This is a genomic window from Oceanobacillus sp. E9 (assembly GCF_001741975.1).
Lineage (GTDB): Bacteria > Bacillota > Bacilli > Bacillales > Amphibacillaceae > Oceanobacillus > Oceanobacillus kimchii.
This window is the reverse complement of sequence record NZ_LSNA01000008.1, coordinates 1-57,671: the sequence shown is the minus strand read 5'-3', so window position 1 is coordinate 57,671 and position 57,671 is coordinate 1. Positions and strand designations below refer to the sequence as shown.

The window sequence follows — 57,671 nt, the reverse complement described above, 5'->3', positions numbered from 1 at the left end:
TTAAAAAAGTGATCATTCTCTTAGAATGGTCGCTTTTTTTAGGATTCCTAGTTTATAATAAGAAGAAAATTGCCTTAATTTATATTTAAATGAAGGAAGGGACATGATTCATGGCAGAACGTATATTAATTGTAGAAGATGAACATAAAATTAGTAGAGTATTACAGTTAGAGCTTGAATACGAAGGTTATGAATCTGAAGTAGCTAGTAATGGAAAAGACGCGTTAGAAAAAATTGAACAGGGAAACTGGGACCTTGTATTATTAGATATCATGATTCCCGAACTAAGTGGATTAGAAGTGCTAAGACGTGTCCGGCGAGCAGAAAATCAAACGCCGATTATCTTATTAACCGCTCGTGATGAAGTGCATGATAAGGTAAGTGGTCTTGACTTAGGGGCGAATGATTACATAACGAAACCATTTCAAATTGAAGAATTGCTTGCTCGCGTACGTGCGCATTTACGAAAAGGTGTCCAAACAACGAATGATAATCAGAATTTATCTGTAGCAGATCTACAAGTGAATTTACATGCATATGAAGTCACGCGTAACGGTGGGAAAATTGAATTAACTCCTCGTGAATTTAATTTATTGGTATGCTTATTAAAAAATAAAAATATTGTTCTCTCACGGGAACAGTTAATTGAATCAGTATGGGGATACGATTACTTTGGTGATACAAATGTGGTAGATGTTTATATTCGTTATTTACGCCAAAAAGTAGATAAAGACTTTGAGACACCACTGATTCAAACAGTACGCGGGGTAGGTTATACAATTAAGGACGATAAACAATGATATTTCGAAAAATAATTAATCTCTTCTCTTCCATAACATTACGAAAAAAAATCATCTTTTTCTCAACATTTTTTATGTTGATTTTAATATTAATTGTAAATACGGCAATTTATTTCCTGTTTTATCAATCAGCTTCAGAAGGAGAGTTGGATCAATTAACAACTCATACGGATACATTGATTGAGACAATTGGGAAGAATTCGTCTGTTTCTCGAGAAGAGATGAGCGATTTATTAACGGCGTATTTACCAACAAATGGAATGATTCGAGTTATAGATGAAAATGAGAATGATGTTACTGGTAAACTTGCGAAATCACAAGAATACACTGATGTGCCCATTGAGTATACAACAACGGAAAGAAGAGAAGTTATTTCTTTTAATCAAATGGATGTTGCTATTGTCACGAAACCAATTATTTGGCAAAATGGAGAAATTGTAACCATTCAAGTCTCCGATCATTTAATTCATATGAATGAAACCATGCAAACGTTAAGGTATGTGCTATTTTTCTCAAGTGCGATTATATTAATTCCTACAATTATTGCAAGTATTCTTTTAAGTCGCTTTTTATTAAACCCAATTCAAAAATTAAAAGAAACCATGCAGACAAATATTTCTAAGAGAGATTGGAAAAAGATAGATATTGAAAACAGATCAAAAGATGAACTTTATGAAATGGAAGTAACATTTAATGAAATGATCGATTCTTTGAAAGAAAATTATGAGAAGCAGGAAATTTTTGTATCAAACGCATCTCATGAATTGAAAACGCCTATTCAGATTATCAAAAGTTATGCACAGTTATTAAGTCGACGTGGGGAAGGTAATCCTGAATTGCTGCAAGAATCTACGGAAGCTATCGATTCCGAAGCTGACCGAATGCAAAATTTAGTCGAGCAAATGTTAGCGTTAGCCAAGAATCAACAGGAACAAGTTATGGAAACATTGGATATGAGAGAACTTCTCCAACAAGTTACCATTACATTCCAAAAAGCGTATGCTCCAAGAGAGATAAATTTATTGGTGGATGAGAAAACAAAGTATGTATGGCAAGGAAATCCTGATCAAATCAAACAAGTTATTTATATACTGTTAACAAATGCGCTAAAATACAGTGAAAAAGAAGTGCATATCCGACTACAACAACAGAACGATGAAATGATAGTATCTGTTCAAGACTTTGGAGAAGGTTTAGCGGAGCAAGATCAGCAACATATTTTTGAGAGATTTTATCGAGTAGATCGTGCACGTAATAGAGAAACAGGCGGTACGGGACTAGGACTAGCAATCGCTAAGGTCATAGTTGAATCCTATCAAGGAGAAATAACTGTCCAGAGCAAGATAGGTGAAGGTTCGATATTCCGTATTCATCTTCCTAACATGGACCAATAAGATAACAGATTCTCATCAAATTCTAATCTTTTTATTAGTATTTTATGATGATTGGTATGATAAAGTTTTCATGTAGAGGTGAAGCATATGAATAAACGTACACTACTCATCGGAGTAGTAGTAATATTAGTCGTTAGTTTGTTTTTTATTTATCGTACAGGAGCTTCTTCCAGTGAACCAAAGCTATCCCAAGCGGAAATAAAAAAACTAGTGGAAGAACAGTATCCTGGGAATCAAAATGAACCAAATCTGCAATTAAAGGATGGCGAGCCTGTATATCAAGTGGAAGTACAGCAGGAAAATGGTAGTTACGAAGTGTTATTAGATGGGAACACAGGTAAGGTATTGGATATCTATCAAACAGAAGCTGAAAAAGCAGAGAATGTGGAACCAGATGATAACAATAATACAACACCTGATGAAAATTCAAATAAAGATAATGATCAAGATGGTCAGCAGAATAATGATGATACAGATAAAGCTGATAAAGACGAACCATCATCTGAACAAGGAAACAATGCGATCATATCATCAGATGAGGCAAAAGAAATTGCATTACAACAGTTTTCTGGAACTGTAAGTGAACTTGAGTTAGACGAAGATGATGGAACAATGATCTATGAAATTGAAATAGTGGATGGGAATAAAGAAGCGAATATCGAAATTAATGCGTACACGGGAAATGTTATTGTAATTGAAACTGAAGTGGACGATGATTAGGCTACTAATTCATATTGGTAGCTTTTTTAATAAGCTACATTAAATACCTTTCTATAAATTCTCATGAAATTTTAATCTTTATCAAAGCGTCTTATAATCCTTGTTGGATATGATGTAGTTAACAACAACAAGGAGGTAATTTTAAATGAAAAAGAAATTGGCAGTACTAGTAGGTGCGTTAACAATCTCAACAGCGGTAGGATTAGGACTTTCCCAATCGGATCAAGCGGCTTCAGCTTCTGAAAATCAAGAACCAACTTTATCTTCGGATGACATTACATCCATCGTTAAAGAACAGTATGAGGGTAAAATTACTGATTTTGAACTAGACAGAGATAACAATCAATCTCATTACGAAGTAGAGGTAATCCATGATGATGAAGAATATGACTTGGAGATTGATGCGGAAACAGGGGAAATTATCAAAGAAAACGTAGAGAAATTTCAACTAGAAAATAAACAGGAAGCAACTAAAAATTCTAATTTTGATAGCTCAAACTTCATTGGTGATCAAAAAGCAAAAGAAATTGCGTTGAAACAATTCTCTGGTAAAGTTGTAGGATTTGAGTTAGATGAAGATGATGCTAAGTATGTATATGAAATTGAAGTAAGAGAAGGAAATAAAGAAGCGGATTTTGAAATTGATGCAGTAACAGGTGATATTTTGGAAATGGATACCGAAATTGATGATGATCGATTCGATGATTAATTAAATTTCTTGTTCTATACCCTTGAGTGTAAAATGAGATTACATGAACAAAGAGCTTTGGTTGGATTCTTTTAAAAAAGTATTGTAGGCTGGGTTACTAATCAACAGCTTCTAACTATAGTTAACTGCACAAAAAAGCACAAGAGGTTTGCGCTTGTGCTTTTTTTATATTAATCAAAATACCAAAATAGCTTAAGAGATCCAAAAAGTGGTGAATAGAGCCGTTCTAAAACCCAAAAAAGAGCTTAAAAATCAAAAAGTAGTGAGTAGAAAGCTCTTGGGACATGACCAGCACGAATTGCTATATCCCAAAGTAGACTCGTTATTAGCCGTTCAAGAGTAATCCTGTTTTGTTAAAAGCTGTCCAATTGAATTTCCCAACTAATTGTGATTCATAACCACCCGATAATTGTTGGTCGTAGTAGCAGCAACACGAGGATGTTTTTCGAAATACGTTTGAATAAGTTCTACTGTATCCTTTTGGATTTCTTTTACTACTGGCTTATGTTTAAACATATCGTAATTACCACCGCCAGATGCACGGTAATTATTTAATACAACGTGAAAATTATTGTGACTTTTTATTGGTTCACCATGGTAGCACATATTGGAAACACGATCACCTGGTGGATTTGAAATGTTCATTGTATAATCAATTCCATGCCAGATATCATAATTATAATGTTGTGGTTTTGGTTCTACAAAACTAGGATTGACGATAATTTGATTATTTTCAATAGTAAAGTATTCTGCGCTTTTTTCTAAGGCATCTTTTATGTCTTGTCCAGTTAATTCTAATACAGTTAACGTATTGGGATACATATAATTAGATACAATATCGCGCATTGTAACTTCCGAAGAAAATCCTTTTGACGTGTTATTCAATAACGCAGAAACAGATATATCAACTTCCGCCGCATCCATTTGTACTTTATGAATAAATTCTATAAATGGATGCTTATTAATACGTGCTTGAAAAGGGTCATGAATAACCATATCTCCATCAATCTTCCCAATAGGTTGATCTAACCATGTTTGCGTGGAAGATTCTAATGCTTCCATGTAGTTAAGTACTTGTTGATTGGATTTTACATCTGTAAATTGCTGAATATGGCCTTTTTTACTATCAATCATCCATTTATCCTGTTTATCTTTGATGAGAGTAATTTCGGCTTTCCCATAAGCTTGCCCATTGTGTCCTGGTTGTAAAACGATAACATTATTTTTTAGCTCATTAATTCGACGATGTTGATGACCAGTGAGTAAGATATCGATACCTTCAATTTCCTCAACCATTTGATAGCCTTGATTTTCACCAGTCAAATCTTCGGTAGCTTCTCCTGTATGTAAGTCTTTTTCAAATCCTCCATGATAAGCAGCAATTACAATATCGGGCTGTTCGTTCTCTTTAATGTAAGAAACCCAACTATTCAATATATCAAATGCATCTTCAAATGATAAACCTTCAATATGCTCAGTGGACTCCCAATTAGGAATGTAATGGGTAGTTACCCCTATTATTGCTGCTGTTATTCCATTATTAAATGTTTTAATAATATAAGGGGGACCAAATGCAGGTTCTTTTGTTTGTATATTTATAATGTTTGCAGATAACCAAGGGAAATTAGATTCATGAATGGCTTGTTGTAAAACCGCGTGTCCAAAATTAAATTCATGGTTTCCGATTACTCCCGCGTCTATTTGTAATCGATTCATTATTCCTACCATAGGATTTGGTTTATCCAGATGTTCCTTCACGTAATGTGTCATAAGTGGTGTTCCTTGAATTAAATCACCATTATCAATAACAATTAGATTCTCTTCGGATTCTTTATGTTCCTCTACCACTGTTGCATATTTAGCAAGTCCAATATCTTCTTTTTTATTTGTTCCATACTGTATTGGCATTGCATGTCCATGTACATCACTTGTATATAAGATAGTTACTATTGATTGATGCAATCAAAAAACATCCTTTCTATCATACTACTGTCTGCTTGTAATCGTTAAAACGCCCTCGAGCAATAATAGACTTTACTCGAGGACGGAAGAATTGCCATTAATAAGTTTCTTATACAATCTTACGACGAATTTTTGCAGAAGCAAAATCAATGATCGTTACTACAATAATGATCGCCAGCAAAATCATACCCATTTCATTCCAATTACGGTTACTTGATGCGAACATAATCATTGTACCAATACCACCTGCTCCAACGATACCTAGTATAGAAGAAGCACGGATATCTACTTCAAAACGATAAATGGCATAAGATAGGAATTCTGGAATGATTTGTGGAAGGACACCGTGGAATAAAATTTGAACTTTATTCGCACCTGAAGCTTCCATTGCTTCGATGACTTGCATATCAATGGATTCGATAATTTCAGAGAACATTTTTCCTAGCATCCCTGTAGATCCAATCGCAATAGCGAGCACCCCTGCAAATGCATTTGGTCCAACTGCTACTACAAATAGAATGGCAAGGATAATTTCTGGAAATGCACGTACGGAAGATAAGAAAAATTTCCCGATGACCGAAGTGATGATTCCGCCCATCATATTGCGTGCTGCAATAAATGATAATGGAACAGCTATTACTGCTGCCATTAACGATCCAGCGAATGCGATAAAGATAGTCTCTAACATACTTGCGGATACATCACCTAAAGCAGACCAATCAGGACTGAATAATTCTGGGATGACACGCTGGAAATTATTTATAGCTCTTTCGATTGCACGTCCCCAATCAATATCAATAGTCACAAACGTCCATATGTACATTGCAATAACAAGTATAGCAATAATAATATTACGGACTTTCTTCGCTAAAGAGTTCTTTGGTTTTGGAGGTAAGGAAAGATTTTTATTTTCCATTATAATAACGCCTCCCTTAATTTCGTGCTGATATACTCAATGATAATGACAACTACTAAAATAACGACAATAATCATCATTGCATTTGGATAATTATAAAATTGTAATTGTTGGTTCAGTACTAAACCAATACCACCAGCACCTACAAGACCAAGGACGAGTGATGCACGAATATTAATTTCAAATACATAAAGCACAAGTGAAGTAAATTGTGGTAATACTTGTGGGACTAGTGCATACCAAATGACTTGAAATACATTTCCTCCAGATGCGCGCATTGCTTCTAGTGGATTCATATCGACGGCTTCAATCGTTTCACTAATTAACTTTGCAAGAATTCCAATAGAAAATACAATTAGTGCTAAGATACCAGGAAAAACACCGATACCAAACAATCCAACAAAAATTACTGCAAGAACAAGGTCTGGGATAGTACGTAATATATTTAAAAAAGTACGAGATATGTAATATAATGGTTTGACTGTTGTAATATTGCGTGCTGCAAGTAATGATAGTGGCACAGTGAAGAGCGCTGCCACTGTAGTTGCGATAATTGCCATTTGTATCGTTTCAATAATAGCAGGTAGTATTGGCATAATAACTGCTGGATTTGGTGGGAAGAACTTTTCAATTACTTCTTTCATATTAGAAAGTGCATTTTCAAATCCGCTTGTCATTTGTTGTTGTGTATTTATCATGCTATATAAATACATTGCTAGTACAACAAAGAAGATAACAGTAACCTGCATTTTTGTTTTTGCTGGATAAAGAGATGGAATTTCTTTTTTACTCAATGGTTGCTTGGAGTTTGTCACGACTCTTTTGCACCCCCACGTAGGTCATCTTCACGTATAGAGCGACCATAAATTTCTTCGAAGGTACTTTCACTAACCTCCGATACAGGACCGTCAAATACAACTTCACCAGCTCGCATTCCTATAATCCGATCCGCATATTCCATCGCCATATCGATAAAGTGAAGGTTTACGATTGTTGTAATTTTGTCTTCACGGTTAATTTTCTTTAAATAAGTCATTACTTGATGAGAAGTCGGAGGGTCGAGTGATGCGACAGGCTCATCAGCTAAAATATACTTTGGTTGTTGGGTGAGAACACGTGCAATGCTAACCCGTTGTTGTTGTCCCCCACTAAGTTCATCGGCACGGTTATAAATCTTTTCTGCAATATTAACACGGTGCAGACTCTCATAAGCTAATGCAACATCTTCTTTTTTATATTGATTAAAGATAGATCGGATAGTGCCCGTATGCCCAAGGCGACCAGCTAGCACATTTTTAAATACATTAGAACGTTTAACGAGGTTATAATTCTGAAAAATCATACCTGTTTTCGTGCGTAACATACGTAACTTATTTCCGCTATACTTTAAAATATTTTCATCATCAAGGATTAGCTCGCCAGTTGTTGGAGTAACTAATCGGTTAATACTGCGAATAAATGTAGACTTACCAGCCCCTGATAAACCGACAATTACAACAAATTCTCCATCATTGATTTTTACATTAATATTTTTCAGACCTTCCGTTCCATTTGGATAGACAAGGCCGACATCCTTAAACTCAATCATAGTAGAAATCCTCCATTACAAAATAAGTCAAAACACTAGGAAAAAAGGGGAGTATAATAACTCCCCTTTTTTATTAGTGTAGTCGATTGAAAAAGCATTGAATTATAGTTCGATATTATCTTTGAACTCCTGGTATGTATCTCGAACAATGTCGTATTCTTCATCCGATGCTTCATCGATTGCATCCCAGTTATATACTTCGTTCATAATTTGAATCATCTCTTCATCATCATTAAAAGACAAGAACGCTTCTTTTACTTTTTGTACAAAGTCATCTGGCAGTTCTTTTGTTACAGAAATAGTGTCATTTGGAATTTCATCTGTATAACCAAGAATTGATAAGTCTTCCATTACAGTTGGATATTCTTCTTCTAATTCCGTTCTTACATCATCAAATGTTGTTGCAACGTCTGCATCTCCATTTAAAACAGAAATAGCTGAGTTGTCGTGTCCACCGGAAGAAATAGACCCTCCGAAGAAATTACTTTCTAATTCAGCAGCTGTATCATAATCAAATTCTTCCATTAATTGACTGGCAGGGAATAAATATCCTGAAGTGGAACCTTGATCCGCATAAGCCCAAACTTTCCCCTCTAAGTCTGCTAAACTCTCAATGCCAGAATCAGAGCGTACTACATATTGTGCCTTATAGGTTCCAGAACCGTAACGAATGGATTTTAAAATAACTTCTGCATCATATTGTTCACTAGCAAGCACATAACCAAATGCAGGGATAAATCCAACATGTACTTGGTTTGCACCCATTGCTTCTACTAACGCATTATAATTAGTCATAACTCGACCCTCTACAGTAATTCCTAGTTCTTCCCCTAGTCTTTCTGCTAAAGGTTCTACTGTATCTGCAATGGTGTCAGAATCCTGCGATGGAACAAATCCCATTACAAGCGTTTCAGGGATTTCACCATCAGCAGCTGCTTCATCTCCATTTGCTTCATCCCCATTCGAGCTTGAATCATCAGTACCTGCATCTTCATCAGAGCTACCACATGCTGCTAAAAATAATACAAGTCCAATGATTAGCAATAAACTGTAAAATTTCTTCATCTTGACCCTCCTATGTAATATAAAGAAATATCTTACAGTTCTATTAAATAATATTTTCAACTAAAAATCTAGTCAATTTCTGTAAATTAACTTTGTTTTAACAATTAATTTTGAGATAGATCGGAATTTTTGTATTATTATTTATGGTTAGTTATGTAATAATTGTAATAATTTATGCTTTTTTTTTGAAAACCGATATAATAAAAGTGGGGGAATGTATAATTGAGGGAGTGGAGCAAAGATGGAATTGGTAACGAAGAAACAGGATCCATCCTTAAAGTTACTAGTTATATTATCCAAAGCGTACAAAACAGTAATGGAGCAAGTAGAGTTAGATGTGAAGTCCAGGGGAATAAGTTTAACTGATTTCGCTGTTTTGGAATTATTGTATCATCGGGGGAAACAACCTTTACAAAAAATCGCAGATAAAATTTTGTTAACAAGCGGAAGTATTACGTATGTTGTAAATAAGCTTGAAAAACAAGGATATTTAACGAGAGAACAGTGTGAATTAGACAAGCGAGTTACCTATGCTGTTATTACTGATAAAGGTACAGAATTACTCGATTCTATTTTCCCAGGACATTGGGAAAAAATTAAAAAAATCATGCATGGACTAGACTATCAGGAAAAGGAAGAAGCAATTGTTTTATTAAGAAAGTTAGGAACGGCAATTCGAGAACTTTAATATTTAGTTATTATAATTTTTATCATGAGGCTGAGGCAAAGGTAGAAAAATACTTTTCCCGGTCTCATTTACGTATGAACCATGTCTGTAAAAATCGGCATTCTGCCATCTGCAATAGAAGCCAAACAAATATCTTATTAAGGGATCTAAGAAGTAGATAATCTGCATAGAGAGTAATATAAGTTAATTTTTAGGGGATTATAACAGTAAAGTTTCAATATTGTTAAGTTAATGTTTAGGTCAATGCTTTCATGGGTAAAAGATAATACGAAGAATAAATTTCGTACTACATCAGGAGGAATGACAATGAGTAAAGTGGTGGTCTATGTTAGTGAAGTTAACGAACCCTCCAAAAAAGTTATTGAGCTATTGGATGACTATAAAATAACTTATGAGATGAAAAATGTAACTAAAAATAAAACGTATTTGCAGGAATTACAAAGTAAAGGGATTTATGGTACTCCGGCTACAGAAATAGACGGAGACATAGTATTAGGTTTTCAAAAAAATAAGTTGAAGTACGCATTAGGCGTAGATGATGTTTCGCATTATTCCTCTTTGTTTGATGGGTTCAATTCATAATTTATTTGACTTTCACATCTCATTCTGGCTGAACATATACTATTATAAAAAGTACATCACCAAAGGGTGTGTGAATCATGCAACGTCATAGGTATCCACGTCAAATGAATACTATTCCTGAGAATTATAACTTTAATCAAGTACCCCAACAACAACCTTTATCTCAATTAACTACTAACTGGAATACACAACAACACCCCTCCACCCCGTACGAAGTTTTTGCGAAACCGGAATTACCATTACAGAGTTTGGTAAATCAGCAAGGGCAAGGAAATTCGCCTAATTCGGCTCAATCTAACCAACAGTTCAACACCGGGGAAGGAGAAAATCCGTTGAAGTTTGATAAGGTTATGAATACAGTTGGACAATTAGCAAGTACGTACCACCAAGTTTCACCAATAATTAAAGAGTTCAGTACGTTCGTTAAAGCTTTTCGTTAATTTAGCTAACCCGCATAACATGCATGAGATTTAGGTAAAATAAAACTGTTCTTCCACTTTTGGAAGAACAGTCGTTTTGGGGAAGCACACCAAAAAGGAGAAATCATTATGATAGCGTGCTTGATCATACACGGCTACACGGGAGGTCCATATGAGGTAGACCCTTTAGCAGACTTTTTAAGAAATAATACAGATTGGCATGTAGAAGTTCCTACATTACCAGGACATGGGGAACAGCTTAGTCTCGAAAATGCATCTTACAAAAATTGGATTCAAGCAGCAGAGGCTGCTCTTGAGCCTTTACGAGATAAATATGAAAAGGTGTATGTAATTGGTTTCTCTATGGGAGGAATGATTGCTGCCTATCTTGCGGCAAGGTATCAAATAGACAAATTAGTGTTATTAGCACCTTCTGGAAAATATTTGAGTTTCAAGCAAATTGGCTTAGATATTGCAACATGTATAGGTGATGGTATCCGTGGGGATTTAAGCAAAAACAAGCTGTATAATCATTATAAGAAGAAGTTAGGTATGGTACCTTTAAAAGCAAATATTGAATTTATGAAATTGGTTCGCTTTACAAGGCGCTACTTGGATAAGGTGAATTCTCCAGTTTTAATTGCACATGGACAACTTGATGGGATAGTTCCTTATAAAACGGCATATTATTTAGATAAGGAAATCCATTCTGAGGAAAAAGAAGTCGTCGTGTTTGAAAGGTCTAGGCATTTAATATGCTTGGGAGAGGATAAAGATACCTTAAATGGAATGGTATATGATTTCCTCATTCAACAACAATAAAAAACGTATGCTCTTTCCTGGTAGAGCATACGTTTTTTTAGTTATTTATCTTTATCTTTAAAGAATGCCATTACAAGAGCGCCTTCCCCGCCATAAGTCGAAATTAAGGGCCCTGTTTCAGCAAGAAGAGCATCTTTAAAATGATATTTATTTCGTATTTCTTTAAGAACGCTGTTCGCACGATCCTCGTCTCTACAGTGCGTCATTGAAATGATTTTGCTCTCAGTATTTTTTGTGTATTCACCAATTTGATCAATAAAACGACGAATTGACTTTTTATCGCCACGTACTTTTTCAGCTACTTCAATTTCTCCCTCATCTGTAGCTTTCATAAGAATTTTGATATTAAGCGTTTTTGCAATTCGGCCTTTCATCTTTTCAAGTCTTCCCCCAAGTACGAGGTTTTCTAGTGTCTTTAAAACAAATAAAGTAGTTGTTTGTTCCACTCGTTCATGTAGGTGTTCGACGAGGTGATCAAATGAATATCCTTCTTCTAATTTTTTACCTGCTTCATGTAATAAAAGTGAAATTCCACACGAAGCAGTTTTTGTATTGATTACTTCAATTACACGATTCGGTTCTTCTTCCAATAACAACTCTTTTCCAGCTAATGCATGATCATACGTACTACTTAGTGCACTAGAAAGGCTAAGCATAATAATAGGTTTGTCTGCGGGGATTTTCTTATATTCTTCATAAAAGTTATGTGGGCTGGGTGCTGCAGAACGAGGTAACTCACCTAAATCCTTTACTTTTTTATGATAAGCTTCAATTCCCATCGTAACTCCACTTGTATATTGTCCATCACTAAAATGAAGATAGAGTGGAACTACCTTCACATCTAACTTTTCGCTTAAAAATGCTGGAATATCAGCAGAACTATCTGTCATTAGTTGAATATGCATCTCTTCACCTGCTTTTATAGTAACTGTGAACTTTATTATAACAGTTAATGTATAGTAATAATACGATTTTAGCGATTTATGTGTTTATTTATGACGTTTAGTTGAAATTGTTACCTGTTTTTTTCTTGAGGTACTTACGATAAATAAAAATAACCCAAAAATGATAATTGTTCCGCCTAACAATTGAGCCCAAGTGGGGGTTTCGCCTAGAAAGATTACTGCTAGGATACTTGCTCCAATTGGTTCAAAAACAATCGCCATGGAAATTGTTGCCGTACTTAGCCATTTTAATGACCAATTAAATAAAGAATGGCCTAAAAAAGTCGGTATTATTGCTAAGGCAATGAAAATCCACCAATGGTCAGCGGGATAATGAAAGAAATCTTCTTGTCTAATAATATTAAAAAGAATAAGTGTGATAGCACTTACACCGTAAACAACAAATGTATAAGTTATTAAAGAGACATGCTTACGAACTTGTTGTCCAGATAAAAAGTAAATTGTTACTGCTACAGCCCCAAGTAACGCTAATATATCTCCAAATAACGCACTCCCAGAGATTTGGAAGTCATTGAAACCGATAATGATACTGCCTATAATTACAATGGCAATGCTAATAATTGCTCCAGATGAAAAACGTTCCCCAAATAAAAAATATGTTCCAATAAAAGCAAATATTGGTTGCATGGATACAAATACTACAGAACTGGCGACGGATGTATAGTTTAATGACTCAAACCAAAAGATAAAATGCATTGCAAGGAAAATACCTGCTAAGATAGATAAAAACCAATTTTTACTGGTTATTTTTTTGAATTCATGACGATATTTTCCAATAACAATGGGTAATAATAAGAGTGCAGCAAATAATAAGCGGTAATTAGCAATAATAGAGGCGGGGGCTTCTGTAGCAAGCCTTACAAATATAGCTGAAGTAGAAATGGATAAAACTCCTATTGCTACTGCAACATATGGATTAAAAGGTGATTTACGCATAATATGACATCCTTTAGTTTCTTGATGATTCAATACTGTAAATAATATGTTTTAAACGTAATAAATTAAGTAGATACTATTTTATCATGTACGATAAAAAAAATCATTTTAAGCTATAGAGTAGATATATGTACTTTAAATGTGATATGATAATGGGAGCATTCGTTTCGAGGCCTCTTACCAAACGGTGAAGCCTTTTTTATACTTTACATGTTAGAAGCCGATTATTATGGATAACCACATAAAGGTCTTATTATTCCCTTTAATTGCTGACGATGAATGTAAGTTTCATTTCAGCAATTTTTAAATCGTGCAATGGATAGGAGACCCATTGCTCTAATAGGGTTCTACTTCTAAAAATTGTACAACCAAAAGGATGGAATAAAGTATGAGAAAATCACAGGCCTCTTTTGCGATGAATATTCACAAAAAAGGAGTCGACTATTAGGTGACAAAATTCAACGAACTAGGTGTTTCCGCCCCAATCATGAAGGCATTAGAAAAAATGGGGTTTGAGGAAGCTACACCAATTCAAGCGGAAACTATCCCTCATGCACTAGAAGGTCATGATGTTATTGGCCAAGCACAAACAGGAACAGGTAAAACAGCTGCATTTGGTATTCCGTTAATCAATAAGATAAATCCAAAAGTAAGAAAGGTGCAGGGCTTGATTGTAGCACCTACACGCGAACTTGCTATTCAAGTAGCAGAAGAAATAAATCGTTTAGCTAAATTTAAGAGTGTAAGAGCTCTTGCAATATATGGTGGTCAACCAATGGATCGTCAAATTAGAGCATTAAAAGATGGTCCACATATTGTTGTGGCAACACCAGGTAGATTATTGGATCATATGCGTCGCAAAACAATTCGCATTGATGAAGTGCACACAGCTGTTTTAGATGAAGCTGATGAAATGCTTAATATGGGATTCATTGACGATATTCGTGATATTCTAAAAGGTATTCCAGAAGAAAGACAAACTTTACTTTTCTCTGCGACAATGCCTAAAGAAATCCGTAATATCGCTACTACGCTTATGAAGGAACCAAAAGAAGTTAAAGTTAAAGCGAAAGAAATGACTGTAGAGAATATCGATCAGTATTTTATCGAAATTCCTGAGAAATATAAATTTGATACTTTAAACAATCATTTGGATATTAATTCACCAGAACTTGCGATTATATTTGCACGTACGAAAAAGCGTGTTGATGAAGTAGCTGAAGGGTTACAAGCAAGAGGGTATCGCTCTGAAGGTATTCACGGTGACTTAACACAAGGAAAACGTATGTCTGTGTTGAAGAAATTCAAGCAGGGTCGTGTTGATGTATTAGTAGCAACAGACGTAGCAGCACGCGGTCTTGATATTTCTGGGGTAACGCATGTTTATAACTTTGATATCCCGCAAGATCCAGAAAGCTACGTACACCGTATTGGACGTACAGGACGAGCTGGAAAAATGGGTGAGGCAATTTCTTTCATTACTCCAAGAGAAATGGCTCATTTAAATCTTATTGAACAAACAACAAAGAGTAAGATGAAGCGTATGGCACCACCAACGAATCAAGATGCTCGTCGTGGACAACAACAAGTAACGATTGAAAAGCTAAAGAAAGCAATTAATGAAAAAGACTTAAAAGTATACGAAGATGCAGCGAAAGAATTATTGGATGAGTACGATTCAATTACAGTTGTTTCAGCTGCTATCAGTATGATGACGAAAGAGCGTCGTGATACACCGGTTCGTATTTCTTCTGTCGCACCAATCAGCGTGAAGAAAGCGAAAAACCAAAAAGATAATAAAAATAATAGACGTTCTAATAACAAACGTTTTTATGGTGGTCGTGGACAAGGTGGCCGTAACCAAGGAGGACGCGGTCAAGGTGGTCGCAACCGAAAAGGAAAAGGTAATTACCAACGCCGTAATAGAGATAATTAAGTAACAAAGGCGCGAGCGCCGGACGCGATTGGTTCAGTAATTTAATTGTTTGCTGCACACAACTTTTATAATCTTCCTATGCAAGTTAAAAAATCCCGCTACACAAGATATGTAGTGGGATTTTTTTCGAAGTTTTTCACAAAATATGTTGTCTAGTTATGAGTAACTCGTTTGGTTAATAGGTTACTGAACAATTTGATTACATAGTTTCTGAAACATAATTACAAGAGATGTTTCTTAAAGCAGCTTTATCTGCGATAATTTTGACATTCTGATGTGTTTGAAGAATAGATGCTGGAAAATCCTCATTTACTTCAGCATTTACTAATTTTTCAAGCGCATCTGCTTTCTCGCTTCCAGAAACAAGTAGGAGTATTTCCTTTGATCGCATAATAGATTTTATTCCCATTGTGATTGCCTGTTTTGGTACATTGTCAAAGGAGTCAAAAAAACGTGCATTTGCTTTTCTAGTAGATTCATCTAAATCAATGACATGTGTTTGACTTTCAAAGGAAGTACCAGGCTCATTAAAACCAATGTGCCCATTTCGACCGATTCCTAGAATTTGAATATGAATACCACCAGCCTGTTGGATTTGTTTTTCATAAGATGTACATTCATTGGTTAAATCATTTGCCATTCCATTAGGCAAATGGATATTTTTAGAAGGAATATCAACATGGTTAAATAGAAATTTCTGCATGTAATAGTGATAACTATTTGTATTTTCTTTGTGCAGACCAACATATTCATCTAAATTAAATGTAGATACATTTGTAAAGGAAATTTCATGATTATGATAAGCTTTAATTAAATGTTGATAGAGACCTTCAGGAGTTGATCCAGTCGCTAATCCGATAACTGGTTTATTTATTTGCTTTATGGTATTGATTACGTGCTGGCTAGCGAGCTTACTCATCAATGGATAATTTTCGGTTTGTATTATTTTCATTTTCATCCGACCTTCTTTTTTTAAAATAAACATATACAGTTGTCTATACATGTTAATGTACATTAAACGTTAATTCTGATAAGCTATTTTTAATTAAATTTTTCACTGCATCAATTAAAGGGGTATTAAAATGATTGATAAAAATTCACCTATACCAATTTATTACCAATTAGAAGAATATATAAAACATCAAATTGATAAACAAAAGTGGCTTCCGGGAGAACTTCTACCATCTGAAAGAGAATTTGCTGAACAATATCATATAAGCCGTATGACAGTTCGCCAAGCCATAAATAATTTAGCTGCTGCAGGCCTTCTTTATCGTGTGAAAGGAAAGGGAACTTTTATTGCTCAACCTAAATTTGAACATGATCTTTCTGGCTTAACAAGTTTTACTGAAGATATGAAACAGCGTGGCTTAACCCCATCCAATCAATTGCTATATATTCAGCTTCACAACCAACCAAGTCAAATTGCACATAAACTTCAATTACAACCAGAGGAAGCCTATTATGAAATAAAACGTATTCGTTTTGCTGATAAAGATCCCCTGGCATTTGAAATTATTTACACTCCAAAAAAATTGGTTGGAGAATTGGAAGAAATTCATTTACAAGGCTCTTTTTATCAATATATTGAACAAAAAGTAGGGAAGCATATTATCGTTGGAAATCAAACGATAGAAGGTGCACTTGCAACTAAAGAACAAGCTAACTTCTTAAATATTCAAACTGGTGATCCCGTGTTGATTATGGAAAGAATAAGTTATCTAGACCAACCGACAGAAATCCCAATTGAATTTACCCAAACAATATATCGTGCAGATAAATATAAATTCCATCTCACACTTCATAGAGATGAAAAAACCAAAGGCTAATGTAAGTGAGCCTTTGGTTTTTTAAATAGGCTCTTATATTTACTCTAAGAAATAGTTACTGATGCACACCATTTTTGTACACAGTCAATATAGTAAAACACGTTAACTAGTATAGTTGTATATACCAGTTAACTGTATTTTACTATATATGAAGAAAATATCAAGAGATTTTTTTGAAATTTATTTTGCACCTAACTTGCAATAATAACCGCACTTGAAGACTAGAGGTTTAGATAATTGTCCGACTCTGTTCAAGGGACTTTTAGGTATAGTCCTTACTAACATTTTAGTGAGAGAAGAATAAACGCTGTTGATTGCTTAAGTTTAACACTCTAAACGAAAGCCTGAGTCTATTAAGTTATTGTTCAGTTTAGTGAAATTGGTAAAAGTATGTATAATTAACTTTAGAAAATAAATTAAAGTTTGAGAGGTACTATTTATGGGATCTATATTAAAACGACTTCAACAAAAGATTAATGATTTATCTGAAGCAGAAAGAAAAATAGGTAATTTTATTTTACAATATCCAGAGCTAGTTCCGAATATGACTACGAAGGATATGTCTAAAAAAACAGGAAGTAGTGAAGCGACTGTAGTCCGATTTTGTAAATCCGTCGGAATTGAAAGTTTTAAGACATTAAAGCTAGAACTAGTTAGGGAAATCACCAAATCAGATAGTCAATTAACTGATTTTTCAATTCTAAAAACAAAGGGAGAACCATTTGATTTTTTTCAACAGGTCGTCCACGTTAATAAAACGGCGATTGAATCAATGCTCTCGTCTATTGATCGCAAGGCATTAGATAAAGCAGTTAATCTTTTACAACAGGCGAATCAAATATTATTTTTTGGTGTTGGGGGGTCTTCTACAGCAGCATATGATGGGTATTATAAATTTACAAGATTAGGATACGCTTGTACTGCTCCACAGGACTTTCATTTGATGCTTTCGACGATTCCTTATTTAAAAGAAGATGATGTACTTATTGCAATCAGTATGTCTGGGAAAACAAAAGATGTAGTTGATCTTGCTGAAGTAGCGAAGCGTAGTGGAGTTACTGTAATCGCAATAACAAATTTAGATAAGTCTCCTTTATATAAATTAGCAGATATTCATTTGTGTACACCAACCGTAGAGGATGATTTTAGAATAGGAAGTATACCTTCTAGAATGACGCAACTTACAGTAATAGATGCACTTTATTTAAGTATATTTCATTCTAAAGGTGATCAAGTCTTGTCAAAATATCAAGACGCCAGAAAAGAAGTAGAACGACTAAGGCGCTAAAAGTGAAAAACATAAATAAATCATTACTACTGTTCATGAAATTAAATTTCATTATTTATAAAAATATGATTGACTAATAGTTTCACTATTGTAAAATAAAAATTAAGAATAGTAGAGAAAAGGAAGTGAAGATTTGTTTGATAAATTACCAACTGAGCAGCGTAATCCAAAAACGATGGATATCGATACTAAATCTATAAAAGAAATTCTAGAGATTATGAATCGTGAAGACTATACGGTTCCACAAACAGTTCAAAAAGAAATCCCTTCTATTGAGAAGGCGGTTTATCGAACTGTTCGTTCGTTTAAAAGCAATGGTAGATTAATTTATATCGGTGCAGGGACTAGTGGTAGATTGGGAGTGTTAGATGCATCTGAATGTCCACCGACGTTTGGGGTTTCATCTGAAATGGTAAAGGGATTGATTTCAGGAGGAATGGAAGCGATTACAAAAGCCAAAGAAGGAGCAGAGGACTCCGAAATAATGGCTAAACAAGATTTAACAGAAATTAATTTAACGGAGAATGATACTGTAATTGGAATTGCTGCAAGTGGAAGAACTCCTTATGTAAAAGGAGGACTATCGTATGCAAAAGAAATAGGAGCATCCACCGTTTCGATAAGTAATAATAAAAATTCAGAAATAGGAAAAATAGCTGAAATTGCCATTGAGGCAGAAACAGGACCAGAAGTGATAACAGGATCGACACGGCTAAAGGCGGGAACTGCACAAAAATTGATCTTAAATATGATTTCTACCTCTTCCATGATCGGTGTAGGAAAAGTATATGAAAATCTAATGGTAGATCTCCAACCAACGAATAAGAAGTTAGTAGATCGTTCCAAGCGAATTATTGTGGAAGCTACTCAAGTCGATTACGCTACTGCAGAAAACTACTTACAAAAAGCAAACAACTCTGTTAAGACAGCCATTGTAATGATTTTATTAAATTGTAATTTTGAAGAAGCGACACAACATCTAGATCAGGCAGAAGGGTTTATACGTAAAACTAATTAGGGGGAGAGTCAATGAAGAAGGAAGAAAGGATAGCAAGGGAGATATTAGAACATATCAGTGGAAAAGATAATATTCGTTCTTTCACACATTGTATGACAAGAGTGCGTATAGATATAAAAGATGATGAGAAAGTTGATAAGTCTGCTCTGAGGGAAATAGAAGGGGTAATGGGTGTCATTGAAGATGAAGTATTACAAATAGTAGTTGGACCAGGTACTGTAAACAAGGTAGCTGCATACATAACAGACATTACCGGTATTAAAATCGGTGATTCTTCTGAAATATTTGGTGGCGATGTTGCCAAAGAAACAAAAGAAGGAATAAAGCAAAAAAATAATACACCAATGAAAAATCTTCTTCGTAAAATTGGTAGTATTTTCATTCCGCTAATCCCAGGTATTGTAGGTTCAGGGATAATAAATGGTGCTGCAGGGTTCCTAAAAAACACTGGGGTCGATCCAACATTAACATGGATGCAATTGTTAACCGTCTTAGGTGGCAGTATATTTGGTTATTTAGCCATTGTTGTAGGGTGGAATACAGCTAAAGAATTTGGTGGAACGCCAGTATTAGGGGCTATTGCAGGTATTATTACAATGAATCCGGCGTTGGCTGATATTTCGCTGTTTGGAACCAATCTCACCCCGGGGTATGGAGGATTAATTGGTGCCATGTTTGCTGCGTGGCTAATGGTTCTATTTGAAAAGCAATTTCGAAAGATTATTCCAAGTGTTGTGGATATTATTTTCACACCAACACTTACCATTCTTACCGTTGGAATGTTGACGTTAGTAGTAGTCCAACCAATTGCTGGTGTCCTTACAGAAGGGATTACAGTGGGAATAAATTGGGTGTTAGATGTTGGAGGAGCTTTTGCTGGTGCGGTATTAGCAGGTTTCTTCTTACCATTAGTCATGTTTGGTTTGCATCATGGATTGACTCCTATTCATATGGAATTAATTAATGCTTATGATGCAACTGCACTATTACCTATTCTAGCAATGGCAGGTGCGAGCCAAGTTGGTGCCGCAATTGCAATCTATGTTAAAACAAAAAATCAACGATTGAAGAATGTGATTAAAGGTGGTCTACCAACTGGTTTCCTGGGTATAGGCGAACCACTTATCTATGGGGTTACCTTACCTTTAGGGCGTCCATTTATTACAGCATGTATCGGAGCTGCAGTTGGTGGAGCGTTCCAAGCAACGATGAAGACAGCTTCATCTAGTATAGGTGTTTCTGGCTTACCGTTGATACCGTTAATTGTTGATAATAAATTTTTATTCTACTTTCTTGGGCTGTTAATCACATACACAGCAGGATTTTTAGTAACATATTTCTTCGGATTTAAAGAATCGATGGCAGATAATCTAAAATAAAATTTAGTTATAAGAAGACTCCTGATAAATGTGAATTTTAAGGGAGTCTTCTTAGCTTAATAGATTAAATATAAAAAATAAAGATATGGAGGGGATCAGATGATAGGGATATCCGTATTCTTAAATGATCCGAATTACGAGCAATGGGAAAGGTATATTTATCAAATGAATACAGGTGGATTTAAAGGGATATTTACTTCCTTACATATTCCAGAAGATGATCCAAACGTCTACGTAGAACGTCTCCAAAAATTAGGAGAACTTGCCAAGAGTTATCATATAGATTTAGTAGCAGATGTATCTCCAAAATCATTAGAATATCTTGGCTATTCGTGGGAGAATGCCTATGAACTGATTGATTGGGGAGTTACTGGTTTACGAGTAGACTATGGTATTGATGATTCAACCATTGCAAACCTGTCTAAGCAGATGAAAATTGCACTAAACGCAAGTACGATTACAGAGGAAAATATAACTCGTATTATCCGTCAAGGCGGGAATCTAGCGAATATGGAAGCATGGCATAATTATTATCCTCGCCCAGAAACAGGATTGGGTTTAGAAGATTTTAATCGGAAAAACCAGTGGTTAAAAACGGTTGGTTTAAAAGTAATGACCTTTATACCAGGCGAAGAAACATTACGAGCACCATTATATGAAAGGTTACCAACACTTGAAAAACATAGAAAAACATCGACATTTTCATCATTTGTTGAATTCGATCATAATGAATGGGTAGACCATATATACGTTGGGGATCCGGGGATCAGTGAAACATCTAAAGAACAAATTCAACAATATGTGCATGAAAAGGTATTCGCATTAAGAATAGATGTTTTAACCAAGGATGAAGAGATAATAAAACTTCTAGATACTAATCATACCAATCGAATGGACGCAGCGCGGGATGTTATTCGCTCTGTAGAATCAAGAAGTTATGCGAGTAAAGGAACATCGACGATTAAACCTCTAGGAATAGATGCGAGAAGCAAAGGTTCGATTACGATTGATAATAGTAATTACGGTAGATATCAAGGAGAATTACAAATTACGAAGGTGGATTTACCTAAAGATAAAAGGGTGAATGTGATTGGTAAAATCATAGAAGAAGACATATCTATTCTAGAGTATATGGAAGCTGGAGCAAAATTTACGTTTCTTTTTTTGGATTGAGAATAGAAGAAGGCATAACTATTTATTTAAAAGATAGCCGCATGAGAGGTGAAAATGCGCTTCGGTCACTATTGAAACTGTCTAGTGAAGCTGCCTTATAGAGACTGTAGTGTATCTGATCGTTAATATAGGCACTCAACTACTATTCAAAAATGTTATTTATATTAAATATTGAAGATACCAATTGATTAATGAATCTCCATAGAAATATGATATGAAAATACCAACTGCGATAAAGGGACCGAATGGAAATGGTTTATTTCGTCGAATTAAATGGATGGATAATAAAAAAATACTGATGACAGAACCAATTACACATGCTAAGAAAAATGCTAGAATAATATTTTTATAACCCAAAACAAGACCTGCTAAACCAAGTAATTTCATATCTCCTGCTCCCATACCACCTTTACTTATTATTATGATTAGAAATATAATGCTAAAACCTATGGCAGCACCTGCAAACATAGACCACCATGGGTCTAAAGGTAGTAAAATTCGTGAAATAATAAAGGTGGGTAGAAAGAAAAGTAACAGTTTGTTTGGGATTACCATGTACATAAAATCTGTAATAGAAATAATAATTAATAAAGATACAAGTAATAAGGAAATAAATAGCTCCCACTGTATACCGATGTGATAATAGCTTGCGGTAAATAAAATTCCTGTTATGATTTCTACTACAATATGGAGCGGATGGATTCCTAAATTACAATTCCTGCATTTTCCCCTAAGAAAAATATAAGAAATAATAGGAATATTATCGTACCATCGAAGTTGATAGTGACAATGATCACAACATGATCGAGCATTAGCGAAGGGAATTTGTTTGGGGAGTCGTAAACCAACGACCATAAAAAACGAGCCGAAAATAGCTCCGAGAGTAAAAAATAATGGCGGATAAATATAATACATAATCGAGGCTCCTTACTGTTAAATGATATTAAATTACTTGCTATAATTTCATTACTTGTTTAGTCTCATAGTTCCATAATTGAGGTTCCTTTCTGTTTAGTAGAATAGTTTTTTAACACATTCAAGTGAGTCTTTTAGACTAATCCTTTTTGTTTATTATATCATTAGTATAGATGTTATTGAAATAATTTTCTGACTTTATTTAAGGGATAAGGTGACACTTTAATTTGCTATGTTGGTTTTATTAGAAGACTTAAAAAAAAACACGGCCGTTATAACTTGGCCGTGTTTTTAGAGTATCCCCATTCTTCCTAGTATGCCTAATAAAACAAAGAATCCGATTATGATCCAAAGGAGGTTTTTTCGAATAAATGGTGGAATTCTTTTTTTTCTTCGCCAACGATTAGGGTCAAACTGTACAGCGTCATCATCTGCAGCAAATTTTGTTCTACGTCTTATCCAAGGGAAATAGCTAGCTACATTCCTTAATAATAATGGAGCATAGATGATTCCACTAAGAAAGCCGAAAAGATGACCAAGAATACTGATATTAGGTCTGATAAAAGTCATTACAAGTCCAATTCCGACAATGACAGCTATCATTTGACTGCTGGATTGATCTATTAAATCTTTGCGATACATTACCATAAATACATAAATACCAAATAACCCGAATATCGCTCCAGAAGCTCCTAAATGAGCATAATTCATTGGTTGTAGAAAAAATATTGCAATGTTAGCAGTAATAGCAGTACCAAGATATGCAAGGATAAATTTAAATTTACCTAACATTTGTTCTAATGCTGGTCCAAATAGTACAAGTGAAAATGAATTGAATAACATGTGCATTAATCCACCGTGAAGGAAAATTGGTGTAATTATTCGCCACCATTGTCCATCTGCAATTGCTGCATTGAATCCTATTCCGTAAATTTCGATAAACCTACCAATTTGTAATTGCAGTAAATCGTTAATTGCCCATAATATAATATTGATAATAACTAATACAGAAACAATAGGATATAGACTCATAAATTCTTTAATACTTCGTTCATTACGTATAAACAATGAGGAATCCCCCGATACATGTATAATAGAAGGTAAGAGTGATGCTAATACCTTATAAGAAATACTATCATTATAATACGGAATTATATCAATTATGACCAATATAAGGTCTTTTAAACAATTTTAACCTCTTAAGTTAAGGAGAGAGTACGATGATTTGTGGAGTAGGAATTGATATCATTGAACTGAATCGAATTGAAGCACTAATAAAAAGAGATGATCGTTTTATAGATCGTATCTTAACAGAAAACGAACAAAGGAAGTTTCAACATTTATCAGATTATAGAAAAGTGGAATATGTAGCCGGAAGATTTGCTGCTAAGGAGGCATTTGCTAAAGCTATAGGAACAGGTATTGGTGAGGTGAGTTTCAAAGATATGGAAGTTATCAATAATGTTCATGGTGCACCATACATGAAGGTGAGAGGATATAATGATAATGCGATTTATTTATCTATTTCGCATAGTAAAACATATGCAGTTGCAAATGTTATTTTAGAAACACGTGAGTAATGGAAAATGCATAATTGTATAGTTTGTCTCATATATTTTAGTGCGGTAGGAGGGAACGACATGTTTATTGTCACCGCAGAAGAAATGTACGGTATTGATAGGGAAACAATGGGAAGTATCGGTGTAGACGGAAAGATACTAATGGAAAATGCAGGTAGAGAAGTAAGTAGGGAAATCAAAAAAAGAATAACAAAAAAGGATGTCATTACGGTACTTGTCGGTGGAGGGAATAACGGAGGAGATGGGTTTGTAGTAGCTCGGACGTTACATGTAGAAGGCTACAGTGTAAAAGTAGTCCAAGTTGTCGGTGATGAAAAAATTAAAGGAGATGCAGATTATCATAAAAATTTGTTTCTCCGATGCAACGGATTGATATTTTATCGAGATTTTATATCGGATGAAGTAAAGCACATTTTAAAAGATTCAACAGTAATTGTTGATGCAATGGTAGGAATAGGAGTAAGGGGAAAATTAAAAGATTCCATATTATCTATTGCACAATTCGTAAATGAATCAAATAAACAAGTAATTGCTATTGATATTCCATCTGGGCTTCCAGCAGATGAATATCATTCTGAATTTTATGCTGTACAAGCTGATACAACAGTCGTAATTGGAGCCTTAAAACAGTCGTTATTTTTACAGGATACAGCTTCCTATTATGGAGAATGGATGATGGTCTCCATTGGTTTTCCATTTGAAGTCATTCATCAATATACGGATAAGCAGTGGTGGAACATAACAGATTTTCAATCTTCTTTTCCTAAGCGAAAGGAAAATTCCCATAAAGGAACGCATGGCAGAGGGTTAGTAATAGGGGGTAATCATTTAATGCCCGGATCTGTCATGATGACTACGAGGGCAGCAGTACGATCTGGAGCGGGATTGACGACAACGGGCACTTCCAAATCTGTAATATCTATGATGGCTTCTAGTTGTAATGAATCCATGTATATACCAATTCAAGAACAAGAGGGTTATCTTTCCGGTGCATCAGAAATTGATTATTCTGTATATGATGCAGTAGCAATTGGAATGGGAATTGGGAGAAAGAAGGTAACACAAAAACTGATTCAGGAAACAATTACTGCAGCGAAAGGTATATTACTTGTAGATGCAGATGGGCTTTATCATTTAAAAGATCAATTAAATGAATTGAAGTCACGACAAAAACCTACAATACTCACTCCACATCCTGGAGAAATGGCAACTTTACTAGATGTAACCATATCAGAAATATTGCAAAAACCATTTAGTTTTAGTAAGGAATTCGCGATGGAGTATGGGGTATATTTAGTATTAAAAGGAAAATTTACTATTATTACATCACCTACAGGTAGGCAAGTTGTTGAATCTGGAGGGAATCCTGGCCTTGCTAAGGGTGGTAGTGGAGATGTATTATCAGGGATTATCCTTGCTATGGTAATGCAAGATCAACCGATATTTGAAGCAATCTGTAATGCTTGTTATTTACATTCTGCTTCAGCAGATAATTTAGTGAAAGAAAAGCATTCCGTCTATGATTTAACTGCAACTGATATTATTGAAGGAATCCCTAATGTCCTGCGTACATTAACTTCTAGTGAGTGAGAATAGTTCCCTTTGTTAATTGAGACAAGGGAGATATGCTGATGAAAAAACACAATGCTTTTAAAGTAGCATTTATTTTAGTAGCTGTTGTAGGTTTGCTGGCAGCATGTGGTGAAAAATCACAAGAAGATGTTGTGGCAAAACTACAAGAAACAACGGAAGATTTGGATGGTTATAAGGCAACTGCGGAAATGGCTATGAATACTGGTTCTGAGGAACAAACATTTGCCATTGATGTATGGTTCCAAAAAGATAATAAATATCGAGTAAAGTTAGAGAATGGTATGGATCAGCAGGAAAGTCAAATTATATTGAAAAATGATGATGGCGTATTTGTGTTAACTCCAGCTTTAGATAAAAGTTTTAAATTCCAGACCGAGTGGCCGGATAATAGTAGCCAACCATATCTCTTCCAATCATTGGTTACGGATGTTGTTAATGATCCAGAGGCAACTTTTGAATCAACGGATAATCATTATGTTTTTAAAACAAAAACAAATTATCAAAGCAATAATAATCTTCCATTTCAGGAGGTTTATTTCGATAAAGATGCATTTACTCCAGCAATGGTTAAGGTTTTAGATAAAGATGGTAATGCATTAGTGAATGTAACATTCTCTAATTTTGAGTTAGACCCGACTTTTGCAGAAGACGATTTTTCAATGGAGAAAAATATGGAAGGTGCAGGTAACAATGGAGAAGAATCATCTGCCACAGAAGATGTGGAAGCGAGCGGAAGTGTTACAGATGATTTAATGGTTGTATACCCACAATTTACTGCAGGAGCAGAGAATACGAGTAAAAGAGAAGTTGAAATGGAGGATGGTGCTCGTGTAATTTTAACCTTTGAAGGCGAGAAAAACTTTACTCTGGTGGAAGAAAAGAAATTAACTGAAAATGTAATGTCTCAACCATTGGAAGTAAATGGAGAAATTATTAACCTTGGAAATACGATTGGTGCATTAGAAGACAATACACTTCAATGGACATTCGGAGGTGTAGATTATACACTCGCTAGTGACGAACTTACGAAGGAAGAAATGATACAAGTAGCGCAATCCGTACAAGGACAGGTCGTAAAATAAACCAGATGATAGCAGGCTCACAACAATTGGGCCTGTTCTTTGTCTTTATGAGGCAATAAGTAACCATTAAAATGGACACAAAAGCTGACCAGTTTGTATAAGTTCTTCTACGTGGGATGCAATTCTTTTTAGCATGATTTAATTATTTGTGCATATATTTTACAGGAGTTCCAAATGATAAGAGAAACTTAAAGAAGTATAACTAACATTATATACCACCATTTCTACAGGAATAAACGACAAATTCATATATTTTTTTAATAAAATCGCCAGAACCCCTTTGCAAATCGACCGATGAGATGCTATGATAAAAAAGAATTTAATATCGTTCGTTAACAGTTGTTGGAGGTGCATGGTTTTGTCAGAAAGTCTACAAGAAATCATGGTGAAGATGCCAAAGAACCTACTAAGTGAGGTGGATGGGTTAATGAAATATGAAAATAGCGATCTTAGCGATTTTATTTGTGAAGCAACGCAAATTTATTTAAACCATAAAAAAGAAGAGCATATTCAGCGCTTCCACGAAACGATGCAGCGTGGTTATGAAGAAATGGGACGTATTAATTTGACGATTGCTTCCGAGGCCTTTCAAGCTGAAGAGGAGGCTGAAAACACCCTAGAGCGCTCTGTGATCGGGGTGTAACAATTTGATCGTTCAAAGAGGCGAGGTATATTTCGCTGACTTATCCCCCGTTGTTGGATCGGAGCAAGGTGGGGTGAGGCCTGTCCTAATTCTCCAAAACGACATCGGTAACCGTTTCAGCCCTACTGTTATTGTCGCTGCGATAACAGCGCAAATTCAAAAGGCAAAATTACCAACCCATGTGGAGATTGATGCAAAGCGATATGGATTTGATCGGAATTCCGTAATTCTTTTGGAACAAATCAGGACGTTGGATAAACAGCGTTTAACGGATAAAATTACGAAATTAGATAAGGAAATGATGATTAAAATTAATCAGGCACTGGAAATAAGCCTCGGCTTAAAAGATGTATATGGTGGTTAAACTCCTACTCTTTCTTTGAGTAAGGAGTTTTTTGTGTTTATCTTAACCGAAGAAGCCTAGTGGGGGACCAACTGTCCGTTAAATGTTTGATCCTGCAAAGCTTTAGACCATGCCATGCGGTACTAACATGCGGTAGAAAAAGAGCGAAAAGCCACTGAATCAAGTTTCACTTAATAAAGGTAGACAATCAATAAACGAAGTTACAGATGTTTTTAGAAACTGTATCTGTGGTATAATTAGAAGGGAAAACAGTTCAAATACATACATATATGTATATATTAATTGCACAATTTGATATTACGTGTAACAATATGTCTAAATTTTAATTTAAATTATTTTGGTGGAGGTAGAGGAAGCATGAAACGAGGATTTAGAGAGCTCCTTATAGAAAATAGCGATTCAATTGTTGAAAATTGGTTGGAGGAAATTAGTTCATTAAAAACAGGGAATTATACAGCGACTATTTCGGACGAGTTGTATGAAAGTACAAATCGTGAATTTGTCAATGTAATATTCACTAGTATTCGTAACCAAGGTTCATCTAATGAAGTGGAGGACTTTTCTGAAAAAATCATTAACCTAGGATGGCCGTTGAGTTATTTGACGGATGGACTACAAATTTTTCGAAGAGTATCAACTGAATATTTGCTTAGTCAATCCGAACAAATTGATTCGAACCAATTCTCAATGATTTTGTCTAATGTTGATGAGTGGGTGGAGCCTCTAATTCGCCAATTAGTGAATGAATATTCTGGTAGCTGGGAGAATATCCTATCGTTGCAACGTGTTGCTTTACAAGAATTATCAGCTCCACTGATTCCTGTTATGGAAGGTATTACGGTAATGCCTTTAATCGGTACAATTGATACAGAAAGAGCAAAGTTAATTATGGAGAACCTTTTGGAAGGTACCATAAAACATAATTCAGAAGTAGTATTAATAGATATAACAGGTGTTCCAGTAGTTGATACGATGGTTGCACATCATATTATTCAAGCTGCGGAAGCTGTTCGATTAATTGGTTCTACATGTATTTTAGTAGGTATACGTCCTGAAATTGCCCAAACTATTGTCAATTTAGGTATTGATCTAAGTAATTTCCCTACGCAGAGTTCATTGAAAAAAGGTTTTACTAAGGCATTAGAACTTACAGGACGTGAAGTAATAGATTTAAAAACTCGTGAGGCTGACGTTGAAGGAATCATAAATTCCTTGAAAGGAGAATAAGTATGCGAATTCCAATTTTAAAACTTCATAACTATTTACTTATCTCTATTCAAACAGAAATAGATGACCAAACAGCAATTCAATTTCAAGAAGACTTATTAGATAAAATTCATAAAACAGGAGCTTCAGGAGTAGTAATTGACCTAACTTCTGTTGATATAATTGATTCGTTTATAGCAAAAGTACTTGGAGACGTTGTATCAATGTCAGATTTAATGGGGGCGAAAGTTGTACTTACTGGGATTCAACCTGCTGTTGCAATGACTTTAATTGATTTAGGTATCCATATGCAAAATGTCCCGACAGCATTAGATCTAGAACAAGGGTTAGTTAAGCTTCAACAGGAACTGGAGGTATAATGATGGATCCACAATCCTGCGTGAATATTAAAAAAGAGTGGGATATTGTTGGAGCAAGACAACTTGGTCGTGAAATGGCAAAGCAAGTGGGTTTCGGAACGGTTGACCAGGCGAGAGTTGCAACAGCAATATCTGAATTAGCTCGTAACATATACTTATACGCTGAACACGGTAAGATTTGTTTTGAAGTAATTAAAGGCGAAAAGAAACAAGGTTTATGCATGATTGCTTTAGATAATGGACCTGGAATAAGCGATATTAGTCGTGCTATGCAAGACGGCTATACTACTTCCGGAGGATTAGGAGCAGGACTTCCAGGAGTTAAAAGACTAATGGATGACTTTGATATTGAATCCGATACAGGAAAAGGTACAAGAATAAAAGCTGTGAAATGGGTAAGATAAAGATATCCCATATGACGGTTCGAAACTAGTATAATTTTCCTCTACTTATAAATTACGGGGGATAATCAAATGGAAAAGACGATAAAAAATAATACAAAAAGATACCAAGATTTATTGGAAAAATATATTCATTCTCAAGATGAAGAAGCATTGTATGGAATTGAGAAAGTAAGTAAAGATTTTATAAAAAAGAATATATTACCTGAAGAAATCATTAATCTTCATATACAAGCAATGGAAAGCTTAAATCCACATTTACCGGATGATTACAAGCACTCCATGAACTTTTTATTGGAAGCTATGATTTTTTACGGATTGGCTTTACAAGAAGTAACTAATCTCAGGCAAGAGAAAGATGTATTAGCATCGGAAATATCCATTGCAGCTAATATGCAAAAGACACTGCTAGGAACAAAAAAGCCAGAAATCGCTGGTGTTGAGCTTGGAATTATTAGTGTTCCTGCACATCAGATGAATGGTGACTACTATCATTTTGCTAAAGGTAGTGGAGATACCTTTGGAATTGCTATTGCCGATGTTATTGGTAAAGGTATTCCAGCAGCGCTTTGTATGTCGATGATTAAGTATGCTGTTGATAGTTATCCTGAGGAATCCATGCGTCCGAAAACGATTTTAAAAAACCTTAACCGAGTTGTAGAAAGAAATATTGACCCAAGTATGTTTATTACGATGTGTTATGCACATTATCATCCATCGGAAAATTTACTACGTTTTTCTTCAGCTGGTCACGAACCCGGTTATTTTTATCATGCAGAAACAGATACCTTTGAAGAAATAAAGATGAAAGGGTTAGTGTTAGGTGTTATGCCTGACGCAACTTATCAAGAAATCGACTTAACGATGAAAGAAAATGACATGGTAATTTTACTAACAGATGGTGTGACCGAGTGTCGTGATGGAGACCGTTTTATTGAAACAGAAGAAGTACTACAAGTGATTCGTGAATACGCGCATTTATCTGCACAAAAGATGGTTGAGAGTGTTTACAAACATTTTGAGCGGTTGCAAGGATTTCAACTTCGAGATGATTTTACATTATTTGCCATTAGAAAAAATGTTTGATTTCTTATTTGATAGGGTACATAAGTAAAAGTTCTAATAAGAAATACTATGTCTTATACCATTATGTTAATGAACGAGGAGGTACGTAATGAATTTATCGGTAAATACGGAGGAAAAAGATGGTCGAATTGTATTAAAGGTTGCAGGTGAAATTGATGCTTATACTGCTCCAAAATTAAAGGAAACATTGTTACCATTGATCAAAGAGTCCTCTAATCATGTGCAAGTTGATTTAGAAGAGGTAAATTATATGGATAGTACGGGTTTAGGAGTGTTTGTAAGTGCACTTAAAGCTTCAAAAGAAAAAGAAAGCAATTTTGAGTTGATTAACGTACAGGATAGAGTTTACCGCATATTTGAAATTACTGGTTTAGATGAAATCATTCAGTTAAAAGCAGCGATTCGAGGTGTCAATGAATAATGAGTAACTATGATTATATTGAAATGAAAGTTCCAGCAAAGCCTGAGTATGTAGGTGTTGTCCGTCTTACATTATCGGGAGTTGCCAATCGTATGGGTTTTTCATACGAATCTATTGAGGATCTAAAAGTTGCGGTATCTGAAGCAATTACAAATGCGGTAAACCATGCTTATAATGATAATGAATCAGGAGAAATTACAATTGGTTTCGGAATATATGAGGATCATATCGAAATAATGATTGCCGATCGTGGAGAAAGCTTTGACCTAGAAAAAATTAAAAAGGAAACAGGTCCATACCACCCTGAAGAACCAGTAGAAAAATTGAGAGAAGGTGGGTTTGGTTTATTCCTGATTGAAGCACTAATGGACGATGTGAAAATCAACAATCAATATGGCGTAATGATTATGATGACTAAATATATAACAGAAGAAGAGGTGGACGTGGATGACGACCAAATCTCAACCACACAATAAAGGGGGAGATGAGGTTTACCAATGGATTGAATATCTACAGAAAGATCCAACTAACGAAGAAATACAAGAAAAAATTGTCCTGAAGTATCAAGACTTAGTGGGATCCATCGCGAGAAAGTATTCCAAAAATAGTGCGATTCATGAAGATTTAGTACAAGTAGGAATGATTGGATTACTAGCAGCGGTAAGGAGATATGATCCAACATATGGTAAGTCATTTGAATCCTTTGCTATACCAACAATTATAGGTGAAATTAAACGATTTATACGTGATAAAACATGGAGTGTACATGTACCACGACGTATTAAAGAATTAGGACCAAAAATAAGAAAAGCAGTAGACGAATTAACTACGGATAATCAGAAATCTCCTACTGTAACCGAAATAGCAGATTATATTGGTACATCAGAAGAAGAAATTTTAGAAACGATGGAAATGGGTCAGAGCTATAAAGCATTATCAGTTGATCGGAAAATCGAAGCTGATTCTGATGGAAGTACAGTGGCTATTCTAGATCTTGTAGGAAATAGTGAAGATGGTTATGATAATGTAGAACAACGCATGATGCTAGAAAAAATACTTCCGATTTTATCTGAAAGAGAACAACAAATATTAGAATGTACGTATTTTAAGAATATGAGTCAAAAAGAAACAGGAGAACTCCTGGGTATATCTCAAATGCACGTTTCTAGACTACAACGTCGTTCTTTAAGAAAGCTTAGAGAAGCGATTCAGTCGGAGAGTACGGAGGTTTTAGATTGATTTCTGGAGAACATGTAGATGTCTCTGTATTTCAAGAACCGAAAAAAGGGAATTATGAATGTGGAGATAGCTATTTTTATATAGAGTTAGAAAATGAATTTCTATGTGTAATAGCAGATGGACTTGGGAGTGGTGAGATTGCCAAAGAGTCATCTCAGGTAGTAATTGATATAATTAAAAGCCAAGTTCAAGCACCAGTAGAAGAAATTGTGCGAGTATGTAATGGTGAGTTAGCTGGAAAAAGAGGCGTCGTTCTTGGAATATTAAAAATTAATTTCCATAATAATATTGCATCATTCTCTTCGATCGGTAACATTGGAATTATGGTCTTGGAAGAAGGAAAAAAGAAAAAGCGAAATATCCCGAATGCGGGTTATCTAGGTAGTTTCAATCGTAAATGTAAAGTAATGACGTATCAACTTAGAAAAAACACAAATTTAATCATGTTTTCTGATGGTGTTCAAGATAAAGAGTTATCTCAACGTTTTTTTGTTGATTCTAATGTAGAAACTATAATTGATACTTACCGCCAGACTACGGATAAGATAAGACACGATGATACTACTTTAATTGCAATGCGATTTAAGAAATAAGCTGATTTCATAACTAACGCTAAGTTAGTCTCTTATGAAATCAGCTATTTTTTGTGTTAAGAATGAACGAACCCTATCAAAATTAGGATTCAAGTGAAGTTTTTGATAAAATAGTTAATATATTCAAGGAGGAGTAGTAATGTCTGAAATAGATAAAAGTTTGTTAAAAATCGTAACTGATGAAACCAAAGTGGGAACAACTACGGTTGAAAAAGTAATTGCATTACTAGATGAAGGAAATACCGTTCCTTTCATCGCAAGGTATCGTAAAGAAGTAACAGATGGATTAGATGAAGTTAAAATTAAGTCAATCCAAGACAAGTGGAATTATGCAGTTAACCTTTCTGAACGTAAGCAAGAGGTTTTGCGAATCATTGAGGAACAAGGAAAACTTACCAAAGAACTAGAAAATGATATTAAATCTGCTACGCAATTACAACGAGTGGAAGACTTATATCGTCCATATAAACAAAAACGTAGGACGAGAGCAACTATTGCGAAAGAAAAAGGCTTGGAACCTTTCGCTCTAATCGTTTGGTCACAAGAGAAAGATATTGATCTACACGAAGAGGCAAAGCGATATCTTTCTGAAGAACATGAATTACATACAATAGAGGATGTATTGCAAGGTATGAATGATATTATTGCAGAATGGATATCCGACGATGCAAAATACCGTGATTATATCCGTGATATTACGTTTAAGCGTGGCCTCATTCAATCTGAAGTGAAGAAACAAGAAGACGATGAAAAAGGAATATACGAAATGTACTATTCTTATAGTGAAGCGATACGCTCATTAGTTTCTCATCGAATTTTGGCATTGAACAGAGGGGAAAAAGAAAAGATATTAAAAGTGCAAATTGAACCCCCTGTAGATCAAATAACATCTTATTTAGAGAAGCAAACCATTAAAAATAATATTAATGAACAAATTACCAACTCTTTGAAAATGGCGGTGGAGGATAGTTATAAACGACTTATCCAGCCATCTATCGAGCGAGAGATTCGTAATGAACTCACTGAGAAAGCAGAATCGCAGGCAATTGAAGTATTCTCTGTGAATTTAAAAAATCTTTTATTACAACCACCATTGAAGGGGAAAGTTGTCTTAGGAGTGGATCCTGCATTTCGAACAGGTTGTAAACTAGCAGTAGTCGATGAAACTGGGAAGGTTCATCATATTGGAGTAATTTATCCAACAGCTCCGAAAAATGATGTCAAAGGAGCAGAAAAAGTCGTTTTACAACTCATTGAACAGTTTAATGTTGAACTAATTGCTATCGGGAATGGAACTGCTTCTCGTGAAACAGAGCAATTTATTTCTGATGTTATTCGAAATAAAGAGCTAGATCTTCCGTATATTATTGTCAATGAAGCAGGTGCCAGTGTTTATTCTGCATCTCCTTTAGCTAGAGAAGAGTTCCCAGACCTACAAGTAGAAGAAAGAAGTGCGGTATCTATTGCTAGACGTGTACAAGATCCTTTAGCAGAACTTGTAAAGATTGATCCAAAATCTATTGGTGTAGGTCAGTACCAGCATGACGTGAGTCAAAAAGAGTTATCCGGGTCATTGTCATTTGTAGTAGAAACAGCCGTTAACCAAGTCGGTGTAAATGTAAACACTGCTTCCTCTTCATTACTGCAATATGTCTCTGGATTAAGTAAAACAGTGGCGAATAATATGGTGAAGCAGCGAAATGAAGAAGGAAAATTTACGAACCGTAAGCAATTAAAGAAAATTCCAAGACTTGGAGCGAAAACGTATGAACAAGCAATAGGCTTCTTGAGAATTCCTGATGGAGATACGGTTCTTGATCGTACTCCAATTCACCCAGAAAGCTATGATCAGACAAAAAATCTATTACAGATGTTAGGGTATACAGAGAATGATATTGGTAGTGAAAAACTACAAGAGGATCTAAATAATATAGATAAAAAAGCTACTGCTGAGAAATTAGAAATAGGGTTACCGACGTTAGAAGATATAATGGAAGCATTAGGGAAGCCTGGTAGAGATCCTCGTGATGATTTCCCTCAACCCTTGTTAAAGAAGAATGTAATGAACATGGAAGATCTAAAATCAGGTATGGAACTGCAAGGAACAGTGAGAAATGTAGTTGATTTTGGCGTGTTTGTTGATATTGGCGTTAAGCAAGATGGACTTGTGCATATTTCGAAGATGTCGAAGCAATTCGTTAAACATCCAATGGATATTGCGTCGGTTGGTGATGTAGTAACAGTCTGGGTTGATCAAGTCGATGTACAAAAAGGTAGGATTGCATTAACGATGGTTGGAAATGATGATAAATAAATAGCATGGCTCTAAAAAGAGCCATGCTTTAATATTAATTAATAATTATTTTACGCTTTCTGGTACTTGTAATCCAAGACCTTGAGCTACGCGCTCTCCCCATTCAGCGTCTGCTTTATAAATATGCTCAATTTGACGAAGTTTAATTTCATCTTTAGTAACTGGAGTCATATGACCTACAAATGCTTCAACTAGACGGTCTTTTTCATCTGCTGACATAAGTCGATAAAGATCACCAGCTTGAGTATAGTGATCATCACTGTCGTAAGTTACACTATCTGCTTGACCATATATTTCAAATGGTTTGATTTTGGATTCACTATCTTCTGTAGGACCATTTACGCTATTTGGTTCATAATTTGGCTTGTTTCCACCATTACCATCTACACTCATAAAACCATCACGCTGATAATTATTTACTTCGTTTTTAGGACGGTTTACTGGAATACTATGATGGTTTGCTCCTAGACGGTAGCGATGTGCATCAGAGTAACCGAATAAACGACCTTGAAGCATTTTATCTGGAGATGCTTCAATTCCAGGTACGAACTGACCAGGAGAGAAAGCAGCTTGTTCTACTTCTGCAAAGTAATTCTCCGGATTACGGTTTAATACCATGCGTCCAACTTCAATACGAGGGTAGTCTTTTTTAGACCAGATTTTTGTTACATCAAATGGATCCCATTTGTACGTTTTTGCATCTTCGTAAGGCATAATTTGCACATATAGTTTCCAAGCAGGGTGATCCCCTTCTTCAATTGCATTAAATAGATCTTCTGTATGGTAATCAGGGTTTTCACCAGCGATTTTATCTGCTAGAGCAGGGTCTAAGTTTTTAATACCTTGTTCACTAATAAAGTGATATTTAACCCAGAATGCTTCTCCTTCTGCATTCACCCATTTGAACGTATGACTTCCATATCCATTCATGTGACGTAGTGTAGCAGGAATACCACGATCACTATGAAGATAGGTAACTTGGTGTAATGATTCTGGTGATAACGACCAGAAATCCCATACCATATCTTTATCTTTTAAATGAGTTTGTGGGTTACGTTTTTGAGTGTGAATAAAATCAGGGAATTTAATCGCATCACGAATGAAAAAGATAGGTGTATTATTACCAACTAAATCGTAGTTACCTTCTTCAGTATAAAATTTAACTGCGAAACCACGAGGGTCACGTACAGTATCCGCAGATCCTAGCTCACCAGCAACTGTAGAGAAGCGGATGAACATATCCGTGCGTTTACCTTTTTCACTGAGGAAATCAGCTTTTGTATATTTTGAAATTTCGTCATTTGTAACTTCGAAGTACCCATATGCACCCGCACCTTTTGCGTGTACAACTCGTTCAGGAATACGTTCTCTATTAAAATGAGCAAGTTTCTCTAGTAAATGAAAATCTTGTAGTAGTGTAGGTCCGTTATGACCAGCTGTAATTGAGTTTTGGTTATCGCCTACTGGAGCTCCAGAAGCAGTTGTTAATGTGTTTCTTTTATTACTCAATGTAAAATCTCCTCTCTATTCATTAAGTATTAAATCTTCTACACTTAATATTATAATATACTCCAGATAAAAATCAATATTTAATTACAATTATTTTAAATAACAAATGAATACAGGATTAAATTGGTAAGAGAACAGGCATAGGGTAGATTGATTATATTTACTTAGAACCCTTGATTTCATGCATTTTTTCTTATAACTAAAGAGAATCAAAATTTGCGGAGTAGTTGTATGCTTTTTACTACATATAATAGGAAATGATAATAACTACTGTAAATAGTTTCTTAATATGAATCAATTTCATAATAAGATATTTTAATGTAAAATTTTAATGTTGACTGTTTAGATTTTCATTACAGATGGGCGCTTTTTAGCAGCCGATGGGTTTTTAGCTAACTTGATAAAGAAGAACACTTTTCAAGTGGATTTTCAGCTCGCTATTCTGAGGAGGAGTAGCCGTCTTCCATTACAATCAAAGCCAAGTCATTGCTTTAATCGGAATATTGTTATATAACTATCACTAAAATGTTCGTTTTTTAAATTAAACTTAGCTATGATGAAATTGACTTAACATATTAAACTAAAAAAATAGTTAATGGTAAGGTAAGGTGAGAAATTAAATGAGAATTCCTAGTGATATTGAATTGTTCGAATTAGTCGATAAGCTATCCTTAAAGTATTTTAACAAACATTTTGTTGATAAGGTGTATTTCAATACACGTTTAAGAACTACTGGTGGCAGATACCTACCAAGTAAAAGAGTAATTGAACTGAATCCCAAATATGTAATAGAGAGTAATAAAGAAGAGTTTTATGGAATAATAAAGCATGAATTATGTCATTATCATCTTCATATAGAAGGGAAAGGATATAACCATGGAGATCGCGAATTTAAAGAACTTTTAAAAGCTACTGGATCTCCAAGACATTGTTCTCCATTACCTTCACAAAAGAGAAAACATCGTTATGAATATCAATGTAATCAATGTGGTTTTGTTTACAAAAGAATTAGAAAAGTAAATATGAAAAAGTATAGATGTGGGAAATGTAGAGGTAGTTTAAAGGAAATTTAATTTTTTTCAAAAGAAGTATTGACTATGAATATCTATCCATGTTAAATTAATTAAGCTGACAGTTGATTAGACAAGCAATGCTTCAATCGATTTGAAAAAATATGTATTAACTTGTTGACAATCAACAAAATATGTAGTATGATATTTTTCGTTGCCGTAATTATTCAGTTACGCTATACATAGTTATTATTCCACAGTAGCTCAGTGGTAGAGCAATCGGCTGTTAACCGATCGGTCGTAGGTTCGAATCCTACCTGTGGAGCCATTAAGGGAGAAGTACTCAAGTGGCTGAAGAGGCGCCCCTGCTAAGGGTGTAGGCCGTTTACGCGGCGCGAGGGTTCAAATCCCTCCTTCTCCGCCATTACTTTTACTTAAATAATGGCCCGTTGGTCAAGCGGTTAAGACACCGCCCTTTCACGGCGGTAACACGGGTTCGAATCCCGTACGGGTCATCCTTCTATATAAAATAAATATTGGTCCGGTAGTTCAGTTGGTTAGAATGCCTGCCTGTCACGCAGGAGGTCGCGGGTTCGAGTCCCGTCCGGACCGCCATAAGTTGGGCCATAGCCAAGCGGTAAGGCATCGGGTTTTGATCCCGTGTACCCCAGGTTCGAATCCTGGTGGCCCAGCCATTTTTATTTTTGAAGGTACAATACTATTAGCATTAATAGTATTTTTTTATTGTTTTTTATATAAGAACCACTAGTAGCTCAGTGGTAAACAACGAGCGAAACATCGACCGAATTAACGTCGAGTAACCTCGAAGCATAGACATGCTAGAGTAAGCTAGTAGATGTAGAGGTTAATACTTTGAACTACTATGTTCATGCTTATAAGGAATGCAGCATCATTGAAATGTCATACAACATGACAAACCGCTACATTGTATATTAAACAATTTCTGTTTTACATGTATTTTGAATTGGAGCCATTAGCTCAGTCGGTAGAGCATCTGACTTTTAATCAGAGGGTCGAAGGTTCGAATCCTTCATGGCTCACCATTTTGCGGTCGTGGCGGAATGGCAGACGCGCTAGGTTGAGGGCCTAGTGGGCGTATAGCCCGTGTGGGTTCAAATCCCACTGACCGCATCTAAATATGAAATCAGTGATACCAATGGATGAATTTCCGTTGGTGTTTTTTTATATTTATATCATTTGTTAATTATCTCTTCATTTTTAAAAGAATATTCACCATAAATTCACCAATTATTAAAACAAGCGTTAGTTACTTTCTTTGTTCTAGTTTAATTAACTGAATATTTGGATTTATTTTATTTTCAGTTTAATTGTCGTTATAAAATAAGAATTATGATGATTTGCTATAACATATTTAATTTACTTCGAGTTTGATAAATATTTTGATAAAGAGTAAGATGAAGTGCTTATTCAATTATCAGGCGCTATTTTTTGAGTAAATGTCACTTTTCTTCTTCCACTAAATGGTGCAAAGGTTAAACAAGGTGATCAGAATTTGATCGCCTTTTTTTGAGGAAAAATACAATAATATTGTTGGAATATTATGTTAGTATTGAAATAGATATATTGTGCTAACGGGGCAGTTTAGTGAAAGAAAGGGGAGGTTAGTTGTGGAAGGAAATAATTTGAAACTTAAAAAATCAACCGTAATACAAGTAGTAGCTGGTTGTGCAGTAGGAGCAATTTTGGGAGTAATGGCTTTTTATGGTGATTGGTTAATTTTTTAGCTAACGGGAGCGTTAACTCAGGAAGGATTAACTCTATTTTTGTAGAACTTATTTATATTAACGGGGCAGTTTAGTTTAATTAGATTTAGAATTTAAAGGGTTATTGGGAGGTAGAATGGGTTGGTAAATATAACTGATACTATAACTAAATATTTGGATTGTCTTAATTTACATTTAGAGAAGCCATCATATAATTATTTAGAACAAATTTGTAATGCACAATTAAATACTTTTCCTTTTGAGAATATCAGCAAACTACTTTACTTTAGAAATCATAATTATAGTAATTTTGGAATACCTTCATTTGAGTTATTTATTAAGAATTATAGCGAATACAATTTTGGAGGAACTTGCTACACCTTAAACTCTAACCTTATGATTTTATTAAGGGAAATAGGGTTTGATTGTTATCACGTTATGCTTGGAGAAGAACACATGGGCATTATAGTAAAGATTGATAATGAACGTATCTATGTTGATTGTGGCGCAGCTGCTCCCTTTTTTAAGCCAGTACGTTTTGAGAATGATTTTGAGAATATCTCATCTTTTGGTAAAGATGAAGTATATATATTGCCTGAAGAGCAACAAGGAAGTAGGTATAAATATGTTCGCTTCAATAATGGTAAACAAAGCGGAAAAACATGGCAATTTAATTCTCGAAAGGAAGCTAAAGTTATTGATTTTAATGATGTAATAGAAAAGTCAAATAAACCTAACGCCCCATTTATGACTATTTTAAGATGCCAACTATATCAGACTCATAAACAAAGAAGTGTATCTTTAGTAAATAATAAGTTTGGTATACGTTATTCGAATGGTGAAACATCTGTTAAAACTTTATTCTCATCAGAGGAAATAATAGCAGTTCTCTCAGAAGAATTTATGTTACCAAAATTACCAGTTAACGAAGCTATTGAAGTTTTAAAAACATTAAATATAGATATTTTTGCACAAAGTACAAATTAGATATTGAACTAACGGGTGTTTTAATTGAAGAAACTTATAATAACAAAAATCTTATTGTGAAAAGACGAATGTTAGAAGGTATTTATCGAATATCGTTAGTATATAAGTTTTATCAAAAATGACCACCATTTTACCAAAATAAATTAAATTATAGAATGAAATAAAGAAGTAGTAACATAAAATGCGATCAAATAGAGGATTTGTACCCTATTATAAGTTCTCTCCATATTGAGGGCCTAGGGGCGTATAGCCCGTGTGGGTTCAAATCCCACTGACCGCATCTAAATATGAAATCAGTGATACCAATGGATGAAGATCTGTTGGTGTTTTTTTTGTATTGGAAAACAATAAGATTTCTTGTTCGTTTTATACTTTCTAAATGTCCATGAAATGTCCAACTTAATACTGAAGAAGATTATAATGAAATAGTTGAATTGGCTTTTGAAGACTTTGAGAAAATACTTCATATAAGATGAGAAGTGAAATGGCATGGAGATGATTTTGATAGTCTCAAAGAAAATTCAGAGATTACTATTTGAGAGGAGGGAAGATATATCAAATTAAGTATACTTCGACAGAGACACTGATAAACATTTTACTGTACAACGTAGCGAATAAATAGATAGTGAATTTGCCTCTTTTAATTACTAAAGCTATATTTACTAGAGCTAAGCCATTCTTGATATTCGAGTAGTTTTCCAAAGTTATATTCTAAAACAATATCTTCAACGTATATTCGATGTCGATTTTTTATTTATCTGATAGGCTACTTAATGTGTACCTCTCCACGATAATCCTGTAGCGTGATCCAAATTCTTTTCTGCATGTACTACACCAATAGATCAGAGTCTCATCGGAATCGACTCTCCTTTGTCTATTATGGAACTTATTTTTTCAAAGCCAGTGAAAAATAATCGTTACAAATCCAAATTTAATAAGGGGAATTGAAGTAGAAGCGTGAATAAGGCGTTATCCCTTGTGGTATAAGGGGGTGACGTTGATACCAAATCAACCATCCTTCGGTATATTAAATCTACTTTTGGTACAAACTGATAAAAAATGTATTTAATTTAAAAGGAGGCAATTATGTCCTCAAAAAAATCAGAAGCTCTTCCTTATGACATAAATATTAAAGTAGAACAGATTAAAAAAGCGATGTTCCAGTCAGATGATATTAAGACAAGAACTTTATACATTCAGGAAATGCAATGCATTAGTATGTATCTAGATTCTATGGTAGATAAAAGCTCTTTTGAAAAAAATGTACTTCATCCTATTCTTCATTTATTCAACTCAGAGCATCTTGAAGAAATACATGAAAGTGATATTTTTCATAGGATTTCCTCGATTATTCAATCTGCCGAAATTGAAACCGAACAGAAAACACAAGGTATTGTGCAATCCTTGCGACATGGCAATCTCGTTCTGCTGATACCAGGAGAAAAGAAAGCAATCATCATATCAGTACCAAATACACAAAATCGTGCGATAGCGGAGCCGGAGAATGAAAAAATAATAAAAGGATCACGTGATGGTTTTACCGAAGATCTCAATACCAATGTTTTTCTTCTTCAAAAAAGAAATAAACACGAGAACTTAGTAACTAAAAATTTTACAGTGGGGGAGAAGTCACAAACCGAATTAAAGTTATTGTATATTGAAGACTTAGTCGACCATGAGGTATTGAAAGTAATCTCAAGAAGGCTACGTAATATTAAAGCGAACAAAGTACAATCTTCCGGTGAGTTAGAAGAACACATCGAGGATAACAGCTATACAGTTTTTCCGCAAGTTTTATCTACTGAAAGACCCGACAGAGCTCAGGCTTACCTATCAGAGGGGAAAATAGTATTAATTCTAGATGGGAATCCACAGGTACTGGTATTACCTATCACCTTTTTTAGCTTTTATCAATCACCAGATGACTATAATAACCGTTGGTTCGTAGGTACTTTTTTTCGTATTATTCGCTTAGTAAGTTTCATCATTGCCATCATTCTACCTTCGCTTTATATTTCTGTTGTATCCTTTCACACCGAAGTATTGCCACTCGGTTTACTATATGCATTAAGAGTACAAACAGAGTTTGTTCCTTTAACCCCTTTTTTTGAAGCTATTACTATGCAGATTATTTTGGAGTTATTAAAAGAAGCAGCGATTCGACTCCCATCACCTATCGCACAAACAATTGGAGTTGTAGGAGGGTTAGTTATCGGAACAGCAGTTGTAGAAGCAGGTCTGGTTTCCAATGTAATGATTGTAGTTATTGCGTTAACTGCCATAGCTTCTTTCGTTGCTCCCGTTAATCAAATGGGAACTGGAGTTAGATTACTCACTTTTCCATTTATGGTTTTATCCAATATATTTGGGTTTTTAGGACTAACTGCATCGTTCACGCTTCTAATCATACATTTATGTAAATTAAAATCGTTTGAAAGACCTTATTTTTATCCATTATCTCCACTTGATATCAGTGGCATCAAAGATTCATTTGTGAGATCCAAAAAATAATGTCACTTTTATAGAAAGGGAATTCAAATGAGTAGAGTTGAACCTGTAACAAAATCACAATTATTCTTATTTCTTATTCAAATTCAAATTGGTTTCGGTATCCTTTATCTACCAAATACCTTACAGCAAACCGCAAAATCAGATGGATGGATATCCATTATTCTAGCTGGATGCGCTGTACAATTAGTAATTGTGTTATATTGGTTGTTATTAAGACGTTTCCCTTCTGTACCATATTTCGAATTAACTAAAAAAATTCTTGGTACACACTTAGGATATGTTGTTAATATAATCACATATGTATACCTAATACTGACTTCAACTTATATTTTAATTGCATCGAGTAAACTAATTAAAAATGTGTTACTAACAATGACTCCTCACTGGGCAATTAGCTTTCTACTGTTAGCGGTGTGTATTTATTTGTGTAGCAGCAATCTGCAAATTATTGTGAGAGTATTTACTGTATTATCTGTAGTCATTCTGTTTATTATCGTGCTATCGTTTTTATCTTTTTCCTTACCAATGGAGATAAGGAATATAACGCCTATCGGGAGTTCCGGCTTGTCTAATATAATTAAAGGGATTAAAGACTCTCTTCTTACTTTATACGGTTTTGAGATCATTTTATTTCTTTATTCAAGTGCAAGATACAAAGGGAAAACATTTTTAAAAGTTGTTACATTCTCTAATATTTTTGTAGTGGCGATAACTGTATATCTAACATTTCTTTCTTTCGTCATATTAAATCCAACACTCATTAACCAGATAAAAATTCCGCTAGTATATATGTTTAGACCCTTACACTTTAATATGATCGATCGAATCGACCTTATCTTTTTATCTATCTGGGGTATTCCTGTTGTAATGTCGATTGCAGTGTATATCTATTTTGCAAGTCATTGGAAAACGACCACCCCCAAGAAGAATAGCTACTTTGTGTATATCAATGGTGCACTCGTCTATGTTCTTTTTCTATTAGCTAGTAAATCAGACCAAGCTTTTGAACTATACGGTAAGTATATTCACAATCTCAGTTATGTTGTTATGTTTATAATACCACTAATTTTATTACTAATATCCTACATATTGAAAAAAAAGGAGCAGCCATCATGAAAAAAATTGCTATAGTTGTCTCTTTCATTTTCATTCTACTATCGATGACCGGGTGCTGGGATCAGACTGATTTAAACAAAAAAAGAATTATTAATGGAATCAGCTTTGATATCGATGAGCAAAATCCTGAAAACATTCAAGGTGCTGTTCGGGAATTAAACATTCAAGGCAGTGGTGGTGGGCAATTTGATTTGTCTGATGAATTAATTGAGGCTGATGGTGTAACTACTTCTAGAATTAATACCGAATTAATAAATAAAGTTTCTGGAGATATGGATATTAGTAAGGCTTTTTTGGTATTAGTTGGAGAAGAGCTTGCTGAAGCAGAAGGTGTAACTTCTTTATTTGAACCCATTGTTAGGTCCAGGCAAGGATATTTAACGTCTAAAGTTGCAATTACCAAAGGGAAGGCCAACGAAATTCTGGCACTCCAAGAAAGTAAAAGTCCTGTTGCTTTTTCTATTCTAAACTTATTTGAAAATGCGGAAAAACGAACCCATATACCTAAAGCTAATACTTTTACACTCTGGAATGAGATAGTAGATAAGGAAAAAGATGCAATGATCCCTTATGTTCAAAAATCTGACTTGGATCATGTGGAGTTATTAGGTACAGCACTGTTTAAAGATGACTATTATACTGGCCAGATGTTATCAGTAGATCAAACCTCTCTTGTATTATTTATGCAAGGTAAATTGGAGGATGTTCGCGTAATGCAAATCCTTAACGATAATGATAAAAAAGATGAATTATTTAGTGTTACGGTTGAAAAAGTTAAGCAGAAGTCGGATTTAACTGTTGATAAATCATCTGGGAATGTCCAGTTAACGATTAAAGTTGATTTATACGGTAGAATAGAAAGTCTAGCAGGATCACCAAAGAAAGTGACGAATCAAGAATTAAATAAAAAAGCATCGATATATTTAACCGAACATGCAAAGGAAGTAACAGAAATTATAAAGGAAGCACAAAGCGATATATTAGCGATACAAAAACAACTCAATTCAAAGTACCCCGATTTCCTTAAAAAAAATGAATGGGAAAAAGTGTATAGGGAAATCGAGATTACACCTGAGATTAACATGCATATTCAGAGTTCATCAAATTTAAAATGATGTTTACTTTATATATTATTAGAAAATTAATAACTAAGGGTGAAACGGAGTGTGTATAGGGTGAAAAATTATAAAATGAGAGACATATTAATAAGGATTGTTACAATGCTGATATTAGGTGTCATCATTTGGAATTTTATAGCCTACCTTAGTGACACATTTATGGGGCAAGAATATAGTCCTTTTAGCCATCTCATAATTGCTCTAATCACAACTGTTTTAACCGTTACTCTCTTACAAGTAGTATTAAAAACTGATAAAACTTCATGGAACCAACTTGGGCAATCAACTTTTAAAAAAAATATCTTTTCATTTCTTCTTGGTTTTTTTCTCTGGACAATACCTGCATCTATAGGTTTATTTATTTGTTTAATGCTTGGGTGGGTTGAAATACAAGTTCATACAGATTTGAATTACCTATTGTTGAGTATTTTGATTTTATTCATAACTGTTTTTTTTATAGAAGCATTACCTGAGGAACTAATTTTTAGGGGGTATATGTATCGTTACTTAAATGCACTATTCCCTCATTGGGGCACAGTCATTTTACAAGCATTGTTGTTCTCGTTATTTGCTTATTTTATAGGGGCGATGTATTCTATTGAACAGCTCCAATTTATCCCTGGTTTTGCTATTATTTTAGGTGTGTTTAGGGCGATATCGGGCAGTTTGTGGACATCAATTGGATTTCATGTTGCAATTATGACTGCAACGCAAATTTTAGGACCTATTCATGGATATTTTGATGTGAGTGGAATTTTCACACTTCAACTTTTCGCATTTATTTTGCTACCAAGTCTTATTGGAGCGACTGTATTGTCAATTGTGTATTCAAATTACAATTGGAGTAAAAAAGTATCTTTAAATTAAGTAAAATAAATAAAATGGATTTCTTAAATTAAAGGGTGTTTTAATTTATAAAAACAAAAATCTTACCTATGGATTAACTACATTGGTGTTTTTTTTGTAACCATGTGTCAAGTAAAGACTATAAACCTTTTACAGCTTCGTTAAAAAAGGTCTATGGGGGCACCAAATTGGAAGGCTTGTCATAGTGCTTTTGACACTTTGTAAAACCAGCGGTCCATGTACTCTAGAGATATTGACGTATGGAAATTAACTTCGCTCATGTCGAACAATTTTTTATTAAGGGTGAAATTTGGAAAATCATGTTCACAAATAACACAGTAGATAGCATTCATTCAGCATTAGAAAAGTTACAAAAAAAGGAGCATTCCTGAATAAGAATGCCCTCTGTATTATTTTTAGGTGTGAAATAATTAGAAACTAAGTGTGACGGTGCACATTTAATACCTATCAAAGCTATAATCTACCCAACCATTTGCTTGACCTCTAATCTCTGCATGTGCAGACAAAATAGCTGCTTTCCAATCACCGATACCTATTTCGGCTATTCCAATAGCTTCTGATGTAACAAACTGTTTGTTTTCAGGAATATAATCATATTCTTCTTCCCACCGAACGGTCAAAGCCGGATTTATATTTCTGTCAACAGAATGTCCACCATTATTTAATTCAATAACTTCTCTAAATGAAAAATCATCTACAGTCCTAGTTCCAGTATTATAGTCTATAGCATGCCTGAATCTTAATATGTTAAAACCCCCAACTTCTACTGCAGTGAAACGTTCTTCTTTGACACGTTCAATATCAGTATGTTCATCTTCGTCTAAAGTAGTAGTTAATTCTTCAGTATTAGATTTCGTTTCAGTAGTTACCTCAATGTTTCCGTCATATAAACTTGTGTTCTCTCCTTGAAAGGCTGCATGTAATACTTTTGCCATCAATTTAGGGTCCGATAAAGTGTGTAGAAACTCTTTTCTTTCTACAGTCCCCATATCCCTAAAGGTTTTTAAATCCTCTTCTAACTCTATTTTTTCATTTTTGTCTGCGCCTTCCATTTCAGTAAAAATTTCATTTTCAAATTGCTCTTTTGTAATCACATTTTTTTTCGATTCACTTTCCAACGACTCAGCACTTACATTGTTTACACCAGAAATACATAAGACTGCGAGAACGATTACGGTAATAATTTTTTTCATTCATAAAACTCCTTTCAATTAATTATGTCATGTCCACCATACATTAATATCTGATATTATTAAATAGTTAGAAATAACTGAATCTTACGCAAGCGTAAATTTTATTGGAATGATAAGCTTAGTACGTTTTTACTAAATACCATAGTTTAACTGGTAACGAGTTGTTTTATGGAGTAACAGAAGTGTTAGATAGGGAGGTTTATCTAATGAATTATATTAGCAGGTTATATGTAATTCTCTCCAATTTAGTATAATTGGGCAGAAAATTCTTTAAGGATGATAATTCAAAATATTCCTTTAAAGAAAAGAGACGCATACACAGATGCCAAAACAGAGTTTGTAAAAAAATATTCGAGGATTGCTAAAGAGTATTATTAATGATTTACCAAGAGTTTAACTAAAACAGCTCGCCCTTTTATGAGTAGCGTTAAAAAATGCCCTTTTTTATAGAAAAATATTATGGTATGAAGAAGCAACGTTATTAAGATGAATTAGGTAAAACGTTCGTTAATAAATCACATTTTAATTGACCACCAATTAACCAAAATAAATTAAATTATAGAATGAAATAAAGAAGTATCTAAATATGAAATCCGTGATACCAATGGATGAAGATCTATTGGTGTTTTTTTGTATCTATATTACTGTTAAAAAATAGTATTACAACAATATTCATCATAAAGTATATAATGAATTTTTAAATATATTTAAAAGAAAAACTTCTCTAAAAAACTTCTAGTTGGTTCATAAAATCTATAACGTCAGAGGAAACCCAATATTCTTTAATTTTATTATTTTCAATATAGAAAATATCGGTTCCATCAAAGGAAACTAACTTTCCTCTTTCTGCTTTTGCTTCTTCCATTTTACCATTATAAACACCTTTAAATTTCCACCGTGCAGAGACATAATTTCCATCTTCTATAGGTTCAACTACAAGTGACATTTTCACATTTTCAAAATAGTCTTTAGCTGATTCAATAACATCTTTCAAAGCATTTAACCCTTTTGTACTACCTGAATCTTTACCATCAGTTCTAGCTTGATGAACTACACAATTTTCATCTGTAATTTGATTAAGAAAAGATATATCTTTGTTCCAAGCATCCATCCAATTTTGATATATTTCTTTTCCGTTCATAAACGAACTCCTTTCTCTCTTTTATATCATAGATTTTTTGATATCTGAGTCTTACTACCCTTTTTAGCATTATTCATAACATTAATCAACTAATCAATCTTTACATATTAGGCATACACTTATATTTCCTTTGTGTTTTATTCTTTTAATGCGTAGTACCTTTATGTAGGTTGAGGGCTTACTGGGAATTAATCCAGTGGAGATCCAAAATACTTTCGACAGTATTTATATATAAAGCGAGTAAAATCAATGGATTGAATCTACTGATTTTTGTTATTGTGATTATCCCATATTTTTAAATATTCAAATATATTTTTGCTTTGATATAATGATAATATGAAGTAAAAAATGTGAAATAGTGTACTTAAACTAAAGGGGCAGGATAGTTCAATAATCAATTGTATATATGTTAATCAATATGCCAAGGGGGGACAATATTGAAAAATATTTTTAATCAATTGCATGCAGAGGAAATTATAAATCGTATTGATAATTTAAACTCATCTTCAAAACCGCAATGGGGTAAAATGGATGTTGCCAAAATGCTTGCACATTGCTCATCTTTTCAAGACATTGCAATGGGAAACGCTTTTCCTTCGAGAGGTTGGTTGGGGATATTAATTGGAAAGTTTGCGAAACCAATTTTTTATAACGACAAGCCATTAGCTCGAAACATGTCCACAATCCCTACTATTTTGATTCTAGACGAAAAAGAATTTGAAACAGAAAAAGAAAAACTAAAACAAAAGATTCTAACATTCCAAAATAATGGCCCTCAAAAGTGTACAAATCACCCACATCCTTTTTTCGGTAAACTTACTTCGGAGCAATGGGGAAAAGGGATTTATAAGCACCTTGACCATCACTTGAAGCAGTTTGGTGTTTAGTTAGCCGAAGTGAAGATTTTTTACTAACGGGTAGGAGTGTACAATAAGAGTATACCCTTCTTTTTCTATTGGGCAGTTTTGTTGAAGAAGAACTGAAATATGTATAACAAAAGTATTAAGGCAAAGGAGGGGGAAATGATTCAACTACATAAAAATTCTGATACTGTTATCATTGTAATACATGAAATTTATGGGATTAATCAACATATTGAGAGTTTTTGTAAGTTATTATCAAAATTCAGTTTTGATGTAATTTGCCCAAATCTATTACAACAAGACACACCTTATGATTATTCTGAAGAGGAAGTTGCTTATCGGAACTTTATGGAAAACGTAGGATTCACTGACGCTTCACAAAAAATAAAAGATATAGTTTCAGATGTTACAGATAACTATCGAAAAATATTTATCATTGGATTTAGTGTAGGGGCAACTGTTGCTTGGTTGTGTAGTGAGGAAGAAAGTGTGAATGGAATAGTTGGATATTATGGTTCACGTATTAGGAATTATGTAGAGTTAACACCAAAATGTCCCACAACTTTATTCTTTCCCCAAGAAGAGTCATCATTTAATGTCGATGAATTAATTTCAACTCTAGATAACAAAAATATCGAGGCGCATAAGTTTAATGGAAGACATGGATTCAGTGACCCTTACTCTCCAAAATATAATGAAATATCAGCCCAAAAGGCGTTTGATGAAGTGGTAGATTTTATTATAAAACAAATGGGTTGCTATTAAGTAATCAGCGAAAGAGTTGAAAAAGGGAATGCTGTGGCGGGGGCAGTTTTGTTGAAGTGGAGGAGTTTAATGAAAAGAAAGTTTCCAATAGTGATTGCAATTGCTGCGGTTTCAGGCGAGGGAAAAAAACAATTGACTCTTAAAGAGGTTTAGGGATATTTCTGTGCTGACTTTAATTAACGATAAAGATTATGAAGAAGGATTAGAAAGAATGAAATATGATGTGAAAACTAACCCTTGATAAAACAATAGTCAATGACTTTGCAGAAATGTTTTGTACTGCTAAAAAATTAACCTAACGGGTGTAAGAGTGAAATAATAAAATCATCAAATTGATGATTTTTATTTTTGGGGATAAATGTATAGAATATTATGAAGTGACAAAGGTCTTGTGCTAACGGGGCAGGATAGTTGAATAAGGAGTGAGCTATTAATCAATAATGGCTATATTCAAACATATGATTGGACAATCAATGAAAGAGCTTCAACATTCGTCCATTTATTGTTCGGCAGGAGTTCACAGATATGGAAGTATAGAAATTATAAAATTAGTCCGATAAATTTTATTCCACTTATTAAAGCTTTTTTAATCTGATCGAAAAGTTTCTTCATCTAGATTAGATTCATCAAGATAGATGAGGGCCATTACCATTTTGTACTTCCATAACTACTTCACTCAATAGTAATTATGAATACTGTGTATCAGAAAATGGAATAAAATCAAGCCTTGAAAAAGAACGTTCGTTCCCTTTTATTTGTATCTAGAAAGCTTATAAATGAAATAAATTCGTCTGAAAGTAGGTTGGTATACAGTGAAAATTGACACACCCAAAATCCCTGAAGAACTAACAGTGAGAAGATTTACAGATATTTTTTTTGAAGAAGATCCAGAATTTGAAATGTGTATGGTTACCGATTCTGAATTTGTCGATGAAGTACTTGATCGAGTGCGATTATATAAAACAATGATTAGGAACTGTAATTTTACAAATACGGACTTCAGTCGAATCGATCTTACCGATGTGTGCTTTGAGAATTGTGATTTATCCAATGCTAATTTGAGTAATGCCTCTATGAATCGAGTTGAGTTTCTTAATTGTAAGTTACTTGGTAGTAACTTAACAGATTCTTATATCGGTAATGCAATATTTCGGGAATCGATTCTAAATATGGGTATGTTCGGTAACTCAAAACTTGAAAAGGTGATTTTTGATAATACGGAGTTAGAAAGTGCTGACCTTTTTGATTGTAAGCTTAAAAAAGTAGAATTTCTTTCATGCAATCTCAATGGTGCAAATTTTGAAGAAACATCGTTAAAAGGAATTGACATAAGCACATCCGATTTTAATTTTTTAACAGTTTCAATGGAGAATTTAAAAGGATGTATAGTATCATCGTCTCAAGCGATACAATTTGCTTCGTTATTAGGTTTAAAAATTAAATAGAATTGAGACTGTTTAGTACCCTTTAATTTATACTTTGATTTTAAGTGGCTTAAGGCTTTTCCTATACAAGGCAGTTTTTTATAGCATCTGTCTTACTAACAATGTAGTGATATTACAAAAATTGAAATGAAAGGTTGAAAGATGACAACTTATCATGTTATTGATTTAGAAAATTTTTCAAGAAGAAACTATTATGATTATTTTATGGCTACAGACATAACTTTTGAAATGACAGCAAAAATTGATGTTACTCAAGCAGTTAAAAAATGTAAAGACGAATCTATAAGCTTCTATGCTTACTCTATTTTTAATTTAACTAGATCGGTTAACGAGATTCCGGATTAGAGGTATGCCCAGATAGATGAGCAATTGAATGGCAAGAGTTAGTACTAACATTTACGAACTTTAATCAAGAAACAGAGTTATTTTATAGTTTATGGTTGGAAGAATCAACAGATTATAAATCAGTTGACCTTGAATTCAAAAAGCTTATAAAAAAGTATGCAAACACAACAGATATCGCACCAATGGGACTTGTTCCACCCAACGTGGTGAATATTTCATCAATTCCTTGGTTGCACTTTGAACATTTTTCATCTCAATCAGGAGCTAACAAAAATAATCTAACACCAATGATTACCACTGGAAAGTACGAGAAGGTTGGTTCACAGTTGCTGATGTCAGTGAATATTAAGGTGCATCATGCAACAGTAGATGACTATCATGTGGCGTTATTTTTTGAAATACTGCAACGTGAAATGAACCGTTAGCCGTTTAAATAGACGGAAAGAGTCTAGGTTTTTATTGCTGATGTTCTAAAAATGAGGAATAGAAAGTTTACTCGGCCTTATAAAGCATACATCACGATAAAAGAGGAAATAATATGCTATCTTTTTGTATTTAAAATGTAATTAAAACCGACTGATAAAAGCATAAAAAGTCGGGTGCAAAGTGGTTTCTCTTGTTATGTTATAAATGAAGGGAGTTGAATTATGGATATGATGAAAGGGATGAACAAGGCGCTAGATTATATTGAAGTTAATTTGGATAGTCATATCGACTTGAAAGAAGTGGCAAAAAGAGCTTACTGCTCTGAGTATCATTTCAAACGACTATTTTCTTTTCTATCTGGTATCACGTTATCAGAGTATATTCGCAGACGTCGATTAGCAATAGCAGCTTTGGAATTAAGGAATAGGCAAGTAAAAGTAATTGATATTGCCATCAAATATGGATATCGATCTCCAGATGCCTTTTCCAGAGCATTCCAAAATTTTCATGGTGTTAATCCAACTTTAGCTAGAAACCCAGAGCAGAATTTGAAAGCATATCCAAAACTATCCTTTCAACTAACTATTCAAGGAGGAACCCAGATGAAATATCGTATAGTTGAAAAAGGACCTTTTAAAGTCGTTGGAGTGAAGTATGTGGTTGAAATGGTCAATGAAATTCTTTCACCTACTTACGAAGACATGATAGCGGGGATTAGTGATTACAAAATGAAAGAACTGGAATCGCTCTCCAATAAGGAACCACATGGGCTTGTTCATGTCTCAGTCAATTACACGGAAGATATGGAAGGTAAGGCAACTTTTGATCAATATATAGGAGCGGTTACTACGATAGAAGATACTAATGGGTATTCGACACTGGATATCCCTCCATTATTATGGGCGATTTTTGAAGTGGATGGGGACTGGACGCAAGTTGAAGACCATTGGCAACGGATATATTCCGAGTGGCTTCCTTCATTTTCTTATGAGCTGGCAGAAGGCCCTGAAATACTAGCTAGTAAAGATCATAAAAGTGAGATTTGGATTTCTATTAAAAAGTAGGATGGATATCAAAATTGTGACTAAAGATACACAATATTATTTTGAGATGACTGAATGTTACTAAAACATATAAACCTAACTGTAAATGACGTTGATGTTTCAAGACTATTCTTAGAATATTATCTTGAAAAAAGTTCACTGATAAAAGTGTAAAAAACACTAGGAATTATGGAGGAGTACGCATGCGGTATATCTTTATTCATGGTTTAGGGCAAAATTCATCGAGTTGGGAGAAAACTATTTCCTATTTAGGTGAAACTAATAAAATTCTACGCCCTAATTTATTTGAACTTCTTCAAGATAAAGAACCTACGTATAATAATCTATATCTGGCTTTCACTGAATATGTAGACAAGATATCTGAACCAGTGGTTATTATCGGCTTGTCCTTAGGAGCGGTTCTTGCGTTGAACTTTACTATTGATCATCCTCACAGAGTTCGTTCTTTGGTATTAATAGCACCACAATATAAGATGCCCAAATTTTTACTAACAGTTCAATATAATATTTTTAAATTTATACCTGATTCGTCGTTTCGAAAACTTGGTTCTAATAAAGATGTTTTTATATTGTTAACTAAGTCAATGGTAGAGTTAGATTTCAGTGAAGATGTAAAAAGAATTCTATGCCATACTTTGGTTCTGTGTGGGAATCAGGACAAAGCGAATAAAAGAGCATCAGAGAGATTGGCAAGGCGTATACCCAAAGCGAAATTTCGTGAAATTGAAGGTGCTGGACATGAACTAAATAAGGATACTCCAGAAAAATTAGCTTCTGTTCTCGTAGAATTTCTGTGGTAGTATTGAACATGCAATTATTATAATTATTCTATCTTTATTTATATAAAGGAGGAAAAATGCTTCTTCTAATTGTTTTTATTATATTACTAATCAATATATTAACCATTGAACCTAAATTATCGAAAATAATAGAACAGAACGACATATTGATCGGAATAGAAAACAAGCGAACTTAAATTATTATAAGATCCTAAAAACCACCAAGGGAATGTCCTTGGTGGTTTTCTTTACTCTATAGTAATACTGCCATTATTCGTTCGCATTTTTATAAGATTTTCTCCGTTGCCGTAGACGGTATCCCAATCTTTTGCATCAAAAACAGTAATGCTTCCATTATCTGTACGTAAATCTAGTGTAGCGTTGGTTATTTCAGTACCAGTATGCACATTTATTTTACCATTAGCAGTTTGTAAATCCATAGAATTACCTAAGTTTTCATTTCTTATAGTAATAGATCCATTATCTGTTTTTGCTACGATATTATTTGCTGCTTGTTGAATTTCTATCTTCCCGTTATTTGTAATTACATTCACTTCGCCGGCTACTTGGTTTAATGTAATTTTTCCGTTGCTTGTTTCTGCGTGGAGATTAGATGCAATTTGCTCGGCGTTAATTTTTCCATTATCTGTATTCAAAGAGATTGTAGTTGCTTCTATACTTGAAACAGTTATTTTCCCATTGTCTGTTTTCGTTTGTATACTTTCCAATGATTTATCTGGCAAGTATACATGTATACTTGGAGTTTCAAATAATAAGAAGTCAATATTGAAAAAAGGCAATTTTTTTTCTTCAGTATCTATACTTAATGTGTTCTCTGTTGTTTCTACATTGAAATAATCATTTTCCTTATTACTTGAATATTCCACTCGTGGGCTTTCGTTTTCAGATGATAGGATAGTAACAGATGCATTATCTGCATTGATTTTTAATTGATTATAATCCATCTCTGCAATATTAATGACCCTTGTTGTTTGTTCATCATCACCATAAGGGAAAGTAACAATGGTACCAATTATACCAACAATAAGAAGGAAGGATGCTAGAAGGATAAATTTCTTTGTAATATTCATTTACTTGCACCGCCTTTGACAATTCTAATATTAAAGTTTAAATAGCGTATAAAAAGATGGATAAGATACTTTGATACATAATACATTGCAATTCCTAAAAGTAATCCTAAACCAACTAGTGTAATAGAAAAGAATAATTCAAAAAGCTGGAAAGCACTCGGAGTTATTATGACTTTTACGATTAGAGCGATAAACTGAAATACAAATGAAGCGGAAACTGTCCATAAAGAGATAACTATACTAGCCACTACTAATAAAGGACCTAATACGATGACTACATTTAGGAATCCTAATCCTAAAACTGCCCAGGTTGCTCTAAATATGTTTTCGGAGGAAGTGTTTTGGTTTACTTTTTCAACATGATAATTAGCTGTAACATCTTTTGCTAATTGTTGAGGCGAACCTAAGGAATCAGCAATTTGTTCTTCCGTCTTTCCTTCCTCTAAACCAGCGATGAAATGTTCCTCTATATCGCGAGTTATTTCTTTTTGTTCATGATCTGGGATGTTAGTTAGTTTAGCTTGTAGCTTTTGCAAAAACTCGTGTTTATTCATTTTATATTTCCTCCTTCATTAGGGATTCCACCCCGTGTTTGAATGTGTTGTATTCTTCCTTTAAATCTTTAAGGTGTTTTTTTCCGTTATTTGTTAAACGGTAATATTTCCGACTTGGCCCCTCCGAAGATTCTTGTAAATAGCTTGTGCAGAGGTCTTGTTTTAAAAGCCTTCTTAAGATTGGATAAATGGACCCTTCGGAAATATCGATTTTCTCAGTTATTCGTTTAATTACTTCATATCCATATAAATCTTGTTTCTCTAAAAGTACTAAAACGCATAACTCCAATACACCTTTTTTAAATTGAGCGTTCATGGATTCATCACCTCTTAATGTGTACTATTGGTGGTTATAACTATAATATAAAGAATACTACTATTTTATGCAAGGTAGTATTTAAAAGATATTAATATAGTTGTTTTAAGCATAATTAGAAATATATATAATAATGAAGGAAAATTGATATGTAGATGTAAATGAATTCCAAATATTTTTTTATTAGAAATCCCCTTGCGTAGAATGGAGAGACATGCTATATTATTAAACGTTGATTCATTAATTAACAACAAACAACAACAAAAAGTATTATCATATTTTAATATTTTTGTTGCATACCAACTGAAAAGATGGTACAATATAAAAGTTCGCTTTTAAGCGCCTGTAGCTCAATTGGATAGAGCGTTTGACTACGGATCAAGAGGTTAGGGGTTCGACTCCTCTCAGGCGCGCCATCGGGAAGTAGCTCAGCTTGGTAGAGCACTTGGTTTGGGACCAAGGGGTCGCAGGTTCGAATCCTGTCTTCCCGACCAGGAGTTACATAATTATTTATTAATTGAATAATTGCGGGTGTAGTTTAATGGTAAAACCTCAGCCTTCCAAGCTGATGACGAGGGTTCGATTCCCTTCACCCGCTCCAGAAATGGGCCTGTAGCTCAGCTGGTTAGAGCGCACGCCTGATAAGCGTGAGGTCGATGGTTCGAGTCCACTCAGGCCCACCATTTCTAAAAAAACACTTCAAAAAAGTTTCGAAAAAGTGTTGACAGAGAATAAAAGAAATGATATATTGATAAAGTCGCTTTTTTGAGAGCGACACAGAAATTGCTCTTTGAAAACTGAACAAAACAACCAGTACGAA

At 34.3% G+C, this 57,671-nt stretch carries 57 protein-coding genes, 11 tRNA genes and 1 pseudogene; 53 read left to right on the top strand and 16 right to left on the bottom strand.

Features of this window, described 5'->3' with window-relative positions:
- The first annotated feature begins 110 nt into the window (after positions 1 to 110).
- From AQ616_RS13940 to AQ616_RS13925, 4 genes are all read left to right on the top strand, one after another.
- On the top strand, positions 111 to 800 hold the full coding sequence (locus tag AQ616_RS13940) for a response regulator transcription factor (protein ID WP_069686038.1): 690 nt from the start codon (positions 111 to 113) through the stop codon (positions 798 to 800).
- The gene (locus AQ616_RS13935; protein ID WP_084822484.1) at positions 797 to 2,194 is read left to right on the top strand and encodes a sensor histidine kinase; all 1,398 of its coding nucleotides are present in this window, start codon (positions 797 to 799) and stop codon (positions 2,192 to 2,194) included. Before AQ616_RS13940 ends, AQ616_RS13935 begins: the two co-directional genes overlap by 4 nt.
- Positions 2,195 to 2,281: 87 nt before the next feature.
- Positions 2,282 to 2,914, top strand: a complete 633-nt coding sequence (locus AQ616_RS13930) for a PepSY domain-containing protein (protein ID WP_069686037.1) — start codon at positions 2,282 to 2,284, stop codon at positions 2,912 to 2,914.
- A gap of 145 nt (positions 2,915 to 3,059) precedes the next feature.
- Complete coding sequence (locus tag AQ616_RS13925; RefSeq protein ID WP_069686036.1) at positions 3,060 to 3,623, top strand: PepSY domain-containing protein; 564 nt, start codon at positions 3,060 to 3,062, stop codon at positions 3,621 to 3,623.
- 381 nt (positions 3,624 to 4,004) lie between these two features.
- Here AQ616_RS13925 and AQ616_RS13920 read toward each other — a convergent pair whose 3' ends face one another.
- From AQ616_RS13920 to AQ616_RS13900, 5 genes are all read right to left on the bottom strand, one after another.
- A complete protein-coding gene (locus AQ616_RS13920; RefSeq protein ID WP_084822483.1) occupies positions 4,005 to 5,585 on the bottom strand; it encodes a bifunctional metallophosphatase/5'-nucleotidase in 1,581 nt (526 codons plus the stop codon).
- A gap of 109 nt (positions 5,586 to 5,694) precedes the next feature.
- Positions 5,695 to 6,501, bottom strand: a complete 807-nt coding sequence (gene phnE, locus AQ616_RS13915) for a phosphonate ABC transporter, permease protein PhnE (protein ID WP_017795684.1) — start codon at positions 6,499 to 6,501, stop codon at positions 5,695 to 5,697.
- Complete coding sequence (phnE, locus tag AQ616_RS13910; protein ID WP_069686035.1) at positions 6,501 to 7,316, bottom strand: phosphonate ABC transporter, permease protein PhnE; 816 nt, start codon at positions 7,314 to 7,316, stop codon at positions 6,501 to 6,503. Before phnE (AQ616_RS13910) ends, phnE (AQ616_RS13915) begins: the two co-directional genes overlap by 1 nt.
- Positions 7,313 to 8,089 (bottom strand): phosphonate ABC transporter ATP-binding protein, encoded by a 777-nt coding sequence (gene phnC / locus AQ616_RS13905; RefSeq protein ID WP_017795686.1) that lies wholly within the window; start codon positions 8,087 to 8,089, stop codon positions 7,313 to 7,315. Before phnC ends, phnE (AQ616_RS13910) begins: the two co-directional genes overlap by 4 nt.
- A gap of 102 nt (positions 8,090 to 8,191) precedes the next feature.
- A complete protein-coding gene (locus AQ616_RS13900; RefSeq protein WP_017795687.1) occupies positions 8,192 to 9,154 on the bottom strand; it encodes a phosphate/phosphite/phosphonate ABC transporter substrate-binding protein in 963 nt (320 codons plus the stop codon).
- 241 nt (positions 9,155 to 9,395) lie between these two features.
- Here AQ616_RS13900 and AQ616_RS13895 point away from each other — a divergent pair, with 241 nt between their 5' ends.
- The 4 genes from AQ616_RS13895 to AQ616_RS13880 all read left to right on the top strand — a co-directional run bounded on the left by AQ616_RS13895 (position 9,396) and on the right by AQ616_RS13880 (position 11,665).
- The gene (locus AQ616_RS13895; protein WP_017795688.1) at positions 9,396 to 9,842 is read left to right on the top strand and encodes a MarR family winged helix-turn-helix transcriptional regulator; all 447 of its coding nucleotides are present in this window, start codon (positions 9,396 to 9,398) and stop codon (positions 9,840 to 9,842) included.
- 306 nt (positions 9,843 to 10,148) lie between these two features.
- The gene (locus AQ616_RS13890; protein ID WP_069686034.1) at positions 10,149 to 10,424 is read left to right on the top strand and encodes a glutaredoxin domain-containing protein; all 276 of its coding nucleotides are present in this window, start codon (positions 10,149 to 10,151) and stop codon (positions 10,422 to 10,424) included.
- A gap of 77 nt (positions 10,425 to 10,501) precedes the next feature.
- On the top strand, positions 10,502 to 10,864 hold the full coding sequence (locus tag AQ616_RS13885) for a YppG family protein (protein WP_017795690.1): 363 nt from the start codon (positions 10,502 to 10,504) through the stop codon (positions 10,862 to 10,864).
- Positions 10,865 to 10,972: 108 nt separating this feature from the next.
- Positions 10,973 to 11,665 carry an alpha/beta hydrolase gene (locus AQ616_RS13880; protein ID WP_017795691.1) on the top strand — a complete coding sequence of 231 codons (693 nt, stop codon included), beginning with the start codon at positions 10,973 to 10,975 and terminating at the stop codon, positions 11,663 to 11,665.
- 41 nt (positions 11,666 to 11,706) lie between these two features.
- Here AQ616_RS13880 and AQ616_RS13875 read toward each other — a convergent pair whose 3' ends face one another.
- Both AQ616_RS13875 and AQ616_RS13870 read right to left on the bottom strand, forming a co-directional pair.
- Complete coding sequence (locus tag AQ616_RS13875; RefSeq protein WP_017795692.1) at positions 11,707 to 12,570, bottom strand: DegV family protein; 864 nt, start codon at positions 12,568 to 12,570, stop codon at positions 11,707 to 11,709.
- An 84-nt stretch (positions 12,571 to 12,654) separates the two neighbouring features.
- The gene (locus AQ616_RS13870) at positions 12,655 to 13,566 is read right to left on the bottom strand and encodes a DMT family transporter (protein WP_017795693.1); all 912 of its coding nucleotides are present in this window, start codon (positions 13,564 to 13,566) and stop codon (positions 12,655 to 12,657) included.
- A gap of 448 nt (positions 13,567 to 14,014) precedes the next feature.
- Here AQ616_RS13870 and cshA point away from each other — a divergent pair, with 448 nt between their 5' ends.
- Entirely contained in the window at positions 14,015 to 15,502 is a 1,488-nt protein-coding gene (cshA, locus tag AQ616_RS13865) for a degradosome RNA helicase CshA (protein WP_017795694.1), read from the top strand.
- Positions 15,503 to 15,701: 199 nt separating this feature from the next.
- Here the strand turns inward: cshA and nagB are convergent, their stop codons facing one another.
- Entirely contained in the window at positions 15,702 to 16,454 is a 753-nt protein-coding gene (nagB, locus tag AQ616_RS13860) for a glucosamine-6-phosphate deaminase (RefSeq protein ID WP_069686033.1), read from the bottom strand.
- Between the two features lie 130 nt (positions 16,455 to 16,584).
- Here nagB and AQ616_RS13855 point away from each other — a divergent pair, with 130 nt between their 5' ends.
- From AQ616_RS13855 to AQ616_RS13835, 5 genes are all read left to right on the top strand, one after another.
- Positions 16,585 to 17,331 (top strand): GntR family transcriptional regulator, encoded by a 747-nt coding sequence (locus AQ616_RS13855; protein WP_017795696.1) that lies wholly within the window; start codon positions 16,585 to 16,587, stop codon positions 17,329 to 17,331.
- A gap of 439 nt (positions 17,332 to 17,770) precedes the next feature.
- Positions 17,771 to 18,619 carry a MurR/RpiR family transcriptional regulator gene (locus AQ616_RS13850; protein ID WP_069686032.1) on the top strand — a complete coding sequence of 283 codons (849 nt, stop codon included), beginning with the start codon at positions 17,771 to 17,773 and terminating at the stop codon, positions 18,617 to 18,619.
- A 133-nt stretch (positions 18,620 to 18,752) separates the two neighbouring features.
- Complete coding sequence (gene murQ / locus AQ616_RS13845) at positions 18,753 to 19,637, top strand: N-acetylmuramic acid 6-phosphate etherase (protein WP_069686031.1); 885 nt, start codon at positions 18,753 to 18,755, stop codon at positions 19,635 to 19,637.
- 11 nt (positions 19,638 to 19,648) lie between these two features.
- On the top strand, positions 19,649 to 21,016 hold the full coding sequence (locus tag AQ616_RS13840) for a PTS transporter subunit EIIC (RefSeq protein ID WP_069686030.1): 1,368 nt from the start codon (positions 19,649 to 19,651) through the stop codon (positions 21,014 to 21,016).
- Positions 21,017 to 21,115: 99 nt separating this feature from the next.
- On the top strand, positions 21,116 to 22,189 hold the full coding sequence (locus AQ616_RS13835) for a DUF871 domain-containing protein (protein WP_069686029.1): 1,074 nt from the start codon (positions 21,116 to 21,118) through the stop codon (positions 22,187 to 22,189).
- A 159-nt stretch (positions 22,190 to 22,348) separates the two neighbouring features.
- On the opposite strand, the gene AQ616_RS13830 is transcribed toward AQ616_RS13835, so the two are convergent.
- Positions 22,349 to 23,104 carry a prepilin peptidase gene (locus AQ616_RS13830; protein ID WP_069686028.1) on the bottom strand — a complete coding sequence of 252 codons (756 nt, stop codon included), beginning with the start codon at positions 23,102 to 23,104 and terminating at the stop codon, positions 22,349 to 22,351.
- 291 nt (positions 23,105 to 23,395) lie between these two features.
- Positions 23,396 to 24,172: a rhomboid family intramembrane serine protease gene (locus AQ616_RS13825; RefSeq protein WP_069686027.1), complete on the bottom strand. Its 777-nt coding sequence runs from the start codon at positions 24,170 to 24,172 to the stop codon at positions 23,396 to 23,398.
- Between the two features lie 152 nt (positions 24,173 to 24,324).
- Between AQ616_RS13825 and acpS the strand changes: the two genes are divergently transcribed.
- From acpS to AQ616_RS13755, 14 genes are all read left to right on the top strand, one after another.
- Positions 24,325 to 24,684 carry a holo-ACP synthase gene (gene acpS, locus AQ616_RS13820; protein WP_069686026.1) on the top strand — a complete coding sequence of 120 codons (360 nt, stop codon included), beginning with the start codon at positions 24,325 to 24,327 and terminating at the stop codon, positions 24,682 to 24,684.
- Between the two features lie 60 nt (positions 24,685 to 24,744).
- On the top strand, positions 24,745 to 26,274 hold the full coding sequence (locus tag AQ616_RS13815; RefSeq protein WP_069686025.1) for a bifunctional ADP-dependent NAD(P)H-hydrate dehydratase/NAD(P)H-hydrate epimerase: 1,530 nt from the start codon (positions 24,745 to 24,747) through the stop codon (positions 26,272 to 26,274).
- A 41-nt stretch (positions 26,275 to 26,315) separates the two neighbouring features.
- Complete coding sequence (locus AQ616_RS13810) at positions 26,316 to 27,359, top strand: LolA family protein (protein WP_017795705.1); 1,044 nt, start codon at positions 26,316 to 26,318, stop codon at positions 27,357 to 27,359.
- A gap of 358 nt (positions 27,360 to 27,717) precedes the next feature.
- Positions 27,718 to 28,002, top strand: coding sequence for a CopG family ribbon-helix-helix protein (locus AQ616_RS13805; RefSeq protein WP_011065027.1), 285 nt, complete (start codon positions 27,718 to 27,720; stop codon positions 28,000 to 28,002).
- Between the two features lie 4 nt (positions 28,003 to 28,006).
- A complete protein-coding gene (locus AQ616_RS13800) occupies positions 28,007 to 28,366 on the top strand; it encodes a type II toxin-antitoxin system PemK/MazF family toxin (protein ID WP_011065028.1) in 360 nt (119 codons plus the stop codon).
- Positions 28,367 to 28,723: 357 nt separating this feature from the next.
- Positions 28,724 to 29,593, top strand: coding sequence for an RsbT co-antagonist protein RsbRA (locus AQ616_RS13795; protein ID WP_017795706.1), 870 nt, complete (start codon positions 28,724 to 28,726; stop codon positions 29,591 to 29,593).
- Between the two features lie 2 nt (positions 29,594 to 29,595).
- Positions 29,596 to 29,952, top strand: a complete 357-nt coding sequence (locus tag AQ616_RS13790; protein ID WP_011065030.1) for an STAS domain-containing protein — start codon at positions 29,596 to 29,598, stop codon at positions 29,950 to 29,952.
- Between the two features lie 2 nt (positions 29,953 to 29,954).
- Positions 29,955 to 30,356 (top strand): anti-sigma regulatory factor, encoded by a 402-nt coding sequence (locus AQ616_RS13785; RefSeq protein ID WP_069686024.1) that lies wholly within the window; start codon positions 29,955 to 29,957, stop codon positions 30,354 to 30,356.
- 69 nt (positions 30,357 to 30,425) lie between these two features.
- Positions 30,426 to 31,439 (top strand): PP2C family protein-serine/threonine phosphatase, encoded by a 1,014-nt coding sequence (locus AQ616_RS13780; protein ID WP_069686023.1) that lies wholly within the window; start codon positions 30,426 to 30,428, stop codon positions 31,437 to 31,439.
- A gap of 88 nt (positions 31,440 to 31,527) precedes the next feature.
- Positions 31,528 to 31,860 (top strand): STAS domain-containing protein, encoded by a 333-nt coding sequence (locus tag AQ616_RS13775; protein WP_017795709.1) that lies wholly within the window; start codon positions 31,528 to 31,530, stop codon positions 31,858 to 31,860.
- Positions 31,860 to 32,336 (top strand): anti-sigma B factor RsbW, encoded by a 477-nt coding sequence (gene rsbW, locus AQ616_RS13770; protein ID WP_017795710.1) that lies wholly within the window; start codon positions 31,860 to 31,862, stop codon positions 32,334 to 32,336. The genes AQ616_RS13775 and rsbW overlap by 1 nt, the downstream gene beginning before the upstream one ends.
- Positions 32,308 to 33,099 (top strand): RNA polymerase sigma factor SigB, encoded by a 792-nt coding sequence (gene sigB, locus AQ616_RS13765; RefSeq protein WP_017795711.1) that lies wholly within the window; start codon positions 32,308 to 32,310, stop codon positions 33,097 to 33,099. The genes rsbW and sigB overlap by 29 nt, the downstream gene beginning before the upstream one ends.
- On the top strand, positions 33,096 to 33,692 hold the full coding sequence (locus AQ616_RS13760) for a SpoIIE family protein phosphatase (RefSeq protein ID WP_069686022.1): 597 nt from the start codon (positions 33,096 to 33,098) through the stop codon (positions 33,690 to 33,692). Before sigB ends, AQ616_RS13760 begins: the two co-directional genes overlap by 4 nt.
- A 139-nt stretch (positions 33,693 to 33,831) precedes the next feature.
- A complete protein-coding gene (locus AQ616_RS13755; protein WP_069686021.1) occupies positions 33,832 to 36,006 on the top strand; it encodes a Tex family protein in 2,175 nt (724 codons plus the stop codon).
- 45 nt (positions 36,007 to 36,051) lie between these two features.
- Here AQ616_RS13755 and AQ616_RS13750 read toward each other — a convergent pair whose 3' ends face one another.
- Positions 36,052 to 37,515 carry a catalase gene (locus tag AQ616_RS13750; RefSeq protein ID WP_017795714.1) on the bottom strand — a complete coding sequence of 488 codons (1,464 nt, stop codon included), beginning with the start codon at positions 37,513 to 37,515 and terminating at the stop codon, positions 36,052 to 36,054.
- Between the two features lie 620 nt (positions 37,516 to 38,135).
- Here AQ616_RS13750 and AQ616_RS13745 point away from each other — a divergent pair.
- The 14 genes and pseudogenes from AQ616_RS13745 to AQ616_RS19945 all read left to right on the top strand — a co-directional run.
- Positions 38,136 to 38,588, top strand: coding sequence for a SprT family protein (locus AQ616_RS13745; protein ID WP_069686020.1), 453 nt, complete (start codon positions 38,136 to 38,138; stop codon positions 38,586 to 38,588).
- 190 nt (positions 38,589 to 38,778) lie between these two features.
- Positions 38,779 to 38,853, top strand: a tRNA-Asn gene (locus AQ616_RS13740).
- A 5-nt stretch (positions 38,854 to 38,858) separates the two neighbouring features.
- Positions 38,859 to 38,949, top strand: a tRNA-Ser gene (locus tag AQ616_RS13735).
- A 19-nt stretch (positions 38,950 to 38,968) separates the two neighbouring features.
- Positions 38,969 to 39,040, top strand: a tRNA-Glu gene (locus AQ616_RS13730).
- Positions 39,041 to 39,063: 23 nt separating this feature from the next.
- Positions 39,064 to 39,140 (top strand) — tRNA-Asp (locus tag AQ616_RS13725).
- A 5-nt stretch (positions 39,141 to 39,145) separates the two neighbouring features.
- Positions 39,146 to 39,220: transfer RNA gene (locus AQ616_RS13720), tRNA-Gln, on the top strand.
- Between the two features lie 293 nt (positions 39,221 to 39,513).
- Positions 39,514 to 39,589: transfer RNA gene (locus tag AQ616_RS13715), tRNA-Lys, on the top strand.
- 4 nt (positions 39,590 to 39,593) lie between these two features.
- A tRNA-Leu gene (locus AQ616_RS13710) sits at positions 39,594 to 39,677 on the top strand.
- Positions 39,678 to 40,411: 734 nt separating this feature from the next.
- A complete protein-coding gene (locus AQ616_RS13705; RefSeq protein WP_069686019.1) occupies positions 40,412 to 41,257 on the top strand; it encodes an arylamine N-acetyltransferase in 846 nt (281 codons plus the stop codon).
- A gap of 1,086 nt (positions 41,258 to 42,343) precedes the next feature.
- A complete protein-coding gene (locus AQ616_RS13700; RefSeq protein ID WP_069686018.1) occupies positions 42,344 to 43,768 on the top strand; it encodes a spore germination protein in 1,425 nt (474 codons plus the stop codon).
- 27 nt (positions 43,769 to 43,795) lie between these two features.
- The gene (locus AQ616_RS13695; RefSeq protein ID WP_069686017.1) at positions 43,796 to 44,884 is read left to right on the top strand and encodes a GerAB/ArcD/ProY family transporter; all 1,089 of its coding nucleotides are present in this window, start codon (positions 43,796 to 43,798) and stop codon (positions 44,882 to 44,884) included.
- On the top strand, positions 44,881 to 45,999 hold the full coding sequence (locus tag AQ616_RS13690; RefSeq protein WP_069686016.1) for a Ger(x)C family spore germination protein: 1,119 nt from the start codon (positions 44,881 to 44,883) through the stop codon (positions 45,997 to 45,999). Before AQ616_RS13695 ends, AQ616_RS13690 begins: the two co-directional genes overlap by 4 nt.
- Before the next feature lie 75 nt (positions 46,000 to 46,074).
- Positions 46,075 to 46,869 (top strand): CPBP family intramembrane glutamic endopeptidase, encoded by a 795-nt coding sequence (locus AQ616_RS13685; RefSeq protein WP_139136369.1) that lies wholly within the window; start codon positions 46,075 to 46,077, stop codon positions 46,867 to 46,869.
- 101 nt (positions 46,870 to 46,970) lie between these two features.
- A pseudogene (locus AQ616_RS19945) lies at positions 46,971 to 47,254 on the top strand (transposase); the annotation flags it as partial.
- A gap of 52 nt (positions 47,255 to 47,306) precedes the next feature.
- On the opposite strand, the gene AQ616_RS13680 reads toward AQ616_RS19945, so the two are convergent.
- Together AQ616_RS13680 and AQ616_RS13675 are read right to left on the bottom strand one after the other, a co-directional pair.
- On the bottom strand, positions 47,307 to 48,062 hold the full coding sequence (locus AQ616_RS13680) for a hypothetical protein (protein ID WP_069686014.1): 756 nt from the start codon (positions 48,060 to 48,062) through the stop codon (positions 47,307 to 47,309).
- A 724-nt stretch (positions 48,063 to 48,786) separates the two neighbouring features.
- A complete protein-coding gene (locus AQ616_RS13675) occupies positions 48,787 to 49,203 on the bottom strand; it encodes an ester cyclase (RefSeq protein ID WP_069686013.1) in 417 nt (138 codons plus the stop codon).
- A gap of 437 nt (positions 49,204 to 49,640) precedes the next feature.
- Between AQ616_RS13675 and AQ616_RS13670 the strand changes: the two genes are divergently transcribed.
- The 7 genes from AQ616_RS13670 to AQ616_RS13645 all read left to right on the top strand — a co-directional run bounded on the left by AQ616_RS13670 (position 49,641) and on the right by AQ616_RS13645 (position 54,911).
- Positions 49,641 to 50,090, top strand: coding sequence for a DUF1569 domain-containing protein (locus AQ616_RS13670; RefSeq protein ID WP_017795747.1), 450 nt, complete (start codon positions 49,641 to 49,643; stop codon positions 50,088 to 50,090).
- A gap of 135 nt (positions 50,091 to 50,225) precedes the next feature.
- The gene (locus AQ616_RS13665; protein WP_017795748.1) at positions 50,226 to 50,831 is read left to right on the top strand and encodes a dienelactone hydrolase family protein; all 606 of its coding nucleotides are present in this window, start codon (positions 50,226 to 50,228) and stop codon (positions 50,829 to 50,831) included.
- A gap of 812 nt (positions 50,832 to 51,643) precedes the next feature.
- On the top strand, positions 51,644 to 52,276 hold the full coding sequence (locus tag AQ616_RS13660; RefSeq protein WP_069686012.1) for a pentapeptide repeat-containing protein: 633 nt from the start codon (positions 51,644 to 51,646) through the stop codon (positions 52,274 to 52,276).
- 204 nt (positions 52,277 to 52,480) lie between these two features.
- Positions 52,481 to 52,621 (top strand): CatA-like O-acetyltransferase, encoded by a 141-nt coding sequence (locus AQ616_RS20095; RefSeq protein ID WP_276206868.1) that lies wholly within the window; start codon positions 52,481 to 52,483, stop codon positions 52,619 to 52,621.
- A 23-nt stretch (positions 52,622 to 52,644) separates the two neighbouring features.
- Entirely contained in the window at positions 52,645 to 53,046 is a 402-nt protein-coding gene (locus AQ616_RS13655) for a CatA-like O-acetyltransferase (RefSeq protein ID WP_168156656.1), read from the top strand.
- Between the two features lie 222 nt (positions 53,047 to 53,268).
- Positions 53,269 to 54,111, top strand: coding sequence for an AraC family transcriptional regulator (locus AQ616_RS13650; protein ID WP_069686011.1), 843 nt, complete (start codon positions 53,269 to 53,271; stop codon positions 54,109 to 54,111).
- A gap of 182 nt (positions 54,112 to 54,293) precedes the next feature.
- Positions 54,294 to 54,911: an alpha/beta fold hydrolase gene (locus tag AQ616_RS13645; RefSeq protein ID WP_069686010.1), complete on the top strand. Its 618-nt coding sequence runs from the start codon at positions 54,294 to 54,296 to the stop codon at positions 54,909 to 54,911.
- Between the two features lie 227 nt (positions 54,912 to 55,138).
- On the opposite strand, the gene AQ616_RS13640 is transcribed toward AQ616_RS13645, so the two are convergent.
- From AQ616_RS13640 to AQ616_RS13630, 3 genes are read right to left on the bottom strand one after another with little or no spacing between them, the layout of a single operon-like run.
- The gene (locus AQ616_RS13640; protein WP_017795755.1) at positions 55,139 to 55,981 is read right to left on the bottom strand and encodes a DUF4097 family beta strand repeat-containing protein; all 843 of its coding nucleotides are present in this window, start codon (positions 55,979 to 55,981) and stop codon (positions 55,139 to 55,141) included.
- Positions 55,978 to 56,535 (bottom strand): HAAS signaling domain-containing protein, encoded by a 558-nt coding sequence (locus tag AQ616_RS13635; RefSeq protein ID WP_069686009.1) that lies wholly within the window; start codon positions 56,533 to 56,535, stop codon positions 55,978 to 55,980. The genes AQ616_RS13640 and AQ616_RS13635 overlap by 4 nt, the downstream gene beginning before the upstream one ends.
- 1 nt (position 56,536) lies before the next feature.
- Positions 56,537 to 56,851, bottom strand: coding sequence for a PadR family transcriptional regulator (locus AQ616_RS13630; protein WP_017795757.1), 315 nt, complete (start codon positions 56,849 to 56,851; stop codon positions 56,537 to 56,539).
- Between the two features lie 339 nt (positions 56,852 to 57,190).
- On the opposite strand from AQ616_RS13630, the gene AQ616_RS13625 reads away from it, so the two are divergent.
- From AQ616_RS13625 to AQ616_RS13610, 4 genes are all read left to right on the top strand, one after another.
- Positions 57,191 to 57,267: transfer RNA gene (locus AQ616_RS13625), tRNA-Arg, on the top strand.
- A 1-nt stretch (position 57,268) separates the two neighbouring features.
- A tRNA-Pro gene (locus AQ616_RS13620) sits at positions 57,269 to 57,345 on the top strand.
- Between the two features lie 33 nt (positions 57,346 to 57,378).
- Positions 57,379 to 57,452: transfer RNA gene (locus AQ616_RS13615), tRNA-Gly, on the top strand.
- Between the two features lie 5 nt (positions 57,453 to 57,457).
- Positions 57,458 to 57,534 (top strand) — tRNA-Ile (locus AQ616_RS13610).
- Positions 57,535 to 57,671: the final 137 nt, after the last annotated feature.

Excerpts from the sequence above, each read along its gene's own strand:
- AQ616_RS13940 (WP_069686038.1), top strand. The coding sequence starts at position 111 with ATGGCAGAACGTATATTAATTGTAGAAGATGAACATAAAATTAGTAGA.
- AQ616_RS13935 (WP_084822484.1), top strand. The coding sequence starts at position 797 with ATGATATTTCGAAAAATAATTAATCTCTTCTCTTCCATAACATTACGA.
- AQ616_RS13930 (WP_069686037.1), top strand. The coding sequence starts at position 2,282 with ATGAATAAACGTACACTACTCATCGGAGTAGTAGTAATATTAGTCGTT.
- AQ616_RS13925 (WP_069686036.1), top strand. The coding sequence starts at position 3,060 with ATGAAAAAGAAATTGGCAGTACTAGTAGGTGCGTTAACAATCTCAACA.
- phnE (WP_017795684.1), bottom strand. The coding sequence starts at position 6,501 with ATGGAAAATAAAAATCTTTCCTTACCTCCAAAACCAAAGAACTCTTTA.
- phnC (WP_017795686.1), bottom strand. The coding sequence starts at position 8,089 with ATGATTGAGTTTAAGGATGTCGGCCTTGTCTATCCAAATGGAACGGAA.
- AQ616_RS13900 (WP_017795687.1), bottom strand. The coding sequence starts at position 9,154 with ATGAAGAAATTTTACAGTTTATTGCTAATCATTGGACTTGTATTATTT.
- AQ616_RS13895 (WP_017795688.1), top strand. The coding sequence starts at position 9,396 with ATGGAATTGGTAACGAAGAAACAGGATCCATCCTTAAAGTTACTAGTT.
- AQ616_RS13890 (WP_069686034.1), top strand. The coding sequence starts at position 10,149 with ATGAGTAAAGTGGTGGTCTATGTTAGTGAAGTTAACGAACCCTCCAAA.
- AQ616_RS13885 (WP_017795690.1), top strand. The coding sequence starts at position 10,502 with ATGCAACGTCATAGGTATCCACGTCAAATGAATACTATTCCTGAGAAT.
- AQ616_RS13880 (WP_017795691.1), top strand. The coding sequence starts at position 10,973 with ATGATAGCGTGCTTGATCATACACGGCTACACGGGAGGTCCATATGAG.
- AQ616_RS13875 (WP_017795692.1), bottom strand. The coding sequence starts at position 12,570 with ATGCATATTCAACTAATGACAGATAGTTCTGCTGATATTCCAGCATTT.
- AQ616_RS13870 (WP_017795693.1), bottom strand. The coding sequence starts at position 13,566 with ATGCGTAAATCACCTTTTAATCCATATGTTGCAGTAGCAATAGGAGTT.
- nagB (WP_069686033.1), bottom strand. The coding sequence starts at position 16,454 with ATGAAAATAATACAAACCGAAAATTATCCATTGATGAGTAAGCTCGCT.
- AQ616_RS13855 (WP_017795696.1), top strand. The coding sequence starts at position 16,585 with ATGATTGATAAAAATTCACCTATACCAATTTATTACCAATTAGAAGAA.
- AQ616_RS13850 (WP_069686032.1), top strand. The coding sequence starts at position 17,771 with ATGGGATCTATATTAAAACGACTTCAACAAAAGATTAATGATTTATCT.
- AQ616_RS13840 (WP_069686030.1), top strand. The coding sequence starts at position 19,649 with ATGAAGAAGGAAGAAAGGATAGCAAGGGAGATATTAGAACATATCAGT.
- AQ616_RS13835 (WP_069686029.1), top strand. The coding sequence starts at position 21,116 with ATGATAGGGATATCCGTATTCTTAAATGATCCGAATTACGAGCAATGG.
- AQ616_RS13830 (WP_069686028.1), bottom strand. The coding sequence starts at position 23,104 with ATGTATTATATTTATCCGCCATTATTTTTTACTCTCGGAGCTATTTTC.
- acpS (WP_069686026.1), top strand. The coding sequence starts at position 24,325 with ATGATTTGTGGAGTAGGAATTGATATCATTGAACTGAATCGAATTGAA.
- AQ616_RS13815 (WP_069686025.1), top strand. The coding sequence starts at position 24,745 with ATGTTTATTGTCACCGCAGAAGAAATGTACGGTATTGATAGGGAAACA.
- AQ616_RS13810 (WP_017795705.1), top strand. The coding sequence starts at position 26,316 with ATGAAAAAACACAATGCTTTTAAAGTAGCATTTATTTTAGTAGCTGTT.
- AQ616_RS13795 (WP_017795706.1), top strand. The coding sequence starts at position 28,724 with ATGAAACGAGGATTTAGAGAGCTCCTTATAGAAAATAGCGATTCAATT.
- AQ616_RS13790 (WP_011065030.1), top strand. The coding sequence starts at position 29,596 with ATGCGAATTCCAATTTTAAAACTTCATAACTATTTACTTATCTCTATT.
- AQ616_RS13785 (WP_069686024.1), top strand. The coding sequence starts at position 29,955 with ATGGATCCACAATCCTGCGTGAATATTAAAAAAGAGTGGGATATTGTT.
- AQ616_RS13780 (WP_069686023.1), top strand. The coding sequence starts at position 30,426 with ATGGAAAAGACGATAAAAAATAATACAAAAAGATACCAAGATTTATTG.
- AQ616_RS13775 (WP_017795709.1), top strand. The coding sequence starts at position 31,528 with ATGAATTTATCGGTAAATACGGAGGAAAAAGATGGTCGAATTGTATTA.
- rsbW (WP_017795710.1), top strand. The coding sequence starts at position 31,860 with ATGAGTAACTATGATTATATTGAAATGAAAGTTCCAGCAAAGCCTGAG.
- sigB (WP_017795711.1), top strand. The coding sequence starts at position 32,308 with ATGACGACCAAATCTCAACCACACAATAAAGGGGGAGATGAGGTTTAC.
- AQ616_RS13755 (WP_069686021.1), top strand. The coding sequence starts at position 33,832 with ATGTCTGAAATAGATAAAAGTTTGTTAAAAATCGTAACTGATGAAACC.
- AQ616_RS13745 (WP_069686020.1), top strand. The coding sequence starts at position 38,136 with ATGAGAATTCCTAGTGATATTGAATTGTTCGAATTAGTCGATAAGCTA.
- AQ616_RS13700 (WP_069686018.1), top strand. The coding sequence starts at position 42,344 with ATGTCCTCAAAAAAATCAGAAGCTCTTCCTTATGACATAAATATTAAA.
- AQ616_RS13695 (WP_069686017.1), top strand. The coding sequence starts at position 43,796 with ATGAGTAGAGTTGAACCTGTAACAAAATCACAATTATTCTTATTTCTT.
- AQ616_RS13690 (WP_069686016.1), top strand. The coding sequence starts at position 44,881 with ATGAAAAAAATTGCTATAGTTGTCTCTTTCATTTTCATTCTACTATCG.
- AQ616_RS13685 (WP_139136369.1), top strand. The coding sequence starts at position 46,075 with ATGAGAGACATATTAATAAGGATTGTTACAATGCTGATATTAGGTGTC.
- AQ616_RS13680 (WP_069686014.1), bottom strand. The coding sequence starts at position 48,062 with ATGAAAAAAATTATTACCGTAATCGTTCTCGCAGTCTTATGTATTTCT.
- AQ616_RS13675 (WP_069686013.1), bottom strand. The coding sequence starts at position 49,203 with ATGAACGGAAAAGAAATATATCAAAATTGGATGGATGCTTGGAACAAA.
- AQ616_RS13665 (WP_017795748.1), top strand. The coding sequence starts at position 50,226 with ATGATTCAACTACATAAAAATTCTGATACTGTTATCATTGTAATACAT.
- AQ616_RS20095 (WP_276206868.1), top strand. The coding sequence starts at position 52,481 with ATGGCTACAGACATAACTTTTGAAATGACAGCAAAAATTGATGTTACT.
- AQ616_RS13650 (WP_069686011.1), top strand. The coding sequence starts at position 53,269 with ATGGATATGATGAAAGGGATGAACAAGGCGCTAGATTATATTGAAGTT.
- AQ616_RS13645 (WP_069686010.1), top strand. The coding sequence starts at position 54,294 with ATGCGGTATATCTTTATTCATGGTTTAGGGCAAAATTCATCGAGTTGG.
- AQ616_RS13640 (WP_017795755.1), bottom strand. The coding sequence starts at position 55,981 with ATGAATATTACAAAGAAATTTATCCTTCTAGCATCCTTCCTTCTTATT.
- AQ616_RS13635 (WP_069686009.1), bottom strand. The coding sequence starts at position 56,535 with ATGAATAAACACGAGTTTTTGCAAAAGCTACAAGCTAAACTAACTAAC.
- AQ616_RS13630 (WP_017795757.1), bottom strand. The coding sequence starts at position 56,851 with ATGAACGCTCAATTTAAAAAAGGTGTATTGGAGTTATGCGTTTTAGTA.